Source organism: Muriicola sp. Z0-33 (genome assembly GCF_026126425.1).
Taxonomy (GTDB): Bacteria; Bacteroidota; Bacteroidia; order Flavobacteriales; family Flavobacteriaceae; genus JAFMPW01.
Map to the genome: position 1 here is coordinate 57,672 of NZ_JAFMPW010000008.1, position 57,671 is coordinate 115,342.

Annotated in this window: 52 protein-coding genes (2 of these 52 cut by a window edge); 21 read left to right on the top strand and 31 right to left on the bottom strand. The window is 40.2% G+C overall.

Going from position 1 to position 57,671, the window contains the following annotated elements:
* On the bottom strand, window positions 1-483 hold the 5' end (the start) of the coding sequence (locus J1G40_RS12095; protein ID WP_265242902.1) for an ATP-binding protein. The gene continues 2,940 nt to the left of window position 1, outside the view; 483 of the gene's 3,423 nt are visible here — the first part of the coding sequence; its start codon is at window positions 481-483; its stop codon lies beyond the left edge, outside the window.
* Window positions 484-597: 114 nt separating this feature from the next.
* Window positions 598-1,017, bottom strand: coding sequence for a DUF2141 domain-containing protein (locus J1G40_RS12100; RefSeq protein ID WP_265242903.1), 420 nt, complete (start codon window positions 1,015-1,017; stop codon window positions 598-600).
* A 208-nt stretch (window positions 1,018-1,225) separates the two neighbouring features.
* Here J1G40_RS12100 and J1G40_RS12105 point away from each other — a divergent pair, with 208 nt between their 5' ends.
* From J1G40_RS12105 to J1G40_RS12135, 7 genes are all read left to right on the top strand, one after another.
* Window positions 1,226-3,388, top strand: a complete 2,163-nt coding sequence (locus J1G40_RS12105; protein ID WP_265242904.1) for a TonB-dependent receptor — start codon at window positions 1,226-1,228, stop codon at window positions 3,386-3,388.
* A 104-nt stretch (window positions 3,389-3,492) separates the two neighbouring features.
* Window positions 3,493-4,389: an AAA family ATPase gene (locus J1G40_RS12110; RefSeq protein WP_265242905.1), complete on the top strand. Its 897-nt coding sequence runs from the start codon at window positions 3,493-3,495 to the stop codon at window positions 4,387-4,389.
* 41 nt (window positions 4,390-4,430) lie between these two features.
* Window positions 4,431-5,615, top strand: coding sequence for a vWA domain-containing protein (locus J1G40_RS12115; RefSeq protein WP_265242906.1), 1,185 nt, complete (start codon window positions 4,431-4,433; stop codon window positions 5,613-5,615).
* Between the two features lie 117 nt (window positions 5,616-5,732).
* On the top strand, window positions 5,733-6,191 hold the full coding sequence (locus tag J1G40_RS12120; RefSeq protein ID WP_265242907.1) for a CoxG family protein: 459 nt from the start codon (window positions 5,733-5,735) through the stop codon (window positions 6,189-6,191).
* Between the two features lie 40 nt (window positions 6,192-6,231).
* Window positions 6,232-6,696: a (2Fe-2S)-binding protein gene (locus J1G40_RS12125; RefSeq protein WP_265242908.1), complete on the top strand. Its 465-nt coding sequence runs from the start codon at window positions 6,232-6,234 to the stop codon at window positions 6,694-6,696.
* Window positions 6,697-6,699: 3 nt separating this feature from the next.
* Window positions 6,700-9,060: a xanthine dehydrogenase family protein molybdopterin-binding subunit gene (locus tag J1G40_RS12130; RefSeq protein WP_265242909.1), complete on the top strand. Its 2,361-nt coding sequence runs from the start codon at window positions 6,700-6,702 to the stop codon at window positions 9,058-9,060.
* A gap of 12 nt (window positions 9,061-9,072) precedes the next feature.
* Window positions 9,073-9,873: an FAD binding domain-containing protein gene (locus J1G40_RS12135; RefSeq protein WP_265242910.1), complete on the top strand. Its 801-nt coding sequence runs from the start codon at window positions 9,073-9,075 to the stop codon at window positions 9,871-9,873.
* A gap of 121 nt (window positions 9,874-9,994) precedes the next feature.
* Here J1G40_RS12135 and J1G40_RS12140 read toward each other — a convergent pair whose 3' ends face one another.
* Window positions 9,995-10,948, bottom strand: a complete 954-nt coding sequence (locus J1G40_RS12140; RefSeq protein WP_265242911.1) for a helix-turn-helix domain-containing GNAT family N-acetyltransferase — start codon at window positions 10,946-10,948, stop codon at window positions 9,995-9,997.
* Window positions 10,949-11,109: 161 nt separating this feature from the next.
* Here J1G40_RS12140 and J1G40_RS12145 point away from each other — a divergent pair, with 161 nt between their 5' ends.
* On the top strand, window positions 11,110-12,195 hold the full coding sequence (locus tag J1G40_RS12145) for a glycoside hydrolase family 26 protein (RefSeq protein WP_265242912.1): 1,086 nt from the start codon (window positions 11,110-11,112) through the stop codon (window positions 12,193-12,195).
* Between the two features lie 71 nt (window positions 12,196-12,266).
* On the top strand, window positions 12,267-12,776 hold the full coding sequence (locus tag J1G40_RS12150; RefSeq protein WP_265242913.1) for a hypothetical protein: 510 nt from the start codon (window positions 12,267-12,269) through the stop codon (window positions 12,774-12,776).
* Between the two features lie 44 nt (window positions 12,777-12,820).
* On the opposite strand, the gene J1G40_RS12155 is transcribed toward J1G40_RS12150, so the two are convergent.
* The 4 genes from J1G40_RS12155 to J1G40_RS12170 all read right to left on the bottom strand — a co-directional run bounded on the left by J1G40_RS12155 (window position 12,821) and on the right by J1G40_RS12170 (window position 16,680).
* Window positions 12,821-13,768 (bottom strand): sugar phosphate isomerase/epimerase family protein, encoded by a 948-nt coding sequence (locus J1G40_RS12155; RefSeq protein ID WP_265242914.1) that lies wholly within the window; start codon window positions 13,766-13,768, stop codon window positions 12,821-12,823.
* A gap of 17 nt (window positions 13,769-13,785) precedes the next feature.
* Window positions 13,786-14,154 (bottom strand): hypothetical protein, encoded by a 369-nt coding sequence (locus J1G40_RS12160; protein WP_265242915.1) that lies wholly within the window; start codon window positions 14,152-14,154, stop codon window positions 13,786-13,788.
* An 84-nt stretch (window positions 14,155-14,238) separates the two neighbouring features.
* Window positions 14,239-15,792, bottom strand: a complete 1,554-nt coding sequence (locus J1G40_RS12165; protein WP_265242916.1) for an NAD(P)/FAD-dependent oxidoreductase — start codon at window positions 15,790-15,792, stop codon at window positions 14,239-14,241.
* Between the two features lie 63 nt (window positions 15,793-15,855).
* The gene (locus J1G40_RS12170; RefSeq protein WP_265242917.1) at window positions 15,856-16,680 is read right to left on the bottom strand and encodes a class I SAM-dependent methyltransferase; all 825 of its coding nucleotides are present in this window, start codon (window positions 16,678-16,680) and stop codon (window positions 15,856-15,858) included.
* A gap of 192 nt (window positions 16,681-16,872) precedes the next feature.
* Between J1G40_RS12170 and J1G40_RS12175 the strand changes: the two genes are divergently transcribed.
* Window positions 16,873-17,853 (top strand): NAD-dependent epimerase/dehydratase family protein, encoded by a 981-nt coding sequence (locus J1G40_RS12175; protein WP_265242918.1) that lies wholly within the window; start codon window positions 16,873-16,875, stop codon window positions 17,851-17,853.
* 56 nt (window positions 17,854-17,909) lie between these two features.
* Here the strand turns inward: J1G40_RS12175 and J1G40_RS12180 are convergent, their stop codons facing one another.
* From J1G40_RS12180 to J1G40_RS12205, 6 genes are all read right to left on the bottom strand, one after another.
* Entirely contained in the window at window positions 17,910-19,076 is a 1,167-nt protein-coding gene (locus J1G40_RS12180) for a P1 family peptidase (protein ID WP_265242919.1), read from the bottom strand.
* Between the two features lie 21 nt (window positions 19,077-19,097).
* Window positions 19,098-19,820 carry a hypothetical protein gene (locus tag J1G40_RS12185; protein ID WP_265242920.1) on the bottom strand — a complete coding sequence of 241 codons (723 nt, stop codon included), beginning with the start codon at window positions 19,818-19,820 and terminating at the stop codon, window positions 19,098-19,100.
* 34 nt (window positions 19,821-19,854) lie between these two features.
* Window positions 19,855-21,957, bottom strand: a complete 2,103-nt coding sequence (locus J1G40_RS12190; RefSeq protein WP_265242921.1) for a PQQ-dependent dehydrogenase, methanol/ethanol family — start codon at window positions 21,955-21,957, stop codon at window positions 19,855-19,857.
* Between the two features lie 144 nt (window positions 21,958-22,101).
* Window positions 22,102-22,863 carry a hypothetical protein gene (locus tag J1G40_RS12195; protein ID WP_265242922.1) on the bottom strand — a complete coding sequence of 254 codons (762 nt, stop codon included), beginning with the start codon at window positions 22,861-22,863 and terminating at the stop codon, window positions 22,102-22,104.
* Window positions 22,864-23,060: 197 nt separating this feature from the next.
* Window positions 23,061-23,825 carry a hypothetical protein gene (locus J1G40_RS12200; RefSeq protein WP_265242923.1) on the bottom strand — a complete coding sequence of 255 codons (765 nt, stop codon included), beginning with the start codon at window positions 23,823-23,825 and terminating at the stop codon, window positions 23,061-23,063.
* A gap of 36 nt (window positions 23,826-23,861) precedes the next feature.
* Window positions 23,862-24,392, bottom strand: a complete 531-nt coding sequence (locus J1G40_RS12205) for an ester cyclase (RefSeq protein WP_265242924.1) — start codon at window positions 24,390-24,392, stop codon at window positions 23,862-23,864.
* Between the two features lie 205 nt (window positions 24,393-24,597).
* Between J1G40_RS12205 and J1G40_RS12210 the strand changes: the two genes are divergently transcribed.
* A complete protein-coding gene (locus J1G40_RS12210; RefSeq protein ID WP_265242925.1) occupies window positions 24,598-26,559 on the top strand; it encodes a sensor histidine kinase in 1,962 nt (653 codons plus the stop codon).
* Window positions 26,560-26,561: 2 nt separating this feature from the next.
* Complete coding sequence (locus J1G40_RS12215; protein WP_265242926.1) at window positions 26,562-27,296, top strand: response regulator; 735 nt, start codon at window positions 26,562-26,564, stop codon at window positions 27,294-27,296.
* A gap of 3 nt (window positions 27,297-27,299) precedes the next feature.
* Here the strand turns inward: J1G40_RS12215 and J1G40_RS12220 are convergent, their stop codons facing one another.
* Window positions 27,300-27,923 (bottom strand): FMN-binding negative transcriptional regulator, encoded by a 624-nt coding sequence (locus tag J1G40_RS12220; protein WP_265242927.1) that lies wholly within the window; start codon window positions 27,921-27,923, stop codon window positions 27,300-27,302.
* 15 nt (window positions 27,924-27,938) lie between these two features.
* Window positions 27,939-28,691: a DUF3179 domain-containing protein gene (locus J1G40_RS12225; RefSeq protein WP_265242928.1), complete on the bottom strand. Its 753-nt coding sequence runs from the start codon at window positions 28,689-28,691 to the stop codon at window positions 27,939-27,941.
* 152 nt (window positions 28,692-28,843) lie between these two features.
* Between J1G40_RS12225 and J1G40_RS12230 the strand changes: the two genes are divergently transcribed.
* The 8 genes from J1G40_RS12230 (at window position 28,844) to J1G40_RS12265 (ending at window position 33,598) form a co-directional block, all read left to right on the top strand.
* Entirely contained in the window at window positions 28,844-29,482 is a 639-nt protein-coding gene (locus J1G40_RS12230; protein WP_265242929.1) for a hypothetical protein, read from the top strand.
* 29 nt (window positions 29,483-29,511) lie between these two features.
* On the top strand, window positions 29,512-30,843 hold the full coding sequence (locus J1G40_RS12235) for a 2TM domain-containing protein (protein ID WP_265242930.1): 1,332 nt from the start codon (window positions 29,512-29,514) through the stop codon (window positions 30,841-30,843).
* Between the two features lie 122 nt (window positions 30,844-30,965).
* Window positions 30,966-31,268, top strand: coding sequence for a 2TM domain-containing protein (locus J1G40_RS12240; RefSeq protein ID WP_265242931.1), 303 nt, complete (start codon window positions 30,966-30,968; stop codon window positions 31,266-31,268).
* A gap of 121 nt (window positions 31,269-31,389) precedes the next feature.
* Window positions 31,390-31,701 carry a 2TM domain-containing protein gene (locus J1G40_RS12245; RefSeq protein ID WP_265242932.1) on the top strand — a complete coding sequence of 104 codons (312 nt, stop codon included), beginning with the start codon at window positions 31,390-31,392 and terminating at the stop codon, window positions 31,699-31,701.
* Between the two features lie 133 nt (window positions 31,702-31,834).
* Window positions 31,835-32,140 (top strand): 2TM domain-containing protein, encoded by a 306-nt coding sequence (locus tag J1G40_RS12250; protein WP_265242933.1) that lies wholly within the window; start codon window positions 31,835-31,837, stop codon window positions 32,138-32,140.
* A 25-nt stretch (window positions 32,141-32,165) separates the two neighbouring features.
* Window positions 32,166-32,483 carry a 2TM domain-containing protein gene (locus tag J1G40_RS12255; protein WP_265242934.1) on the top strand — a complete coding sequence of 106 codons (318 nt, stop codon included), beginning with the start codon at window positions 32,166-32,168 and terminating at the stop codon, window positions 32,481-32,483.
* A complete protein-coding gene (locus tag J1G40_RS12260; protein WP_265242935.1) occupies window positions 32,483-32,836 on the top strand; it encodes a 2TM domain-containing protein in 354 nt (117 codons plus the stop codon). Before J1G40_RS12255 ends, J1G40_RS12260 begins: the two co-directional genes overlap by 1 nt.
* A 6-nt stretch (window positions 32,837-32,842) precedes the next feature.
* Window positions 32,843-33,598 carry a LytR/AlgR family response regulator transcription factor gene (locus J1G40_RS12265; RefSeq protein ID WP_265242936.1) on the top strand — a complete coding sequence of 252 codons (756 nt, stop codon included), beginning with the start codon at window positions 32,843-32,845 and terminating at the stop codon, window positions 33,596-33,598.
* A 61-nt stretch (window positions 33,599-33,659) separates the two neighbouring features.
* On the opposite strand, the gene J1G40_RS12270 is transcribed toward J1G40_RS12265, so the two are convergent.
* The 14 genes from J1G40_RS12270 to J1G40_RS12335 form a co-directional block, all read right to left on the bottom strand.
* Window positions 33,660-34,853 (bottom strand): LETM1-related biofilm-associated protein, encoded by a 1,194-nt coding sequence (locus tag J1G40_RS12270; RefSeq protein WP_265242937.1) that lies wholly within the window; start codon window positions 34,851-34,853, stop codon window positions 33,660-33,662.
* A gap of 642 nt (window positions 34,854-35,495) precedes the next feature.
* Complete coding sequence (locus tag J1G40_RS12275) at window positions 35,496-36,071, bottom strand: superoxide dismutase family protein (RefSeq protein WP_265242938.1); 576 nt, start codon at window positions 36,069-36,071, stop codon at window positions 35,496-35,498.
* A 61-nt stretch (window positions 36,072-36,132) separates the two neighbouring features.
* Window positions 36,133-36,615 carry a YdeI/OmpD-associated family protein gene (locus tag J1G40_RS12280; protein ID WP_265242939.1) on the bottom strand — a complete coding sequence of 161 codons (483 nt, stop codon included), beginning with the start codon at window positions 36,613-36,615 and terminating at the stop codon, window positions 36,133-36,135.
* 46 nt (window positions 36,616-36,661) lie between these two features.
* A complete protein-coding gene (locus tag J1G40_RS12285) occupies window positions 36,662-37,885 on the bottom strand; it encodes a bifunctional alpha/beta hydrolase/OsmC family protein (RefSeq protein WP_265243032.1) in 1,224 nt (407 codons plus the stop codon).
* An 86-nt stretch (window positions 37,886-37,971) separates the two neighbouring features.
* Window positions 37,972-38,670 carry a DUF2490 domain-containing protein gene (locus tag J1G40_RS12290; RefSeq protein WP_265242940.1) on the bottom strand — a complete coding sequence of 233 codons (699 nt, stop codon included), beginning with the start codon at window positions 38,668-38,670 and terminating at the stop codon, window positions 37,972-37,974.
* Between the two features lie 71 nt (window positions 38,671-38,741).
* Window positions 38,742-40,682, bottom strand: coding sequence for a S9 family peptidase (locus J1G40_RS12295; protein ID WP_265242941.1), 1,941 nt, complete (start codon window positions 40,680-40,682; stop codon window positions 38,742-38,744).
* Window positions 40,683-40,734: 52 nt separating this feature from the next.
* A complete protein-coding gene (locus J1G40_RS12300) occupies window positions 40,735-43,971 on the bottom strand; it encodes a VPS10 domain-containing protein (RefSeq protein WP_265242942.1) in 3,237 nt (1,078 codons plus the stop codon).
* A gap of 185 nt (window positions 43,972-44,156) precedes the next feature.
* Window positions 44,157-45,590 (bottom strand): pyridoxal phosphate-dependent decarboxylase family protein, encoded by a 1,434-nt coding sequence (locus J1G40_RS12305; protein ID WP_265242943.1) that lies wholly within the window; start codon window positions 45,588-45,590, stop codon window positions 44,157-44,159.
* A gap of 206 nt (window positions 45,591-45,796) precedes the next feature.
* Window positions 45,797-46,360, bottom strand: a complete 564-nt coding sequence (locus tag J1G40_RS12310) for a YceI family protein (RefSeq protein ID WP_265242944.1) — start codon at window positions 46,358-46,360, stop codon at window positions 45,797-45,799.
* Between the two features lie 45 nt (window positions 46,361-46,405).
* Window positions 46,406-46,915, bottom strand: coding sequence for a heme-binding domain-containing protein (locus tag J1G40_RS12315; protein WP_265242945.1), 510 nt, complete (start codon window positions 46,913-46,915; stop codon window positions 46,406-46,408).
* A gap of 25 nt (window positions 46,916-46,940) precedes the next feature.
* On the bottom strand, window positions 46,941-48,308 hold the full coding sequence (locus J1G40_RS12320; protein ID WP_265242946.1) for a D-arabinono-1,4-lactone oxidase: 1,368 nt from the start codon (window positions 48,306-48,308) through the stop codon (window positions 46,941-46,943).
* A gap of 20 nt (window positions 48,309-48,328) precedes the next feature.
* Window positions 48,329-49,300, bottom strand: coding sequence for a sugar phosphate isomerase/epimerase family protein (locus tag J1G40_RS12325; protein WP_265242947.1), 972 nt, complete (start codon window positions 49,298-49,300; stop codon window positions 48,329-48,331).
* A gap of 22 nt (window positions 49,301-49,322) precedes the next feature.
* Window positions 49,323-50,696: an amidohydrolase family protein gene (locus tag J1G40_RS12330; protein WP_265242948.1), complete on the bottom strand. Its 1,374-nt coding sequence runs from the start codon at window positions 50,694-50,696 to the stop codon at window positions 49,323-49,325.
* A gap of 114 nt (window positions 50,697-50,810) precedes the next feature.
* Window positions 50,811-51,383 (bottom strand): YdeI/OmpD-associated family protein, encoded by a 573-nt coding sequence (locus J1G40_RS12335; protein WP_265242949.1) that lies wholly within the window; start codon window positions 51,381-51,383, stop codon window positions 50,811-50,813.
* Window positions 51,384-51,492: 109 nt separating this feature from the next.
* On the opposite strand from J1G40_RS12335, the gene J1G40_RS12340 reads away from it, so the two are divergent.
* The gene (locus tag J1G40_RS12340; protein ID WP_265242950.1) at window positions 51,493-54,897 is read left to right on the top strand and encodes a ThuA domain-containing protein; all 3,405 of its coding nucleotides are present in this window, start codon (window positions 51,493-51,495) and stop codon (window positions 54,895-54,897) included.
* Between the two features lie 59 nt (window positions 54,898-54,956).
* Here the strand turns inward: J1G40_RS12340 and J1G40_RS12345 are convergent, their stop codons facing one another.
* Together J1G40_RS12345 and J1G40_RS12350 are read right to left on the bottom strand one after the other, a co-directional pair.
* Window positions 54,957-56,582: a M1 family metallopeptidase gene (locus J1G40_RS12345; RefSeq protein ID WP_265242951.1), complete on the bottom strand. Its 1,626-nt coding sequence runs from the start codon at window positions 56,580-56,582 to the stop codon at window positions 54,957-54,959.
* A 5-nt stretch (window positions 56,583-56,587) separates the two neighbouring features.
* Window positions 56,588-57,671, bottom strand: the 3' portion of a protein-coding gene (locus tag J1G40_RS12350) for a DUF2268 domain-containing protein (RefSeq protein ID WP_265242952.1). 224 nt of this gene lie beyond the right edge of the window; the window shows 1,084 of its 1,308 coding nt (coding positions 225-1,308); its start codon lies beyond the right edge, outside the window — the gene reads right to left on this strand; the stop codon is at window positions 56,588-56,590.

Here is a 57,671-nt window from a genome sequence, read left to right on the forward strand (position 1 = left end):
ACTAAAATTGTCTTGTTGTTCTTCATAGATTTTTAAAATGGAAAAATAGATGTCCAGACTCTTTTCATAGCTTCCAAGATGGTCAAGGATAACCGCTTTCTGGTAAAGGCCGTTAGCCAGGGCATTTTGATTGTCTCTGGTTTCCCAGAAAGCAAGATTCGCGTTTATAAAATCTAATGCCCTGTCATAATTGCCTTGCTGTCTTTCCAGAACGGCAGATTGGTAATTCGCCAGAGCAGTGCCCCATGGGATTTCCGCTTTTATACTTAAATCAAATACACTGTCTATATATACCTTGGCCAGATCTCCATTGTATCTATTGTTGAGGTACTCCCATGAGATGTCCTTGAGAATCTTGATCTTGGAAGAATCAGAAACTGCCAGGCCAGAAGCATTTTTTAAAGAATCTATTTTTGCGGTCTGTCCTAAAGCAAAATTGCAGACAAAGATGCTCCAGATTAATATGGATATTTTTCTTTCCATTTTGATAGAGGGAGCATTTTCATAATTTAAATGTAGTGTATAATGATCAAACCACAAAAAGGCCGGTAAAGCTACCGGCCTTTCTAATATAATTTGAGAATAATCTTTATTCGCCTAAAAACGAATTTTTAGTTCAACATCTTCCCCTTCAACTTCAAATTTTGACCCTTCAAATGTTGGTGGCCCCATTTCCATAAGATTCCCACTCATTCCATAGTTTTCCTTTGGCATACCGTTACTCTCAAAGTCCATTGCCATGTTGTTGTTCTCATCATGCAGAACAGAGACGGCATATGTTCCGGGAACAACATTTTCAAAGGTAAAAGTCATTTCCCCAGTTTTAGCGTCATTCATATATCCATCTATTCCCTGTCCTTTCATAAATGTCTCTACAGTATGTAGTCCGGCAAGTATTTTACCATTAGAGTTTAAAACGTTTTCCAAAGTTACGGTCACGGTTACTCCGTCTGTGTCCTGGGCATAGGTGGTTAATACTGTCATGCATAATCCTAAAATAAGTCCTAGAGTTTTCATATTTAATGTTTTGATGTTAATGATGGGTCAAAAATGCAAACCCTGGATAATCCGTGAAACTAAATGCGACTCAACTGTTGAAAATAGCGACCCAATTGTAGCTCAAAACATCACTTCCAATTCAGTGCAAAAATTCAACAGTTCGGTCTGTCTGTTTGGGAAAAAAATAGGGATCAGATCATCTTTGTGGTATCAAAAACGAATCAACATGAGAAAGCCGCTATTTTTATTCATATTCTTAATTGCTGTTACTTCGGCCATGGGGCAGTCCTTAATATCAGGGACAATAACAGACGATAATGAGTTGCCCGTAAGTGGAGCTAATGTGTATCTCGATGGAACTTATGATGGGGCTTCTACAGATGAAAACGGAGAATTTAATTTCGAAACCACAGAAAGTGGCACCCAAAATCTGGTCATCTCCATGATGGGCTATGAAACCCATTACGAAGCCGGTAATGTAAATTACTTTAAGGAACTCAGAATTACCTTATACGAAGCGGTCAATGCCCTTAGTGGAGTAACCCTCACTGCCGGCACTTTTGAGGCAGGAGATAATTCTAAGGCCTCTGTATTAAAGCCACTCGATATTGTAACCACAGCAGGCGCGGCGGGCGATTTTGTAGCCGCTTTACAGACTTTACCGGGGACAAGTACAGTTAATGAAGATGGGAGATTGTTTGTAAGGGGAGGGGCTGCAGAGGAGACTCAGGTATTTATTGATGGTTTAAGAGTCTTCCAACCCTTTAGTGCAACCGCTAACAATATACCAACCCGTGGCAGGTTCTCGCCGTTTTTATTTAAGGGGATTACTTTCAGTACGGGAGGTTATTCTGCTGAATACGGGCAGGCACTATCCAGTGTTCTTTTGCTCAATACAACGGATGTTCCCGATCAGGAAAAAACAGATATCTCTTTAATGTCTGTCGGTGCAGGCCTGGGACATACCGAGATTTGGGGAGATGAATCTCTAAGTATTAATACCAGTTATATTAACCTCGCTCCTTACGAAGCATTAATTCCGTCTAACCAGGGAGTGAGTTGGAACAGCCCTTATGAGTCTATTTCCGGAGAGGCTGTATTCAGAAGTAAAGGAGAAAAGAATATGTTTAAATTCTACACGGCCTATGCGCACAGCAATTTAGATATTGAACAGGAAGACATAAATTTTGACGACTTTGTACGCTTTCAATTAAAGAATAACAATCTCTACTTAAATTCTTCATATAAACATTTCTTTGGAAACGAATGGACACTCAACGCCGGAGTTGGTCTTTCTTTGGATTCCAATGATATAGAATTAATGACAGATGTTATAGAGACAAAAGAAACAGCAACACATCTTAAACTAAAATTGCAAAAAGGATTTAATAGCCGCCTTAATCTTAGCCTTGGGACCGAATATTTTTTAACCGATTACGAGGATACTTTTACAGCAGAGGATGGGTTTGCTTTTGATAGTGGATATAAGGATCACCTTGGCGCGGTTTTTACAGAAGCGGATATATTTTTTAGTCAGCGGTTTGCAATGAAGTTGGGGCTACGCGCAGAACATACAGATGTGCTCGGAGAATTCAATATTGCCCCCAGAGTATCATTGGCCTATAAGAGCAGTGAGAAAGGCCAGTTTTCATTGGCATATGGAGATTTTTACCAAAACCCGCTCACGGATTATCTGAAATTCAGCCAGACCCTGGAAAGTGAGAAAACGTCTCATTACATATTAAATTATCAATACCTGGGCGATGGCAGAACTTTTAGGGCCGAAGCCTATTATAAGGATTATGATAATTTAACTAAGTACAATACAGACATTCCTCTGCCAAATTCCCAATATACCAATAGTGGATTTGGATATGCCTCCGGACTAGATGTATTCTGGAGAGATAACCAAAGTGTGGATTATCTGGATTACTGGATTTCATATTCCTATTTAGATACACAGCGCGACTATCGTAACTACAGCGAACGGGTTACCCCAAATTTTGCTGCCAAACACAATTTCTCGGTCGTTACAAAATATTTTATAACAGATTGGAGGTCACAGGTTGGACTCTCATACAATTATGGTTCCGGGAGGCCTTATGATAATCCCAATACCCAGGATTTTATGTCGGCCAAAACTTCGTCTTATAATAACTTAAGTATTAACTGGGCCTACTTAATAGATCAGCAGAAAATACTTTACTTTTCGGTAAACAATGTGTTAGGGTTTAATAATATTAATAATTATCAATACTCCAATACACCTAATGCCCAGGGCAATTTTGATCGCCGGGCGATAAGACCGGCGGCAGATAGTTTCTTTTTCGTAGGTTTCTTCTGGACGATAAGTTCCGATAAGAAAAGTAACCAGCTTGATAATCTATAAGAATATATAGGCTACAACTTAACTAATAGGTGCGAGCCATTGTTCTATTTGTAACACAACTCGATTTTCGGTATCTTAAACTCCAAACATAGAGATCATTTCTAATGATGGAAAATGCCGAACTGGATAAAATTCGAAAACTACTTTTAGAGCAAGACTATATCACGGAAGATACCATTGCCATGGCCGTTTTCCTCGCTTTAAAATTGGAGAAACCCCTTCTTGTGGAAGGCCCCGCTGGTGTTGGTAAAACCGAGATTGCTAAAGTCATCGCAAAAGCCCTGGATTCAGAATTAATCAGACTACAATGCTATGAAGGACTAGATAGCACCCACGCCCTGTACGAATGGAACTACCAGCGTCAACTACTGTATCTAAAAATGCAGGAAAATGAGTCTAAAAGTATCAAAGACAAAGAGAAAGACATTTTTTCGGCCAGGTTTTTATTGGAAAGACCTGTGCTTAAAGCAATAACAAGCAAGAAAAAATCTGTCCTTCTGATAGACGAAATAGACAGAGCGGACGAAGAGTTTGAAAGCTTTTTGTTAGAGGTTTTGTCGGATTGGCAAGTGACTATTCCGGAAATTGGCACCATATCAGCGGTTCACAGGCCTTATGTAATCCTTACAGGAAACCGGACAAGAGAATTGTCAGAGGCTTTAAGGCGAAGATGTTTATACCTTTGGATAGACTACCCGGATTTTGAAAAAGAACTGGCCATAGTCAATGCCAAAGTGCCAGGGATAGACGCCAAGCTTGGCAAACAGATCTGCCTTTTTATGCAGGAATTACGTAAACTAAAACTGGAAAAAACACCGGGAATTTCAGAAACAATAGATTGGGCAAAGACCCTCTCCATTCTGCATCTATCTCATTTGGACAAAGAAGTGGTAGAACGTACTTTGGGGGTAGTTCTCAAAGATTGGCAGGATATGCGAAAAACTACCGATGCGCTCTCAGAATTATTAGATAAAACCGGTGTTGTTTCAAGGATTGGATAATTTTTATCCCAAACTCAATTCGTAAATCTAACGAACTTTTTATGCATCAACCCTCACTTATAGCGTATAGAACTGCTTTGTCTGCCAATATGCTCTATTTCTGTAGATTTCTTAGAAATAAGGGGTTTAACCTGGGGCCTTCGGAAGAAGCCGATGCGCTTAATGCTATTTCACTTGTACCAATTGGAGAGGAGAAGTTTTTCCGTCAATCGCTAAAGACTGTGCTGGCCAAAAACAATTACCAGTTCAATGCCTTCAATGACCTATATACAGAGTTCTGGGACCAATATGCCAAGGCCGTGAATTCAAAGCTAAAAGAGGATCAACCTGAAAAGAACACCTTAAGTGATGCTCAAAAAAAAGAAGCGCAATTCAATGCTTTAAAAGACTGGCTGAACCTTTCTCCTTCAACAGAGGAAATAAGTCTGCATTCTTATAGTGCAATTGAAGTCCTGACCAAAAAGAACTTTCAGGACCTGAGTGATGATGAAATGCTATTGATGATGAGTTTGTTGAAAAGGCTTGCTAGAAAGATTGCACATCAGAAAAGCAGGTTAAAGAAAAGAACCAAAAAACGCCGGATTGTTGACATTAAAAGGACCATTAGGGATAATATGCGATACGGCGGAGAAATGCAGCGTTTAGTGTATAGTAAGAGGAAAGACAGAAGATTAAAATTGGTTCTTCTTTGTGATGTAAGTAAATCTATGGACCTCTATAGCAGATTTTTTGTTCATCTTATTTATGCATTTCAAAACGCTTATGATAAAATAGAAACCTTTGTTTTTAGCACTGCACTACATAAAGTAAGTGAAATGCTGAATAATCATGAATTTGAAAAGGCCTTTGATACCATTTCCGAAAGAGTGCCGCACTGGTCTGGTGGGACTACCATAGGGAGTTGTCTTTTAGATTTCAACCTGAATTACGGCCATAGCCATCTGGATAAAAAAACCATTGTATTTATCTTAAGTGATGGATGGGATACCGGGGATCCCCTTACCATGAAGGCAGCCATGAAATTTATTTATAAAAAATCCAGAAAGGTAATTTGGTTAAATCCTCTTGCAGGAAACCCCGAATTTTCACCGGATGCAATGGGAATGAAAACAGCACTTCCTTATATAGATACGCTTGTATCTGCCCATAACCTGGATAGTTTAAAGCAGGCCATCCATGCTTCGGTGAAGCGACGAGATATTATGAAAAATCAGTTTTATTCTTAAATAATTACAGAGGAGCTGTTTAATGATGTAAATAATTAGTCATTTAGATAAAAAAACAGTTAAAAATTTCAGGAATTCACATCATAATTTTTATCTTCATAGACCCAAGAATTCTACATGAAAGTTTCAGGAAGCCATACCTTAAATACAACACCAGTCAGTTTCTGGAATATGGTAATGGATCCTGAGATTCTGGAAAAGATCACCCCCGGAGTAAAAGAATTGAAAGAAAAAGGAGAAGACACGTATCATGCCATATCTGAAGTAAAAGTAGGACCGGTTAAAGGGGAGTTTAAAGGTGAATTGTCTATAAAAGACAAAGTTGAAAATCATAGTTGTGTGCTTGTTGTAGATCAGAAAAGCAAAATGGGTAATGTGGTGGCCGAGATACAAATGAACTTAGAACCCCTCCCGGAAGGAAATACCCAGATTAACTATACAGGAACGGCCAAGATGTCTGGGGTACTAGCCAGAATGGGACAAAGAATTATGAGTGGGGTTGTAAGTACGTTATCCAAGCAATTTTTTCAGGCTATGGAAACACATATCAAAGAACAACAGCAAACGGAATCTTAAGCGTTGATCAGATAAAGAGTTTAAATTTTAATCTTAAAATATGAATATAACATTAACTATCAATGGGAAGGTGTATACCAGTGATATTGAACCCAGGATGAGCCTGTCTCACTACCTGCGGGAAACACTTAGCCTGACAGGGACGCATATTGGTTGTGATACCAGTGGCTGCGGCGCTTGTACTATTCTTATGGGCGGAGATGCCGTTAAATCGTGCACCATTCTGGCCGTACAAGCCGATGGCTGTGAACTTACAACAATTGAAGGAATGGCAAATGGAATTGAAATGCACCCAATCCAGGAAGCCTTTAAAGAAAATCACGGGTTACAATGTGGATTTTGTACACCGGGGATGGTAATGACTGCAGCAGACTTACTTAAGAACAACCCCAACCCGACAGAGCAGGAAATCAGAGAAGGGCTGAAAGGTAATTTTTGCAGATGCACCGGCTATCACAACATAGTTAAATCTATTCAGCATGCTGCTGAGAAAATAAATGGATAACTCATGGGAAATTTTATAGGAAAATCAGTTAAAAGGAGAGAGGATGCTCGTTTTCTAAAGGGAGCAGGAAAGTATACCGATGACATTAAATTACCTAAAATGACACAGGTGGCCTTTGTCAGAAGTCCATATGCCCATGCTAAAATATTAAATGTAGATACTTCAGCTGCCAGGAATGCCAATGGGGTGGTGGCCATATACACGGCAGATGATGGGTGTGGCCAGTATGGCGTGCCATGTGGATGGCAGGTTAATTTCAAGAACGGGGAGACCATGAGGGAACCAATGCATCCGCTCCTGGCAAAAGATAAAATTCGTCACCTTGGGGAAGCAGTTGCCATAGTAATTGCCGAAAGCCTGGAATTAGCAAGGGATGCGGCAGAACTTGTAGAAGTTGATTATGAAGAGTTGCCGGCGGTTACCAATCCGCGTGATGCCATGGAGGACGGAGCACCTCTTGTGCACGACCAATGGACAGATAACGCAGCCTTTGATTGGTGCATAGGGAACGACAGGGCAGAGGTAGAGGCTGCACTGGAGGCAGCACACCATGTAACAGAAATGGAGTTCAGGAATCAGCGTCTCGCTCCTAATGCCATAGAGCCGAGATCTTATATTGCCGATTACGATGTAAACGCAGATAAATGGACACTCTATACAAGCACCCAAAACCCGCATTTGATCCGACTGTTGTTATGTGCCTTTGCATTGGGAATACCTGAGCATAAGGTTAGAGTGGTAAGCCATGATGTAGGGGGAGGTTTTGGTAGTAAAATATATCACTATACGGAGGAAGCATTAGTAACCTGGGCCTCCAAGGAAATTGGCAGACCGGTTAAATGGACATCCGATCGCAGCGAGGCATTCCTAACCGATGCACATGGCAGAGACCATGTAGTGACATCCAAAATGGGATTTGATAAGGAAGGTAAAATTGTGGCCCACCTGACAGATGAGTATTGTGGTCTGGGAGCCTATCTTTCTACTTTTGCACCAGCCGTACCTACTTACTTACACGGTACCTTATTTCAGGGGGTATATACTACACCATTGATCCATTTAAATGTTACAGCACCTTTTACACATACAGTACCTGTAGATGCCTATCGAGGAGCAGGACGCCCGGAGGCTACCTATTTACTGGAACGAATGCTTTCTAAAGCAGCGGCGGAAATGAATTTGGATCAGGCAGAAATCAGGTTTAAGAACTTTATACCTCCTTTTGACGGGATAGAGCAGCCAGGATATCAGACCCAGGTTGCCTTACAATATGATAGCGGTAATTATGAAGAGACACTTAAAAGAGGGCTCGAAATGCTGGGCTACGAGGATTTCCGTAAGGAACAGGAAGAAGCCCGCAAGAACGGTAAATTATTAGGCGTTGGAATATCTACGTATATCGAAGGTTGTGGAATTGCTCCTTCAGCCGTTGTAGGAGCCCTGGGTGCAAGAGCCGGATTGTACGAGGTAGGCCACGTAAGGGTACAGCCAACAGGGAAAGTTTCTGTATTTACAGGAACTCATTCTCACGGGCAGGGGCATGAAACCGTATTTGCACAGTTCGTTGCAGACAAACTTGGAATAGATATGGATGATGTGGAAATTCTTCATGGAGATACAGAGCAGGTAGCCTTTGGAATGGGCACCTACGGCTCCCGAAGTCTTGCTGTTGGGGGTAGTGCTATAATCAAAAGTGTAGAAAAAGTATTGGAGAAAGGGGCAAAGATTGCTGCTCATAAATTGGAAGCCGCTGAGGAGGATCTTGAATACGCAGAAGGGAAATGGACGGTTAAAGGAACAGATAAATCAGTGAGTTTTGGGGATGTGTCTTTAACGGCTTATGTACCCCATGATTATCCTGAAGGCCTGGAACCTGGATTGGATTTTTCGAGTTTTTATGACCCTGCAAATTTCACCTATCCGTTTGGGACTCATATTGCTGTGGTGGAGGTATGTTCAGATACCGGTAGAGTAGATCTTAAAAGGTTTATCGCATGCGATGATGTAGGTAATGTGATGAATCCTATGATTGTAGATGGTCAGATTCACGGTGGGGTGGTCCAGGGAATTGGTCAGGCGCTTTTGGAAGAAGTGGTCTTTGATGAAGACGGACAGATGATTAATGCCTCCTATATGGACTATGCCATGCCAAGGGCAGATGACCTGCCCATGATAGAAACAGACAGGACCACAACCCCCTGTCCTCATAACCCTCTGGGTGTTAAGGGTGCTGGTGAGGCAGGTGCTATAGGTTCAACTCCCGCGGTGGTAAATGCGGTTGTTGATGCAGTGGCCCATCTTGGGGTTAAGGATATTCAAATGCCGCTTACTCCTCAGCGAGTATGGAAAGCAATTCAAAACTAAAATTTTAAAGTTATGATACCAGCAAAGTTTAATTATATAAAGGCATCATCCGTAGAGGAGGCGGTAGACCTCCTGGACAAGCACGGATCTGATACTAAAATTTTATCGGGTGGGCATAGCCTGCTTCCTGCCATGAAATTGAGACTCAACAGGCCCGAATTGCTAATAGATATTTCCGGGATTTCCGATATGAAAGCAATTTCTGAAGATGGAGATGAAATCGTTATTGGAGCCAATTGCACACATAAAGAAATATTGAATGCAGAATTAATTACCTCCGATTTAAATATTTTGGCCCAGGCCGCTGAGACTATAGGAGATATTCAGGTACGGAACAGAGGTACTATCGGGGGCAGCCTGGCACATGCAGATCCTTCCTCTGATTATCCGGCCGTCGTTTTGGCCTGTGAAGCCAAAATTGAAGTAACAGGGAAGAAGGGCGACAGGACTATCGACGCGAGTGATTTCTTCCAGGGGATTTTCACTACTGCACTCGAAGAGGATGAGATTATAACCGCCATACGTTTCCCAAAAGTAAACAATGGAAATTATCAGAAATTTTACCAATCGGCCTCTCGTTTTGCCGTCGTGGGGGTAGCTGCCGTGAAAAATGGCAATGAGGTTAAAGTAGGGGTAACAGGTGTTGCGGATACCCCATACAGGGCGACTGCAGTTGAAAAGGCCTATAATGGCAATAGTGATGCGGCGTCTCACGCCACTGATGGGGTAGAGGTGATGGCCGATCATTTTGCTGATGCGGATTACAGGGCACATTTAGCCATGGTTTACGTTAAAAAGGCGCTTGAAGCATAGGGGATAATGTCCCGGACTTATGCACTGCGCCTTGCCATACCATCTGTTTTTAGGGCATATTAAATATTACACGGTCTAACACCATAATTTCCGGTAACGGCAGTTTTGGTTACCGCCTGTTTTATGGATTTATTTTCATTTCCATTTGGATATTACTGCGTTTATAAGGGGTGGGAATTCCTGAGATTTTATTAAAACCCAATTTTCTGTAGAGGGCAATTGCCGGTTTTAAGACGGTATTACTTTCCAGGTATAAGCTAGTGGCGCCAAGGGATTTGGCTTTATCAATAATGGCATTTCCCAATAACCATCCAATTCCTTTTCCCTGAGCTTTAGGAGAAACTCCCATTTTGGCCAATTCATAATCAAATTGCGGATGATCAATTTTAATCAGGGCACATACTCCAACTGCTTCCCCCTCATATAGCGCAACTAGAATATGACCTCCATTATCCAAAATATAGGTCTTGGGATGATCCAAAGCTTTATGATCCATTTCTTCCATTTTAAAATACTTTCTGATCCATTCTTCATTTAAAGATTTGAAATGTTGGCGATATTTTTCTTCATAGTCGACAATTTCAACCTTTTTGGCCTCTCTTTTTTTCTTCTCATCCAGCACCCTTCCCAGCAAAGAATTTTGATCTAGCATGTATTCAAATTCTTCCATAGCAATCCAAAGGTTGTGGGTGGTATGCTCAAGGGCATTTTCAATGGCTTTGTCTACATCTGCATACTGATCTTTAATCTTTATCCTGATCTTTTGACCTTTTTCCGAAAGTGAAATGATGTTCTTCCGGCCATCGTTTTCATCCGGTTGCTCATCTACCAATCCGGCTTTGGACATTTCTCTCACGATTTTAGAAACAGAAGGATGAGAATGCCCAATCTCCTTGGCGATTGCCGTTATGGAGTGGCTATCGCTGGTAGATAACATATAAAATACCGGGAACCATTTGGGTTTTAGTTCAACCCCGTAAATTTGGTAGAGTTGCTGTGCATCTTCTGAAATGCGCTCGTTGAGCATGCGAAGGCGACTACCAATGGCCATTTTACCAACTTTGTTAAAAAACATATTTAATACTATTAATTACGTAACTAGTTACATAAATATATAATTTTATTCTTTTACCTACAAACCTTCATATTAATTTCTGGAATGATTATTGGTTGTAATAATATATGACCATTAGCACCTCTTCAACACTTAATTTTTGGCCATTTATCTGGTTTTTCATGGCATCTGTATGTTACCCTCAACAATATAAACCTGCAACTGATTCTGATAATTTAAATGTGGCGGTCAATACTCCCCAATCCATTATAAAACAGGAACATAACGCTGTTTACGATACACGAACCAGGGAGAATATTTTGGCCTATTTTGATGAACTCATTGCCCAAAATAAGATCATTGTCGGGCAACAATGCGGAGACAGACCAGACCTAATTAATGATTACTACCAGGAATATGTTGGTAGATTGGCTGGTAAGACAAATAGATATGTGGGTATTATTGGGGCGGACCTGGGATACTTCCAGGGTGATAACTATCCGTTGAACACTCTTATTGACCACTGGAATGAAGGAGGGTTGGTTGCCCTTAGCTGGCATGCAGACAATCCGTTTAAGGAAGGGATTGATGCATATTGGAACACCGTTGAGAATAGGGATGCCATAGACTTGAGGGCACTCTTAAAAAATTCTGGGGAGAGTAATGCAAAAAGCAGTTACAGAAGAGAGGTAGACAATATAGCGGCAGCATTGCAAGAACTAAAAAGTGCCGGGGTGACCGTAATATGGCGTCCGTTTCATGAGATGAATGGTGATTATTTCTGGTGGGGTATTAATGCCTATAATAACCAACAAACTAACGTTAATGATTTTAAGGCTTTGTGGCAAGATTTGTACAATACGTTTACCTATGATTACGGCCTTGATAATCTTATCTGGACGTATTCCGTGATTCCTTATGCTCATTGGAATGCTGAGGTGACGGCCTATTATCCGGGCTCGGACTATGTAGATCTTGCAGGGCTTAATCATTATAGCAATCTACCAGGGTTTCCCAACTACAAGGCCATGAGATCTCTGGGAAAAACTCTGGTCATAAGCGAGACAGGGCCAAAAGATGAAAGTTATGGCACCTGGGACCAGTTTGAAATGGCAAAATCCCTGGCTGGTAAGGCGGCCTATTTTCTGCAATGGCATAGCTGGAAGGGTGCCGCAGTGGCAATAAAAGACAATAGAAGAGCAAATGATATGATGAACAGCATCAAAGTCATTACCAGAGATGAAGTTTTGGTACTTCCGGCGAACTAAATAGCAATAAGTTACTATTATTCCATAAATTGTAGGGACAGATAAAGTTGAATTGCAAAAGATAAGACCAGATGGGGAAAAGTAAATTTCATCAGTTATGTGGTGCATATAGCGCCGCCCAGGATCAGTTTGAAAATTACAAAAAGGACTGTCATACATTTTCCATAGAAATTGTAAAAGAACTAAAAGCGTATTATGAAATACCTGAAGGGCAATTTTCATTATACAGGATAGATGATAGTAAAGCTTTTCATTTAGTGGCACCTGCGCTGATACATGCAATAGATTTAAAAGAAGATAATTACTGGCATTTTGGTATTGGACTCACCGTTTGTAAAGCACCGGAGACCCTACCGGAAGAATTGATTCTGATTCATATTAAGTACAGAAAAAACAGCAAAGGACAGTATTTCCTTCAATATGAGTATGAAGGAGAGGAATTTGAAGTGTTCCGTAATACATCTGAATCATACATCCCGTTTTTCGACTTTTTATTTACTGTAATTCTTAATTCGTATAAAGATAGTTTACAACGATTTGTTGGTGTTAGAACCGAACGCAAATTGGGATTTGTAAAATAAGTAGCCCGTTCAGCATAAAACCGTTATAGTTGGTGTCTCGCTTATCAGAGCGACTTCCAAACTTTTTCAATTAGATTTTTGGTAGCCTTAATACCCTCTGCTTCACTCAACTTATTTCCTTCGTATTCTATCCCGATATAACCGTCAAAATTGGCATCCTTGACTAATTTCAGCAATTTGGGATAATCCAGATAAGTTTCGTTCCCGGACGTATCAAAATTATATGACTTTGCACTGACCCCTTTGGCAAAAGGCAGAAAATCTGCTACTCCTTTTTCATGAGGATATAGCTCAGTACACTTATCATTCATAGTACTTCCCCATTCGGTATTCAGGCACCAGTTTCCAAAGTCTGGCAAAGTTCCCAAATACGGATTGTCTACCTGCCTGATAATACCGGTCATATAGGTGCCGTCGGAAGTGTGCAACCCGTGGTTTTCGATAAGGACGTTTATTTCTTGCTGGGCTCCATAGGTGGCCAGTTGCCCCAGACCATCAATAAGCGCGTTTTTAAGAACATCTCGCTTAGCTGTCCCAAAAGCATTGACACGTATAGAATGACAACCAAGAATTTTGGCAGCATCTATCCATTTATAATGATTTTCCACCGCCAATTTTCTTGACGATGCATCAGGGTTACCCAATTCACCTTCATTGTCTACCATGATTAACAGGCTTTTTACCCCCAGATCATCTGCCCGTTCTTTCATTTGGCCCCAGAACTTCTGATCGGATCCGTGCTTTACATAAAACTGATTTACATATTCTATTGCGGAAATATCAAAGTCGTTTTTGGCTATCTGGGCAAAGTTTTCCGCCGTGATTTCACCTTTTTCCAAGGCCCTGTGCAATGACCACTGAGCCAGTGAAATTTTAGGTTTTTTGGCCGATGTATTTACAAAAGGTTGGGTGCCATAACTTAAATAGGCTGGGAGCGATAAACTCGCAGTTCCCAGGATGGCATTTTTAATGAAGAGGCGTCTGTTATTCATGGATTTGATTTAAGAGTTTATGTTGGTCGGGGTTTGTTAAGTATTTCAATAATCCAATAGATCACCTGTGCAATGCCACTAACAAAGACAAAAAGGAGGATCCAAACCAATAGCAGGTTGTTTTCTTTCAGGTTTGGATTTTGAACTGCATGCACGATGAAAAATACTAGGCTTGCCAGAGACAGTAGTACCGCAAGGAATATAAGTATAATAAAGAGACTAACTTCTCCAAGAATTACAGAGGCAGAAGTAACACCCGAACTTTCAGCTACGGCGGCATTGTGCATTAGTGATATAAAGAATGCCATATAGGCGGCAATAGCAATTATTACCACAATTATTGGTGTTAATGCAAAGAATGCCTGCCAAAACCGGTTGTGTAACATTGCTGTACTCTTTCTTTAAATTTAATAAAAATTTGCTGTGAAATCTACCCGAGATCAAAAAATTAAGTAATGGACTTTAATTTGTCAAAAGCTTTTCACAGCAGCTTCTGCACAACGCTCACCGTCCATGGCTGCAGAGACAATGCCCCCGGCATATCCACCGCCTTCACCACATGGAAAGAGCCCTTTTATTTCAGGATGTTCCAGATTTACTTTTCTCGGAATAGTCAGGGGAGATGATGTCCTGGATTCCACGCCAACAATATTTGCCTGGTCGGTATAATATCCTTTCATTTTACTTCCAAAAGCTTTAAAACCAGATCGTAACCTGCTGCCAATTAGTTTTGGTAATAGTGAATGTAAAGGAGCAGACTTTAGACCGGGCTGGTAGGAGCAGGGATTTAGAGACGATGATAAGCGGCCCTCTACAAAATCTGTCAATCTCTGCCCCGGGGCCGTTTGAGATCTCCCTCCTGCAGTGAACGCTAATCTTTCCAGGTCTTTTTGGAATTCTAGTCCTTTTAGCACATCAAACTTTTCATATTTGGGAATATCTTCATCGACATTTATTTCTACCACTATACCCGAATTGGCGTACAGATTATTCCTTTTAGACGGAGACATTCCATTGACAACCACTTCACCGGGTGCAGTAGCAGCGGGTACGATAAAACCTCCCGGACACATACAAAAAGAATATACCCCTCTGTGTTTTACCTGATGCACCAGACTATAGGCTGCAGCTGGTAATACTTCGCTGCGCTGGCCTTTGCAATGGTACTGAATAGCATCAATAATTTGCTGAGGATGTTCTACTCTGACTCCCATTGCAAAAGATTTGGCTTTTAGGGCTATGTCTTTTTTATGTAATAGATAATAGATGTCTCTTGCAGAATGTCCGGTAGCCATGATTACCTTGTTTACCTCCAATACCTTTCCATTAAGTAACTCCAGCGCACAGATTTTACCTTCTTTAATTTTTAGGTCGGTAACCCTGCTGTTAAAATATACTTCTCCTCCATGATCTAAAATGGTTGTTCTGATATTGGTTACAATTTTGGGAAGTTTGTTGGTGCCGATATGCGGATGGGCATCAATCAGAATTTGATCACTGGCCCCATGATGTACAAGACTTTCAAATACCTTTCTGACATCTCCCCGTTTTAGGCTTCGGGTATATAATTTACCATCAGAATAGGTCCCGGCCCCTCCCTCGCCAAAGCAATAATTGGAATCTTCATTCACAAGATGGTCCTGGTTAATGGCTTTGAGGTCTCTTCTTCTTTCTCTGACATCTTTTCCCCGTTCAAGTATTACGGGTTTATATCCCAATTCTAAACATCTAAGAGCGGCCCACATCCCGGCCGGGCCAAAACCAATAATATGGATGGCCTTAGCCTTGGAAACATCTTTATAGTAGAATTTCTGTATTTCCCCCTTAGGAACCTCCTCATTGATGTACACTTCAACTTTATAATTAAATACAACTACAGCCTTTCTTGCGTCTATTGACTTACGCTTTATTTTAACGGCCACCTCTTCTACCGGGTATCCCAGGTGATGGGCTGCTTTTATCCTTAAAATGTCTTTTTGAGCTAATTCTTCTGGTTTTACCCTGAGCTGGATGTTTTTGACCATGTACTAAATTTAATGCAAATCAAAGGATTAGACTTCCTTTAGTGATGTGTTTAGGATTGGATTTTACTTTCTGTAGCTGCCGCTTTGTAAAATAAGTTTTTCTTCCTTTAATGCTTTAAGCAAATTGCCCAATTTTAATTTGGTAGATGTTCCCATTAAAAGGTTTAATCCTAACTTTGGAGGGCCGGATGCTGCCAAGTTCGCTAACAATTTTTCGAAAAACAATATCCCTTTTTCAGTTTGATCTGTTGTTTGCACTTTCCTCAGGCCCTGGTCTCCAAGTATATTTTCCATTACTGATACTTTTGCCAGGAAACTTATCTTGGGTTGGCTGGCCCAGGGCATAGGATAATTTACCTCTTCATCTCCCTTTTTAAAAATATCGTAGTAAAGAAAAGTACCACCATCCTTTAATACCCTTGTAATTTCTTTATAAAATTTGGTCTTATCTTCCACATTCATTTGCACATGTTGCGTCCAGACCAAATCAAAAGACCGGTCTGCAAAAGGTAAGTTTGTGGCATCACCATGTACAAACGATGTTTGGTCTTCCAAACCAACGAGTTCTGAAAGCATTTTGGCTGTACGGACAAATTCTTCAGACAGGTCTATACCTGTGGCCCTGCAACCAAATTCGTCTGCCAGCATTCTGCATGGTCCCCCAATGCCACAACCAACATCCAATACCTGCTTGTCTTTAAGTTGGAGACCTGCAGCAAGTTCTTTTGAGACTTCTGCACCGCGTACATGAAATTCATCTACAGCTGAAATATCAGATCGTCTAACTTCATCTAAAGCTATCCCAGCCGCCTTTAAATTTGCTAGAATTCGGCCAAATAAATCGGGGCTGTGATAGTGTTCTTCAACTTCGTTGCTGAGGTTATTCATATTACTTTTTAATAGTGGTTTCTTATTAAATTAGATGTGGTGCTGAAGATTTTAATTCATCTCTGCCCAAAAGGTAAGGAAATAATTAATTTGCCCGATTCTAGAATTGGTTCAACTGAAGATTGTAAGACTTGGTTACTTTAACTAGGGATAAATCCATTAAATTGCAACAAACAACTTAACTGGATTAGCATGAAAGTTTTATTTATCGGAGGCACGGGAAATATCAGTTCGGCTTCAAGCAGATTAGCAATTGAAAAAGGTCTGGACCTCTACCTGCTTAACAGGGGTACTTCTAAAAATACCATTGAGGGGGCAAATGTCATTCTTGGAGATATTAATAAACCGGAGGAGTTAAGTGAACTTAAAGAACACAGCTGGGATGTTGTGGTAAATTGGATTGCCTTTAACCCGGAAGATATCGAAAGGGATATTACACTTTTCAAGGGAAGAACAAAACAGTATATTTTCATCAGCTCTGCCTCTTGTTACCAGACACCATTGAGCTACCCTGTAATTACAGAGTCTACTCCTTTGTGTAATAATTTATGGGACTATTCTAACGATAAAATTAAATGTGAACAACGTTTACAAAAGGCATATAGTGAAGAAAATTTCCCCATTACCATAGTCAGGCCGTCTTTAACCTACGATACTGTAATTCCTATAGCAATTGGCGGATTTGATAGTTATACCACAGCAGACAGGATACTCAAAGGAAAGGAGATAATTATACACGGTGATGGCACCTCATTATGGACGGTAACACATTCTGATGATTTCGCTAAGGGATTTGTTGGGCTATTGGGACTAACCCAGGCCATTGGACATGCCTTTCATATAACATCGGATGAAATTCTAAACTGGAATACCATCTATCAGATACTTGCAGATAGTTTAGGAAAAGAGGCTAGGGTAGTTCATATAGCGTCTGACTTTATTTGTAAAATTGCCCCTTCATTTACAGGAACCTTACTGGCAGATAAGGCAGAGAGCGTCATTTTTGACAATACCAAAATTAAAACCTTCGTTCCGGGTTTTACAGCTACCATTCCCTTTGCGGAAGGAATTAAAAGGACATTGAAATGGCTGGATGAACATCCCGAAAAAAAGATTATCGACCAGGAGGTAGATAAGGAGATCGAAAAAGTGCTTAAGGCCTATGGTAGTTAATAGCACCCTGGATGCAGCAGGTGTTTTGTCAGCTTTTCCTAATTGTATAGCAAGGATTATTTAATCTTCTTGTATTTTTTTAATATCTCAACCAGCAAATCATGGGGTAGGGCATGGGCGGTGTTTCCATTAATTCCTTCCATGGTTTCAGCGGCCACCATGGCATTAATTATGGCCTCTTCCACAGCCTGGGATGTAGCTTCAAATAGTGGTGTTATCCTGTCATTAGACAAAGTTTCAACCCTGGTGTTTTTGTCCCGGTTAAATGCAGTTTCATTAGCTGTAGAGAAGGCCAGGTATATGTCACCGGATCCATTACTTCCCCTCCCGCCAACCACACCCATCCCTATGGTAACCCGATGAGCTATTCTCTTTAGCTGATGAGGAAGTAAGGGCGCGTCTGTAGCTATAATTACAATTATGGAACCATCTCCCTCTTGTCTTCTGGTTTGCGGAGGGGCATTAAAAACATAGTTTAAGGTATCTTTTAGTTCCCTGCCAACATGTACTCCTGCTATATTCAGGTTTCTTTTGGCACCAAAATTACTTTGTACAAGAGCACCTAAAGTGTAAGTAGTGTCTTGTACGGTCACCATCCTCGAAGAAGTACCGATACCACCTTTAAATCCCAGGCACATCATCCCCGTTCCGCCCCCAACATTGCCTTCTTCCACTCTTCCGGTTTTAGCATTGTTTATAGCTTCCAAAACGTGTTTCTCTTTAACGTGAAAACCGTATATGTCGTTAAGAAAACCGTCATAGGTTTCGGCTACTACCGGATAAGTATACCACCAATCCTCACCCTGATACCAATTTGTATCCACATACCATTTTAATACTGCATCTCTAACCACCCCAACACTGTTAGTATTTGTGATCATTATTGGTGTTTCCAAAAAGCCAGATTCTGTTATCCAGGTGGTTCCGGTCATCTCACCGTTGCCATTAAGACTGTACCAATTGGCGTATACCGGATTAAATTTTTTCCCTCTTGGAAAGATAGCGGTAACTCCTGTTCTCACAGGTCCTTTACCTATAACATTTTTGCCACTACCCGAAATTATGGTACTATGGCCCACTTCAACTCCCTTTACATCGGTTATGGCATTAAGTTTCCCGGGGGTACCATCAAAAGGCACTCCCAGATCCCGGGCCCTTGGTTTTTGGCTATAGGTAATTGTACTGATCAACAGGATTACTGTAACAATGATAATTTTCTTCATATTAGTTCTGCTAAGAGGCTTCTAGGTTAAGGGTAGGCCGGCAAACCATTTGGCAATTGCCTGCCAGCCGGGTACGGAATATTGCAACAATATTACAGAATGAACAAATATATAAAGGCCAAGGGTAACAGGAAAAATCCATCTGCCCCGTTTTTCTTTACGTTCGGCAATTATTAGGATAATGAGTAAGCTGTATAAAAGCCCAATAGATACAAGATATGCCGGGGGAACAAAATTACCGTCAAAGAATAAATTTATTATGGCTCTTACCATAGCAGGTTCTATAAGTACAATTCCGGCCACTATCATGCCCCTGGCATGTAAAGGCATAATTTTCCGATATCTGATGGCCACGCCGTAGCCAAAAGTAAAAATGATGAGATCTTTAAAAGGCACCCAAAGGCTGAGACCCAGATTTTCCTCCTCTCCCGTAATACGGCTATGGGCCAGGAGTAGTACTGATATATAAATCAGCGGGACCAAAATATAGGATATCTTACCAATACTTCTGTGCAAGGCAAAATGCTTCTTCTTGATCAATAACGGCTGTGCAATCAGAAAGAAAATCCACAATACCGCCAGGACCGCATGAAAATGCATATAGAAAGTAAAATCTGCCGTACCGTCAAAGAATTTCGAAAAATAAGAAGGCCAAAAACCCACTATAGCCAGCAAAAAAAGGCCGACAAAATAATTGGTACTGTTAACATAAGTAAATGGTTTTCGACTTTTGGTAGTGTTCATTGATTAGTTATAAGGTATTATAATAAGGTTTATACTATTGTGCAGCTCTCGCTTTATCAGCTTCAGCCAAAAGGTAATACTTAATATTCAATATCTCTTCCTCACTTAAACGGTCTCCGAAATTTGGCATTCCTTTTTCCAGGAATAGCCCTTCACCCACAATCTGTGTCATTATTTTAAAGGTTGCAGCAGTGGAGTATCTTAAATCTGGTATATTACCACCTCCCTGCGGATAACCCCCTCCGCCATGGCACTGAGAGCAATACCTTAGATATCTTTTTTCACCTATCAGCAGCTGTTTTTTCGAAGCATCATAATCTATCTGAACTAATTGTTTTACTTCTGCTTTTGGAAAATCTGGTAATGGCTCATTTTTTCCCAGAGCAAAGGTATAAATAGAGCCGGGATTAATTTGTTCTGTAAATTTCATCCACAGACCGAGAACACCTCCCCAACCAACCGGGATGGTGATATATTGTATACCATCTACTTCATAAGTAATTGGTGGTGCGATAATTCCGGTGCCAAGAGGATAAGACCATACTTCCGCTCCCGATTGGGCATCAAAAGCGACCAGGTCCCCTTCGGCCGTTCCCTGAAAAACAAAGTCATCGGTTACCAGAACCCCTGCGTTCCATGGAGAGGGTTGTTTTGCATTCCAAACTTCTTTTTGATTAATGGGATCCCAGGCAATTAATTTGCCATAAAATTGCCTGGCTAAAGTGTCTTCCTGAATGTTATTGGCGGCATTGAATTCGGAACCTATATTCCATGACCTTCCATCGTCATTGTAGTTGAATTCTGCTGGTTGTCCATAAAACATTCCAAATTCACGGGCAGGGATATATACCAAGCCGGTAACGGGACTATACGCCATTGGCTGCCAATTATGACCCCCGGAAGCAGATGGGGCTATTTCAGTATTCATATTGGGATATCTGCTATTTGGAGCTTCTATCGGTCGGCCAGTCTCCTTATCTATTCCCTTGGCCCAGTTTACATATACATAGGGTTCCGCCGAAATAAAATCCCCGTTTACTCTGTCGATGACATAGAAAAAACCATTTTTTGGTGCTTGCATAAGCACTTTCCTAATCTCCCCATTTATTTCCAGATCTGTTAAGATGATCTGTTGTGTAGCAGTATAATCCCAGGTATCGCCCGGAGTGGTCTGGTAATGCCATTTAAGAGATCCGTCATCCGGATTAAGGGCGATTATAGAAGATAAATACAAATTATCCCCTCCTTCAGGACTCCTTATGTCTCTATTCCAGGGCGAGCCGTTACCAACCCCAATGTAAACGGTATTTAATTCAGGATCATAAGCTATGGCATCCCAGGCAGTACCGCCTCCTCCAAATTTCCACCATTCACCGGTCCAGGTTTTAGCGGCATCCTCCATAGCTTTAGACTCAAAACCATCTGCAGGATTGCCAGGGACAGTATAAAAACGCCAGGCTTCATCTCCGCTTAATGCGTCATATGCTGTAACATATCCCCGTACGCCGTACTCCGCACCGCCATTGCCGATAATGACTTTTCCTTTGATTACTCTTGGCGCACCTGTAATAGTATAGGCCTTATCCTGATTTACAGTGAGTACTTCCCATGATTTTTCTCCTGTCGCAGCATTTATAGCTACCAGCCGTCCATCCAGTGTGCCGACAAAAATAAATCCTTTATAGACCGCAACTCCTCTATTGACAACATCACAACAGGCTTTTTCTCCATATCCTTTAGGCACTTCAGGATCATAGGTCCATATTAATTTTCCTGTCCGGGCGTCTATGGCGTAGACAACGCTCCAGGGTCCTGTTACATACATTATACCATCTACTACTATAGGGGTAGCTTCAATACCGCGCTTGGTCCCCAAATTAATACTCCAGGCTAATCCCAGGCTATCAATATTGGAGGCATTTATCGAATTTAACGGACTGTAGCGATCTTCATTGTAGTTTTTTCCATATGTGATCCAATCCCCTGGGGTATCATTCGCTGATGACAGGCGGGTGTCATTAATTTCGCCCGTTACAGCAGTTATATGTTCAATAGTACCCGGTTCGGGTTCAGAGGCGCAAGCGCAGATAAATAAGAATGTGGTGGCCATCAAAAAAAGTTCAACTGTTTTCTTCATTTTGGCAGGTTTTGTTTAAGTGAGTTAAATAGGATTATACTACATATGTAAATAAGGTTTGTTCTTTAAAAACAGAACCCGGGAAACCCCGGGATTCTGCCATCAATTGGTCAGGTTGGTTGTTATTTTAGTTAGAAATCTCCTTTATTGTCTGGTTACTGCTTCCACCATAGGTCCTGGTCCGCTTAAATCATTGCGAAGTGTCCATATTTCAGTGCGGTCACCATCTGTTGTAGCTTCAACATCTGCAATGAAAGTCTGAAAACTTCCAGCTCCATGAACCTCCTCAAAGTACTGAGCAAATTTATCCTCTCTGGCCATCCAGGAAGAACTCTCAAAAAACTCTACCCAGCCAAAATCCATCCCGTCCATATTATTCATTTCATTGCTGTATACACCGTAAATTTGGTCGGGCATTTTTTCCTTGTATACCTTAGCGACTTTCTTAATCACTTTTTCCATGAAATCTCCATTTTTAAAACGTTTGATATCGATCATAAACACGGAAACTTTGTTGATTTCAAAATCTTTGGAAAAGTTGGAAAGCTCCGGATGCATTTTCATATAATTTACTTCTACTTCTGACGTCAGGTAAGCGCTGACATTTTTATTATTGTCATCAGAATGCTCTTGAGTTGATGGCCTGCCATCCATGGCGCTCCAGGGTAACGGCCCCATAATTAACATGTACTTACCGGCATTCTTGCCATTTTGTACATTGTATACCCGGGCTCCATAAGGCCCTTCTGCATGAAATTTATTGTTATGAGCAGCGAGACCTGCTTCAAATTCTGCAATTTTATCGGGTTGTACTGTAAGCATTACATTTTCTAATACCAGTGCTTCATTAGATTGTGATACCATAAGAAGTGGCATTAATAACATGGCAAATAATAATTTTTTCATCTGTTGTGGATTTTGGTTTTAAGAGTTAATTTTTGAAATACATTTCTATTTAAAAACAGGTAGGCAGACGATGACTATGACCTCAAATTGATTTTGATTTTAAACACTAATCCATAAATCTATCTCTTGCATCGTCATCAATTCCCCCGAATTTGTCTGCCCTGCCTGAATCTTTTATATTAGCCTAAAGCCATAAATTAGTTGGAAGGAGAATACCCCATCTCCGGGAGCATTACAGCTTCAAAAACCTCATATTTATCAAGGGTAGCCAGGAAATCATTGTAGGTATTTTGCCACTCTTCTCCCATGGCCTCATTGTTTGCTGCTATTCTGTTGGCATAATCTGCTGCATCTTTTGCAGCTACCGCAACCATATAAAATTCGCCCCGGGTCCCAAATCCACTCCTATAGACTCTATAGTGCATTTTTGATCCCTTGCTTTCAAATAAGTCTTTTATTGCTTTCACCCCTGCTTTTACAGCTGCACGGTTGCCAGGCGTATAATGAAAGTAATGGAACTTTCTGTAATCTTCTCCTTCAATGGTTTGGCTAATTCCACCGGGCATATAAGACATCTCATTGTCCAGGTGAATAATATAGTTTTGTTCTATGTCATAACACTTATCCATACGATCAAAAAGGGCTCCCATTTTGTCTGCTCCCATTTTCTCGGGAAGATCTCCAAAAACAGGTTGGTCTAACTGGGCCATATTTTCAATTGGTCCTACCCACATATAGCGGTTGTCTGCGGTCTTAGCCACAATATTATTCATTTCCTGAATGTTGTGTTTTTTGACGTTATTCATCAATTCTTTACAAACACTTTCATATTCGGCTACCATTGAAGGTTTAACCACATCCTCATGTACCCAGAAGGCCTGGGATTTTTTGGTTTCCTGTGCCATAAAACATAGAGGAGTTAATAAAAGCGCAATTAAAAAGCTGATTTTCTGTGTTCTCATAATAATTAAAATTTATTGGTTGTGTGATATATTAATTCATTCCAGCACTGGCGGATTTAAAGTGTATCCCAGCTGTTGTAATAATTCCAGTTCGTTAAAATATACTGCCTCCTTTATCATCTTGCCAACTGCATTGAACTCTATATGGGTGTAGCCATGAATCTTTACTTTCTTGCCTGTAGGCGCAAATTCTCCGAACATTCCCGTATTTGTTCCCATGTACACCCATTGAGCAAATAAATTATCTCCTTTAACCTGTACATTATCAACACTTAACCTACCATCTGGAAACCCCTTGAAATAAATATTCATATTGGCCTCCATTTCGCTTTTGTTCTCCGCAATCTGGATACCGTTGTGATACTTGACAAAGTTTTCCTCCATAAGTATTGTCAGACTGTCCATATTGCTGTTGTTCCAGGCGTATTCAACAAAATTATCGTAGGTATTTCTCAACAATTCTTCATGTGAAATTTCGGCAATGGCTTCGTTCTTTGCTCCAGACCATTCTTTACATGATATAAATAGGGCAACTAGTAAAACAATAGCCAAATATGTTGTTTTCATAAGTACCCGAATTACCCAACTCATTACTAAGCTGTGAAGCTTTCACTATCTAATAAATTAATTTTAAGGAGAATAATAAATACAACTAGGACGAACATGTAGTTTCTATGTCCGAGAGATCATTTTAAGTTATCTAACAGTTGTTTCGTTAAATGTTGTATATTTAACTAAGCTCGTATTTCCCCCGGACGAGAATATACCTGTGATGAGACATGATCTGTTCAAAGGGCTTATTACCTTAGTAATCCTCTTTGGGAATTACGGTCTTCTTAGTTCTCAAATTATCGACTTCACTAGCGAAAAACCCTACAAAAAGGTCTTTGTAGAGACCGACAATTTTGGTGCTTCATACCTGGATACCCTGGAAATTGCCTATGCCAGAACTGCAGTAGACACCCTTAAATTCTCTATTCTTAATGACTTGGCTTATTTCTGGCACAGCCGTAATCTCAATAAGGCCATGATGTATACCAAAGAAGGCCTGGAACAAGCCCAGGACTGTAATAATTTATTGTGGGAGGGTAGATTTCAGATAACGCAGGCAGCCATATTACTGAGGATGGAAAAACTGGATAGTGCTGAGCAGGTTTTGCAGCAGGCCAGTAATAAAGTACTTAAGACCGATTTGCCATTCTTAAATACACAAATGGGTTATATCTATGAACGGAGGGGACAATTGGGAAGAGCTGCAGATTTTGCTTTAGAATCCTTGAGAATAGGGGAAGAGCTTGGAGATATTAAGGCCATGGCACTTGCCTTTAGCGATTTAAGTAATCTGTTCTGGAAACAATCTAGATATGAGAAGGGTCTGGAGTATGGTTTAAAATCTATTCAGCTATTTGAAAAGCGAAACATTAACGACCTAGATTATGATTTTACTCTATATGTGGTAGGAAACAATTATCTGGCACTAAAGATGTACGATGAGGCCTTGCGGTACTATGAATATGCCATTACCATTGGAGAACGGTATGGATTTTACAATAACCTTAGTGATGTATATATTTCTCTGGTAGACTTATATGCCTATTTGAACAGGTTTGATGAAGCGGCAGAAGCAGGACAAAGTGCAATTAAGTATGCAGAATTGCTGCAGAACAACTTTATGCAGATGCGTTCTTATCTTTCGATTGGAAAACTTTTAAATCTTCAGGGTAAATATACCAGCGCCATTAGTAGCCTAAGGAAATGTATAGAAACCGCTACCGAAGATTTTGGAGATTCTTACTATCTCAGTATTGCATATGAAACCCTGGGGAAGGCTTATGCAGGCAATCATCAGTACGAGGAGGCATATCAGGCTTTCGCAGAATATGACAAATTAAAGAAAAGTGTTTTTACAGCAGAAGCAGACCAGCGTATTTCTCTATTGCAAACCGAGTTCGATGTAGCCCAAAAAGACGGAACAATTCAACTTCAGGAAACACAAATTTCCAAGCAAAGGACCAGGCAGACCTTGATTATCATTATTGCTGCCTTATTGCTCATGCTCTTATTATTAGCCTATAAAGCTATTAAAAACAATGTGAGAAAGAACAAACTGCTTCAGCAGCAAAATCGGGAAAAGGAATTTTTACTAAAAGAGATTCACCATCGTGTTAAAAATAATCTGGAAATAGTATCGAGCCTACTCTCATTACAATCAGAAATAATTGATGACCCAGATGTAATTGAAGCCATGCGTAAAAGCCAACAACGTGTACAAAGCATGAGTATGATTCATCAAAAACTTTATCAGGGGCAAAGTCTGGCCGCAATTGAAATGAAGGATTATTTTATGAACCTGGGAAATTATCTGATTAGTTCTTATGGGGCTAAAGAACAAATAAGTCTATGCTGCGATATGGAAACTTTGGAGTTAGATGTAGATATAGCTATTCCTATCGGACTTATTGTCAATGAATTAATTACCAATGCCATGAAATACGCCTTTCCCGGTGGACAAAAGGGTAAAATTGTGATTACCCTAAAAGAAGTAGATTCACTTTTATACCTGACCGTGAAAGACAATGGAGTAGGGAAGTCGGGTAATTTAAGGGTAGAAGGAACGGGGTTTGGAACCCAATTAATTGAGTTGTTAACCCGCCAGTTAGACGGTAAAATGAAGTTGATGAATGCAAAAGGTACTAAGGTGTTTTTTGAATTTCAATTGAACAAAGCTGCTTAAAAATGAAGAATTCTTTACGCATATTTATAGTTGAAGATGATATGATCATTGCCGCAAATGTGGCAATGCAATTATCCAAGTTGGGTTATGATGTCTTAGGCATAGCATCCAGGGGAGAGGAAGCTTTGGCGCATTGTAAATTAAATCCGCCAGATCTAATTTTAATGGACATAAATCTCAAGGGGAAATTAGACGGGATAGCAACCGTAAAAGCCATCCAGCAATTTTGTGACATTCCAGTTATCTATCTTACGGCCAATAGCGATGAAGGCACATTTTCTAATGCAAAGACTACACATCCGTATGCCTTTATTTCCAAACCTTTCAATCAGATAGATTTAGAACGAACCATAGCTCTAGTAGCACAACAACTTACGTTAAGGCATGAAGAGGAGCGCCCTGTAAATTACGATTTGGAAGTGTTGAATGATCGTATTTTTATACGGCATAATGGGAAGATGGTAAAACTCTTACTAGAGGATATTCATTATATTGAAGCAGATCGGAATTATTGCCATATTCTTACCAGCGACAATAAATATTTGTTGGTCAGTACCCTAAAAACTCTTGAAGAGGAGCTATTTGGAACAAGATTAATGCGTGTACACAGGTCTTTTATAGTGAATCTAGCCAAATTAGATGTTGTGGCAGAGAGCCATTTGGAAATTAAACGCAAAGTAATTCCTATAAGTAAATCTTATAAAGACAGGCTGCTGTCCAGGATTCATACCATCTGATAATCAAAAGTTCCTGTCCTTTTTTAAGCTGTTGTTCATTGCCTTTACAATGGCCTTTGAAGCTGCCCCTTTTTCCTCTAGTTCTCTTTTGATGTTTTCATGGTCGTGCTCTCTTCCCTGTGAAAGCTTATATGCGGCCTGTACCTCTTTTATTTCAATCTTAAACCCCACAATACCCTTAATCTGTCTCATGGTGTTTTTGGACATATTATGTAAAGAGACCGGGTTTTTTGAATTGGTTTCGTACTTGTCTACCAATTTATGCAGTGAGTTCAATACGGCCGCTTCATCCAAAATGGTTAACCTCCCGTAAATATGAACTGCGATATAATTCCATGTAGGTACTTCCTCCTCTTTGTACCAGGAAGATGAAATATAACTATGGGGTCCGTTAAAAATACAAAGCACCTCCTTCTGCTCATCAAAATTTTGCCACTGCGGATTGGCTTTGGCAATATGACCTACCAGAAATTCCTTGCCATTTTCATCCATTTCTAATTCTAGCGGGATATGTGTGGCCCATGGCCGGCCACTAACCTCATTTACCAAAATTGCAAAGGCATTTTCCCGAATGAACTCCTTTACTTCCGAAAGCTGTTCATGCTTATACTGTTTTGGTATATACATCTTCTGGTATGGATTTTAGTTTACAAACTTTTCAACTATTTTGGAGACATCATTATATTTTCTCCAGGAATCTGGTCTTTCAAAATCCTGATTGCTTATTAAGACTTTAGCATTGGAGAAGTTTTCCTTGACATCTTTCCATTGGGTGTCTTTCCAATAAATCTGGTCTAGTTTACGAAGCCCCACTCCTTTAAGCGGGCCGGAAACAGCCCTGTCTATTAACGGCCACCAAAGGCTCTCTGTCTCCCGGTCCCAAAGAATAAAGCCGTCTAAACCTTCCCAAACCTTCGGGTCAAAATACGTATAACCACTAACGGCAAAAGTAAATACTTTGTCGGCGTAAGTCCTTTTATAGATGGCACCGAGATCTGCAAGGATGCAATAGGCAGCAAAAATTGGTTCCCCGCCAATAACATCATTAACCACCTCGTGCCTTGTTAAATCTTTTACGGAATAAGCCCTAACCTGATCATCTTTATAGGCTACAAGGAATCTATCGGTGTCTTCCCAGTGATTGTCGGCTTCTGAAACGGTTTCAAATTTCGGAGTTATAAGTGCTGGGAATTTTTCGCGCCCGATGCCATAGTGGAATTGTTTTGGTTTCAATTCCAGATTGTTGATCTTAAAATGCTCTTTTTCGTTGATGCCTCCATATAGCATTTTGTTGCCTTCTTTTTCAAAGAATTTACCGTTCTCCACTGCAATGGGCCGTTGGGCAAAGGTGTATATGCCAAAAAGAAGGAATACTGCAAGAATAATATATTTCATTTTACTATAATTTTTGGAATGCTTCAAATTTAGCAGCAAAAATAACAACCCAATTACAATCCAGCCTGAAATTATGACAATTGGGTCTTCTTTTTTTCAAATAGGAACAGAATAGAATCAATTTTGCCTCATAAATCAAATAAATTAAAAAGATGAAAAATTTAATACTAGTAACTTTATTATTATTTAGCGCAGTAACATCTGCTCAGGATCAATATTCCAAGGGGATGCAAAAGGCCTTTGAACTCTGGGGTGAAAATAAAACTACTGAGGCTTCTAACCTTTTCGAAAGAATAGCTTCGGTAGAAATGGATAATTGGGTACCCGCCTATTATGTAGCACAGATTAATACAATAATCTCATTTGGTGAGCAAGACAAGGAAAAGTTAACACAGCAATTGGGGAAAGCTAAAGAATTTATAGATATAGCCAATGCCATTTCTCCTGATAATCCGGAAATTCTGATTCAACAGGCCATGATAAATACGGCATGGATTGCTTTTGACGGGGCAACTTATGGGATGGAATACTCCGCTAAAAATGTGGCTATTTATAGCAAAGCATTAGAGATAGCCCCTGACAATCCTCGAGTGGTTTTCTCCAAAGCAGAGTGGGATATGGGTGCAGCCAGGTATTTTGGTAAAGACATCAGTCCATATTGCAAAGATGTTGAGCGTGCCTTGGAACTTTTTGTTAATTTTAAACCAGCATCCGATTTTCATCCAAATTGGGGAATGGACAGGGCGCAAATGGTTCTTGACAACTGTGGGGAACAAGCCCAGGAAGATTAATTTAAGTTGTACTATACTAAGTTGAAGCAATGAGATATATAGGGAAGACACTGGTAGTAGGAGTATTGATAGGATTATTGCTTGCGGGTATATCTCTTGGGCTTCAATTCTTGTCTGGGGAGCAAATAGAGTTCAACGGTGCTTTCTGGACTAATTTAGGTTATTACCAGCTTTATTCGGTAATACTAACGTTTATAAATGGTATTTTTTTCGACTATTTGAATAACAAAGTAGTATGGAAAAAGTACAAAAAATACAGAATACTTATCGGTGCTGTGGGTGGGGTGGTACTCACCATGCTGGGCATATTCTGGATTCGTATTCTCATCAATATGGGATTCGAAGGTCTGGGATGGGATGAGTTCATTGCCAATGAAAGGGCTATATATTATGCCGTCTCCTTGCTGATTACCATTGTAGTTTCCGTATTCTTTCACGCCGTTTATTTCTACAGATCACTTCAGGAGAAGAAGGTAAAAGAACATAAGATTATCGCAGGTACGGCCTCGGCTAAATTTGACGCCTTAAAAAATCAATTGGATCCCCATTTTTTGTTCAATAGCCTAAATGTGCTGACCAGTCTTATTGAAGAGGACCCGGACCAGGCGCAGAAATTTACTACCTCTCTCTCCAAAGTATACCGATATGTATTGGAACAGAAGAACAAAGATCTGGTTACTGTAGATGAGGAATTACAATTCGCAAAGACCTACGTTCGATTGCTTAAGATGCGGTTTGAAGACAGCATTATTTTTGACATCCCGGATCAGTCCAGTAATCCTGAGGCCAAAATAGTGCCATTATCCCTGCAGCTCTTATTAGAGAACGCAGTAAAGCATAATGTGGTGACCGCTTCCAATCCTTTACACATAAAAGTATTTGAACAGGATGGGAGGCTCACTATTAGTAATAACCTGCAAGAGAAGCAGGTGGTTAAAAAGAGCAGTGGCGTAGGACTTGTAAATATTCAACAACGCTATGATATTTTATCTAACAGAAGTGTAGATATAGAAAAGACTGCTTCAGATTTTAGTGTTTCAATACCCATGTTAACAAAGCAAATATCTGTTATGGAAACACAAAAGTCACATATAGCAGAAAAGCGGTATCAAAAGGCAAAAGAAAGAGTGGAGGCCATAAAAGGCTTTTATGGAAATGCAATGGCATATTGCATTGTAATCCCTTTTCTAATATATCTGAACTATAGAACAACAGATTTCCCCTGGGTGATCTTCCCTATTTTAGGGTGGGGATTTGGACTTACTATACACGGTATGGAGGCCTATGGATATAATCCGCTATGGGGTAAAAGTTGGGAGGAAAAAAAGATCAGGGAGTTTATGGAAGAAGATGATTTTTAACCTTTTACAAGCTAAATAACTGCACTTACAATTCGTCCTGTACTATGTGCAATTCGGTAATTAATATTTCTTAAAGCACTCCTGAATTGGAACGTTTGTACTATAATTTAAGCAACTGAAAAATGCAACAACAAAAGATAAATACACCAGATATTGATAGCGAAAGCAAGTACTTAAGAGCCAAGGAACGAGTGAAAGCCATGAAAGGCTTTTTTTACAACTTATTGACCTATATTTTCGTCATCCCTATGCTCATATGGTTGAACTACATAACGACAGATTTCCCCTGGGTGTTTTTCCCGATTTTTAGTTGGGGTATTGGACTGGTCATACACGGTATGGTGGTCTTTGGATACAATCCGTTTTGGGGGAAAAGCTGGCAAGAGAGAAAGATCAGACAACTGATGGAAAAAGACGAATTTTAATCTGTTTTCATTTAAATGAGCATTAGTACAATTCATCCAGTGCAAAGCACAACTCGGTAGTTTGTTTTTCTAAAAAAGCCAGAATAGTCAGACTTTTGGAAGGTAATTAAACAACGAAACAATGGAGCTTAAAACAATGCATACAGCAGATAATAATATCGAAAGAAAATATTTAAGAGCCAAGGAGCGGGTTAAAACTTTGAAGGAATTTTATTGTCATTTAACCATTTATCTGATAATTATTCCCTGTCTCATCTGGCTGAATTATAAAACGACAGATTTCCCCTGGGTGATCTTCCCTATTTTGGGATGGGGTTTTGGCCTTACCATGCACGCAATGGAAGCCTTTGGATATAATCCGTTATGGGGAAAGAGATGGGAGGAAAAAAAGATCAGAGAGTTGATGGAAAAGGATGATTTTATGCTCTTTTAAGCATTGTGAATATAATTACAATTCATCCTGAATAATCTACAGTACGGTAGCAAACATTTTAAAATTTGATAACGATTTCTGAATTTTGAAGTAGAAGTTAAAACACTAAACATTTCAACATAAAACAACCACCATGCAAGATTTTAATAAAGAAAATAAGTACTTTAAAGCCAAAGAAAGGGTAGAGGAATTAAAGAAATTCTATGGAAATCTAACCTCCTATGTCATCGTAATTTCTCTGCTTGCAGCATTAAACTACTGGACAAATAGCTGGAGGTATATGTGGTTTCTTTGGGCCGCATTTGGATGGGGTATAGGGCTATTGTTTCATGCCTTAAATACCTTTAACCTAAACCCGTTTTTTGGAAAGGACTGGGAGCGTAGGAAAATCAAAGAATTTATGGAGGATGATGATCAGGGGAAGACCCGTTGGGAGTAGAAACAATAAGTTAATTTAAATAAGAATGGAAAATTACGAACAGGAAAAATTTAATAGAGCCAAAAAGCGGGTAGGAGAGATGAAGGGGTTTTATATTCACCTTATGGTGTATATTTTGGTTAATTTGTTTATCCTGGTAAATATCTATCTGGCTACTTTAAAAGATGGTGAAAGTTTTTGGAAACTAGGGCACTTTTTTACTGCCATTTTTTGGGGGCTGGGTCTTCTTTTTCATGGAGCCCACGTGTTTAATCTTAATCCTTTCTTTGGAAAGAATTGGGAGGAAAAACAAATCCAGAAGTATATAGATAAGGATAAGAAGGATGCAGAAAAGTACAGATAATGGAACTTGATCAACAGTATTTACAGAAACTAGAACGGGCCAAGAAAAAGGTTAAAGAACTCAAAGATTTCTGGGGCCATGTGAAGGCGTATATCGTTATAAATTTAGGGATAATACTGGCCATCAAATGGATAATAAATGTCTATAAAGACAATAATGAGGAAATTGCTACCGGTATTCTGGAATGGATGAATTATAACGCCCTGTTAACACCCGCTTTATGGGGCGTAGGACTACTAATACACGGAATAGTAGTGTACAGGTACAAATTTAACTTTCTGAAGAAATGGGAGGAAAGACAGATAAAAAAGATCATTGAAGAAGATAAAAATAATTCTGGAAAATATAATTAATACCGCATGAAGGTACTTATAATTGAAGACGAAAAACCCGCTGCCAGGAGACTGGCGCGTTTACTTGGCGAATTGGGAGTAGTTGGCCCTATTATGTTGCATTCGGTTGAAGAGTCTATAGCCTGGTTTCATGACAATGAACACCCGGATCTGATTTTCCTTGATATTCAGCTTTCCGATGGGCTATCATTCGAGATATTTGAAGAGGTGGAAGTCCATAGTGCAATTATATTTACTACTGCTTACGATGAATATGCTTTACAGGCATTTAAACTCAATAGTATAGATTACTTGCTCAAACCAATTGATGATGAAGAATTGGAGGCCGCATTTAAGCAGTACCAGAACTTAGCTACCAACGATAAAAAACTAACACTGGATTTTGATGATATTAAAAAATTATTGGTAAATCCTCTTGAAAGGGACTTTAAAAAAAGATTTACCGCTAAGGTAGGACAGCATATTAAGATCATTAATGCGGATGAAATAGAATGTTTTTATAGTGAAAATAAAGGGACATATGCCGCTACAATTGATGGAAGGAATTACCTGCTTGATACTACTTTGGACAATTTGGAATCGGATTTGGAGCCCAAGGTCTTTTTTAGGGTAAGCAGAAAGCACTATGTTAATGTCAACCATATAAAAGACATCATATCCTATACCAATTCTCGTCTTAAAATTGTATTGAACAGATTTAAGGAGCAAGAAGTAATTGTTAGCAGGGAACGGGTACGAGATTTTAAATTATGGCTAGAGTAATACCGGCCTAAAATGAGCATAAACTATTACAGATTTCAATACCACTTGCCGGGGCCATTTTCTATTTCTTTTTATCGATTCTGTTATCGTCAAAAGAAGATGGGAGCAGCTGAGGGATCAATTTTATGAATATGGGTAGGAGTACTGCACCTCCGGGTAATATAAATATGGCCAGAGACGGAATACTTTTAAAAATATCAATTAATTGATGCTGCATTTTTTTCTTCTCAGCATCGCTCAGATCTTTTACTGTAGATTTAGAAATCAAAGCCATTAATTCCTTACTCTCCGATAACTCTTTTTGAAGACGTTTTCTATTTCGTAGAATAAGTTTTTTTACTGCCTGGGCCATATTGTCATAGAACTGCATGGCCATATTATTATTCTTCAAAAAAGGAACCTCGTCAACGTTTTTCTCAAAAAAGCTGATGATTTCTGTGATAGACTTGTTTATCTGGTTTTCAGCTAAACCCATATCCGATCCAATACCCAGCAGGTATTCGGATTCTTGAAAAACTAACTTTTTATCTTCCCATAATGTAAGACATGCAACATCCAGGAAGAAGTGTTTTTCCCAGGGCGAAGTAAAATTGATCAACTGATTTCTGTAAGAGCCATCAAAATTTTGTTCTTCGAGTTCAATAAAGGTCAGGGAAGATTCGAACAACTGTACAAGCTTCTCATCATTTTTATTCTTTTCCTTAGAATGAAGTGCATGATAGGCAACATTTATGGCAATATATTCCAGGTTTTGTGCATGCTGTTTGCTTTGGACCCCTTCTTCGAGAAATTTTTTAAAGGTAAGCACATCTACAAATAGTAATGAATTAGTGATTATACCGTTGAAAGTCTTACTGATAAGGTTGTCTTCCAGGTATACTCTTGATTCTATTAATTTTTCGAGCTTAGCAGAAGTTTTCTTACCCGTCAATAATTTGTTCAGAAAAGAGATACTGCTTACACCTAATTGGGTATAGAAGTTGAAAACTGCTTCCAGAAAAGCTTCAAATTCAGAATCGGGATTAGAAAAGTTATGTACGTGATAAAGGCCGGTTAACAGATTTATCTTGGCTTTTTCATCTTCTGAGAGTGCCTGTACTACTGGGATATATTGTGGGGTATTAATATTGATGCCATATACGAACCCCGTTCCTTTTAAATCGGTGTGCAATTGAGAAAAGTCTGTATACATTGGTATATTGTCTTTGACAATAGAACCAAATTTATCTATCCAACCTGTTGCAGATGGGTTCATGAGCAGACCAATTTAAAACCTCAAAAATAGCCTAAAATATAAGAACATGCTTATCGATACTCCATTTAGTATAACTATGGCAAGCTAATATTACGACATATCAGTATTTAAATAATATTACCAAGCCCTAATATTTTCAATGCTTTCACAAGATTCACATAATCCAATACATTAAAATGATGTGAAAGACATTAACGATAGACCTCAAAGAATTTAGATTCCTTGTTTATATCATAATAGCAATAAAACCTTATATAATTTTAAAGATAAAGTGAACATTGCTTAGGATAATTGAAAGTGCTTTTACCTTCAGAATGAGGCCTTTATGAGACCTTATTTTATGAGATTATTAACTTTTTTGTAGGATTTTATGGATGAAATGTGTAAATTTATCGTCCAAATGTTAAAAATGCACTTCTGAAACGCCCCAAGTGTTACAGAATTTATAGAAAAATAATCTTAACCAACTTTATTCATATCCCTTGAGTTATGGAATACTTCTTATTTATTATCTGGATCTCAATAATGCTAATTCTGTTTTTTAAAATCTTCCTTGCACATCGTTCTTTGCACAATTCAACTAAGAAAGATCAATAGGACAAGCCTGGCTTTATATCTTATTAGCAGTCTTAAAAATTTCTATTATTGGATTATTCCGGTACAGCTTACCCTGGCGCCTGCAGCTCCACTGGGCTGAGAGGTGAAATCATCAACACCCTGATGCACAATAACAGCTTTACCTAAAATATTTTTGGTTTCATCATCACAACCTATACACCATTGGTCCGTTGCAAATTCAACTGTGGCATTGCCAGCGGCATCCGCAGTAAAATTACCAATATCACCACGGTGATAGCCTTCCTCAGCTTCCCATTTCCCATGAGGTTGAGCCGTTGGGTTCCAATGGCCACCGGTAGATTTACCATCGGCCGAAGAACAATCCGCTTTTTCGTGTATATGTATAGCATGTTCACCCTCAGATAATCCGGAGAGGGTTGCCATCATTTTTACACTCCCATCTTCTTCTGTAAACGTAACAACTCCCTCAACATTACTGTCACTTTTAGCTTCCATCTTAAATTGGATACTTTCTACAGTAATTTCCTCCATAACCTCTTCTGCCTCCTCCGACATCTCTTTGGTTTCTTTCTTAACTTCCTTGCAGTTATATCCACTTATTAACACAATTCCAAGGACTATTAATTTTAAAGTTTTCATTTGTGTAAATTTAAATTCGGACGGGAAGTTACATAATATTCAAGGGCGAATCAATCTTAATTTAAAATGATTTTAGCAGATCAGGGTTCTTGCGGATACCCCTTTTTAGATTTTCACAAATACGTAAAGACTTATCAATTCTAGTCTGTGAATTCTTATAACCTAATACCATATAGATGATACCCCGTTTCTTACCATCGGTGAAAGATTCAAAGATCTGTGCCGCTTCATGATCACTCATGAGTACCGCCGCCAGCTCTTCTGGCATTTCAACGCCGTATTTAGAGGTGTCCTTAAAAAATTGCAGTTCAAAATAGTCATTTGGGTATACTCCCAGGGCTTTCTGAAGTTTTTTACCGAAAATCATTAAATACTGTCCATTTCGCTTTTGTATGGCGCCGTGAAAAGCAACGGTTTTGTCTTCAAATGTGGCTTTTACCTCTACGCGTTTGTGCCCTGCTTCTAAAAAAGCCTCTGCTATATGATCAGGAATTATTAAGACATGGGGCCCTGATAATGATATTTCAAAAGGGTTACTCTCCATATATTTTTAAACCTTAATTCATTAATGATTCAGAATTACTGGTAAATTAAGCACTACTTTCCAGGAGCTTAGTAATTACCTGGGTTTCATTATGTAATGTCCTATGAACCGGACATTTATCGGCAATCTGTAGAATCCTGTCCTTTTGTTTCTGGTCTAAATCCCCTATTAGTTTTATTTCCCGGTCAAAGGTATCAATCTTTGAGGAGGGAGATTCGCAATCTTCACAATCCTGAGCATGTGTTTTACTATAAGAGGTATGTACTTCTACATTTTGTACATCCCATTGCTTTCTTTTTGCATACATCTGAATAGTCATTGCGGTACAAGCAGAAAGACCAGCTGAAACAAGTTCATAGGGCGATGGTCCAAAGTCGTTACCACCAAAAGATTCAGGTTCATCAGCCAGCATATAATGGTTGCCCACTTTCATTTGTGTGGTAAAACCATCTTCCATATCCAGACTGGCAGCCACCTGATGTTGGGTCTTTAATGGGGCTGATTTCGGAATTTCGAGATATCGCTCAGCCCAACCAGCGATCACCATTCCAGCATAAACCGAATCTTTTTTATCTGATAGTAAATGATCTGCATCATCCAGGGATACAAAACTTTTTGGATGGTGGGCGGCAATATAAATTTCTTCAGCATTTTTAATTCCAACAGTCAGGTCCAGGGGAGAATGCATTATCAGCAAGGGTTTCCGTAACCGTTTGGCGGTCTCTGGCAGTGATTTAGATTCCAGGTCGTCCAAAAATTGTTTCTTGATGGTGAAGTCCCTGCCACTTAGGTTTACTGTAGCTAGTCCTTCAGACTTGATCTCTTCAATACTACTTTTAAGCAAATGCTGCACATGTACAGGGTTGGAAGGAGCCCCAATGGTTGCTATTGCTCTTACCGATGGAATCTTGTCTGCGGCAAATATAACGGCCGCCCCTCCAAGAGAGTGTCCTATCAGAAGACTCGGGGCTTTATATTGATCTTTGAGGAATTCTGCAGCGGCCACCAGATCTTCCACATTGCCAGAAAAGTTGGTGTCTTCAAAATCTCCTTCACTTTCTCCAAGACCGGTGAAGTCGAACCGCAATACAGCGAAACCTTTGGAGCTAAGTGATTTACCGATATTTTTAACCGCAAGCAAATTCTTGTTACACGTAAAGCAATGGGCAAAAATTACGTAATTATGGGGATGACCATCAACCGGTAGCTCTAATCGGCCAACAAGCTCCTGGCCTTCCTTATTTTTGAAAGTTACTTTTTTCAGATGCATAGGTGAAGTTATTTTTTGATATTTCATTTACATTTTTGCAATATTCAATACCCATCAACATAAACTTATGCCTATGTCTGTAATCCCTAATTCTGAGTATTGTTGTTTTTTGCAAACACCTTCCTTAAGTCGGGATTAAAAAATATTCCTAACTGAAGTCTGTCAAAATTGATACCGCTGAAATGATTTTTCAAATATCCTAATTGCACACTGCTATTGTGCGAAATATGGGCCCCTATTGCTGCGTACAGCCGATTTTGGCCAAATACGGAGTCCTGTAAATTCAGGAAAACTTCATCGTAAAAATTCAGAAAGAAAGTAGATGAAATAGGAAGGGTCAACTGCAACCTGTACCGTGCTCTATGCTGGGTATCTGTATCATCACCAAAATCTATAAAACGTTGTTCTAAACGGTAGCGGTGTTCAAAAAGAAATTTACCAACTTTGTTCTTTAAGATGAACTGCTGAAATATCCTGTGCTCCTTTAAATCAGTTTCATTTGGAAATTCCAGGAAGGTGACATCGGTACCTATATACCCATATCCAAAAGTTGCGATTGCGTTGGGCTTAAAATGATAGTTTAAACCTGTTCGTAGAAGTAGTTGGTTAAAATTACCTGTGGTTTCGTAAAATCGAAATTGCGCTTCTGTATGAATACTTAGCTTTTCGGACACCTTATTTGTGCCAAAATACATATACCATGCTCCCCACTTATCTTCTCCGGTTTCCTGAGCATTAATTATAGAACCGACGGTTAAAAAAATTACTACGTACAATTTCTTCATAAAAGTATCTACCAATTTTAAGCTGCACTCCTAAGTTTAGGAATGCAGCGTATTTAAAAAAAATATTTTGACTAGTCTTCTGATTCTAATTCTATGGCATCTCCATCGTTAATGGGTTCTCCTTTATCGCCTTTCAGATGAATATCCAAAAACTCCAGTACCTTGCTATAGGCTTCAATTTGGTTTTCTTTTTTAACAAAACCATGACCTTCATCTTCAAAAAGGACATATTCTACAGGAACCCCATTCTTGCGCACCCCTGCAACAATTTCATCCGATTCTACCTGCAATACCCGAGGGTCCTGAGCACCTTGCAGCACAATTAATGGTTTGGTAACCTTGTCTGTATGGAAAAGAGGAGAGATCTTCTTAAGGCGCACTGAGTCTGCGGAATTAGGGTCTCCTAATTCCAGATACAATGCATCTTTAAAAGATTCCCACCATGGTGGTATGCTTCTCAGGGTACGAATCCAATTGGTTACACCAAATAAGTTTACACCCACCGTAAATTCTTCAGGCGTATAGGTAAGGGCGGCCATAGTCATATATCCACCATAAGAACCTCCTAAAATCCCTATCTTATCACTCTCTATTTCAGGTTGCTGTGCCAACCAGTTCTTTCCTTCAACACAATCTTTTAAATCCTTATCGCCATGGTTAAGGTCGTCCATCTGAAAGAAACTTTTACCATATCCACTACTGCCCCTGTTGTTTACGGCCAATATGGCGTATCCATGGTTCACCATATATTGAATCAGAGAACTGAAATTCTGGCGCGACTGCCCGCCCGGGCCACCGTGTACCCATACCAGGGCAGGTACTTTATTATCAGGGCTGGCCTGATGTGGCTTATAATAGATTGCCGGAATCTCCAGGCCATCAAAGGATTTATATCGAATAACTTCGGCAGTTACTAAATGTGATGCATCAATGTCATTATTCAGTACATCTGTAAGTTTAGTCTGGCTTTTTGCTTCCAGGTCGTATACGTAAAGATTAGAAGGGGTATGCGACCCGCCGGCGTAGAACCGCATATGCTTTTCGTCCTGTGAAAAACCAACATTGGTAATATCCATATTGTCAAAAGACGGTAGGTCTATATTATTACCCGAAGCCATATCTTTAACTTCAATCACATTTTTAGCATCTTCATTAATGTAGGTTACCTGATAGGTCCCATTTTCCGTATAGTAACTTCCCATGATGTCCCAGTCTTTTTCAAGAACTTTTTCACGGGTTTTCTCTTCTATATTATATTTCATCAGGTAGGAGAATTCCCCGCCAACATCCGTACTATAAAGTAGCGCTTTACCATCTGGGGTAAAATCCTCAGCCCCGTTTGAACTCTGCTGCTCGTTTATTTTGGTAAGCGACTTGTCTTTAATGCTGTATAAAAACAAATCGCTGTCATTGGTATTAATCGCCTTGCTCAACGGCAGGTAATTTTTATCCCTGGACAAGCCTCCGATATTGTACCCCTCGTCGTTTTGATAAATCAGCTTTGATTTAAATTCTGCCAGATCCATTTCGTATAGATCCATAAACCGCTTGTCTCTTTTGTTGGAAGTATAGAAAAAACTTTTATCATCATCTGCCCATCCGTAGAACAAAGCCCTTGCACCATCCGACGGGGTGAGGTCTTTATGATTCCCCTCCAGGTCCCGGATAAAAATGTGGTAGATCTCATCTCCGTTATTGTCCATCCTGAAAAGCATACGTTCATCCTCGGGAAAATAGGAAATTGAAAAAACGGAGGAACTGTCAGACTGAGTAACTGGCATTAAATCTCCACCGGATACAGGAACGGTGTACATGTTATAAACACCAGAACGATTGCTCGATATCAGGAGCTTGGACTTATCTGGTGAGAAGCTACCCCCGCCGATGGCTTCATTATCCATCATCTGCTCAATAGTGTAACTTTTAAGGGTTTCCGCAATGGACGGTTCCTTTTTTTCTTCTTTACAACCCCAGACCAGTGCCAGAGCCAAAATTAAAATGATTTGTTTCATGAAAGTTGTTATTTAGATTAATGATTTACTTTTTGATATTGGTTTTTCCGGATCATTCAAGGTTAAAGATTTGAGTGGCCTTAAATGGTGAGGCATCCAATGATTCAATAGACGCCTGATAAGGTCTCCAGGTTTCACTAAAAAAGCTATTTGTTTTCTCGAGCGCATTTTTCAGATCCTCTTCAGCATATTGCACCAATCTTTTTTCGGTATCAGTCAAACCACTTTTTCTGCTTCTGACATAGGAACGGGCAGAACTAAGTCTGCGGGTGACCGTCATTTCCTGATTACGTGTAATGCCCTGTCTCTTATCTTCCTTTCCCAGGTATATGGCAATGACAGAATCTATAGATTTCACCATGTCCTTAGAAGCTTTCACCTGCTCTTTATACTTTTCCTTATCCATTTTTTTAAGATCCCCTGCAAATTTGTTGGCCAGATTCTTACTCTCTACCAATTGTTTTACAGCATCGGCAGCTATCTGGGTATAATTTTGAAGTTTTTTCCCCATTTCGTATACTTCGTTGATTGATACAGTAGATACTTCGAGTCTTGGATCCGATTTTACAGTGATCATGGTTTCATCTGTCATTTCTCCAAAGGTGACTTCGACTTTAAATGTACCAGGCTTTACTTTTATACCTCCCCGCTCATTTTTACTCTTGCTGATCTTTCTTGAAGGTTGATCTGATCCCTTTTCATCCATTTGCCAATAAATTCTGTGTAAGCCAGCTTTTTCAGGAGTTTTGAACTTTAAAGTTCTAATTAATCGGTCTCCTTCGTAAAACTGGAACTGAACAGAATCCTTCTTTTGCACACCGCTCAATTCTTTTTCTTTTTTCTCTTCTGCTTCATTCTGATCTGTTACTTGCCCGGTAGGGGTGTCTTCCTTTTTCTGGTCAGGGCCTTTTTTCTTCCCTTCCTTTAAATAATAGGTAATCATAGCTCCTGAACTTCTATTCTTCGCATTGTATAATGCATCGCCCCCAAACCTGCTACCGGTTGGTTGTTGGTAGGCTGCCTGATAAGCCGTTGGAGGACTAAACAAAGCAATATCTCTTTGCAATAAAGTTTTGTCCTGTGCAATGGCTCTTAAGGGCCTGATATCGTCCAATACCCAGGCTGCCCTGCCAAAGGTGCCTATAATCAAGTCGTGTTCCCGGGGATGTATAACCAGGTCTTTTGTAGATACCGTCGGGAAACCTTCTGTCCATTTTTCCCAATTATTCCCGGCATTAAATGATATATACAAGCCGTCATCAGTTCCCAGAAACATCAGATTTGGGTTTTCCGGGTCTTCAACTATAGACAGGGTGTAACTTTTTACATCGGTCCCATCCACTATACGTTCCCAGTTTTTACCATAATCTTTTGTCCGATAAGCATAAGGGGTATAATTAAACCTTCTATAATCATTGGCAATGAGTAGTGCTTCTCCCTTATTTTGGGTAGAAGCTTTTATCTGTGGTATCCAACTACCAGGGGGCAGGCCTTTTATATTCCTGGTAACCTCTATCCATTCTGCACCTCCGTTTAAGGTATAATGTACACGTCCATCATCTGTGCCTACCCAGAGCATGTCCTTTTCTACAACTGATGGTTCTATTACAAGTATCGTAGTATGGTTTTCTGCCCCGGTGGCATCCATTGTAAGTCCGCCACTATCGCTTTGCTTTTGTTTTTCGGGGTCGTTAGTGGTAAGGTCCGGGGATATTACCTCCCAGGTTAACCCCTTGTCTCTGCTTTTATGGACAAACTGACTCCCAAAATAAACGGTATTGTTATTAAAGGGATCTTGCCCGATAGCAGCATTCCAGTTAAACCTAAGTTTTGTTTCTGCATCGGGAGGCGTTGGCCTCACACTATAATTATTGCCAGTTTGCCAATCGTATCTGCTAACATAACCTTGTTGACTCATAGAGTAGCCGTAACGGCTATCTTCCCTATCAGGGATCACATCAAAGCCGTCTCCAAAAGAAATCTCCTGCCAATAACTATTGCGTATGCCCTGTGCTCTCCAAACATAAGCAGGGCCCCTCCAGGAACCATTATCCTGCATACCGCCGTAAACGTTGTAGGGAAATTCATTGTCAACACTTATATGATAAAATTGCGCAACAGGAAGATTGCCAATAAAACGCCAGGACTTGCCACCATCTTTTGAAATATTGAGTCCCCCATCATTCCCATCTATCATAAATTGTCCGTCTTCCGGATGTATCCACCAGGCATGGTGATCCGGATGTACCCCGTTATTCGCATTATATGCCGGCATTAGCTGTGTAAAGTTTTTACCTCCGTCTTCTGATACATTTACATAGGTAAATACAGAAAACACCCTGTTTTCATTCTGGGGATCAACAAAGATATCCGAGTAGTAAAATGGTCTGTTTCCTATATCGCTTTTGTCATTGATCTTCTTCCATTTAAATCCCCCGTCTTCAGATTTATACAGGGCATTCTTTTTGGCCTCCACCAGGGCGTAAATGATATCGGGTTTATTGCGGGCAATGGCCACCCCAATTCTACCCAGATTACCTTCCGGGAAGCCATCTTCCGGGAGTACCTTTTTCCAGGTCTTGCCACCATCATGGGTTATATGTAAACCACTGCCAGATCCACCACTGTTAAAGAACCATGGATCTCTTTTGTGTTCCCATAGTGCTGCAATTAATTTATTCGGGTTGCCTGGATCCATAATAAGATCGGCAACTCCGGTTTTGTTATTGGCAAAAAGTATTTTTTCCCAGCTAATACCGCCATCAACAGTCTTAAATACTCCTCTTTCCGGATGTTCTCCCCATGGAGAACCAATAGCACCTACATAAATGGTATTAGGATCTGTAGGGTCTATAATAATTCTATGTATATGACGAGTGTTTTCCAGACCCATGGCCTGCCAGTTTTTACCCCCGTCCAATGAACGATACACCCCATAACCACCATTTAAACTGTTTCTGGGGTTTCCTTCCCCGGTACCCACCCAGATAACAGACGGATTGGATTGCTGAATGGCTACTGCACCGATAGATGCGGTAAACTCTTTATCAAAAATGGGATCCCATTTTATGCCTCCTGAGGTGGACTTCCATAGCCCTCCAGAGGCAGTGCCTACATACATAATATCGGGTTCCTGATGTACAACATCAATTGCGGTTACACGCCCGCTCATACCACCAGGCCCTATATTTCTGGGTTGGAGGTCCTGAAGTAATTCTGTCTTAAAATCCTGAGCAAATAGAGAAATAGCGGTAATAAATACCCCTAAAAAGAGTAATTTTTTTGTCATTTTTAGGTGAAGTTAATAAGTCGGACCCAATATACCTATAAAGTTTAGTTTGAAGTCTTAAAAACGTGTTAAGGGAGTGGGTTTACAATGAACATTAAACAGTTGGCAGTAAGCAGAAAGCTGTACGCAGTGTCCACTAAGTAATAAGCAATAAGTAGTGAGTAGTTAAGTGGTTAGGAGAATATTTAATGGTGATGCTTAACCATATCCTTTAACAACGTTAAGCTTAGGTCTACCTGTGCCAAATGCGTCCGGAAAGAGAGTACCGCAAAACGCAACCACACCGTTTCATTAATTGTAGTTGAAGATAAAAAAACCCTGCCGTCCTTTTTAAAATTTTCTATCAGCCCCAGATTAAAGGCGTTGGCATCAGTTTCATCTGGGATATATCGAAAAATGGCTATAGATAGCTCGGGTTGCGGACCAACTTCAAAGCCCAGCTTTTGCACCTGAGTATAGAAATATTTGCAGAGTAATACTTTTTCTTCTAAGGCAGCTTTAAACGGTGCAATTCCCAGAAGCTGCAACGAGATCCACATTCTTAACCCCCGGAAATGCTTGGTGAGTTCCGGAGAGAGATCTGCCGGTGAAGGTTCTTCCTCTAAGGTAAAAGCATCCTGCATATAACTTGCGGTATGGTGGTGCGATTGGTAAAGCGCTGCCGTATTTTTTATCAATATGGCCCCTATACCATAGGATAGGAATAATCCTTTATGAGGGTCTATGGCGATAGAATCTGAGAGTGCTGTGCCTTTAAAAGCCTTTTTTAATTTATCAGATAGCATAAAAAATCCTCCGTAAGCCGCATCTATATGGTACCACACATTATGTTTTTGGGCAATTTCGCCTATGGCCTCTAACGGGTCTATAGCCCCCGTATCTGTGGTTCCGGCGGAGGCAAAGACCATAAAAGGGATGAGGTTGCCTACAAGGTCCGCTTCTATTTGCCGGTTCAATGCCTCTGGATTCATTTTAAAATTACGGTCCATAGGCAGGTATCGTACAATACATTCGGACATTCCAGCTATTCTCAAGGACTTCTGTATACAATGGTGCAGTTGATGGGTCATATACACCACACATTTTTCAATGTCTTTTGCTTTAATTCCTTTATAGTCACGAGCTGTTGCGATAGCAGAAAGATTGGCTATAGAACCTCCGGAGGTTAGATTTCCCAGGGCATCAGCCGGATAGTCTACCATTTGACACATCCATCGAAGCAGTAAATTTTCCATCCTTACGCCACCGGGGCAGGCAAAGAAAATACCAGTATATCTGTTGGTCACAGCCGCCAGGTAATCTCCCAGGGCCGTGGTAAAAACCCCACCACCGGGGATATACCCAAAGTGTCCTCCAGAAGCCGGATTTAGATTGGGGGTGTCCACATTATCTTTTAAAATATCCAGAATCTCTTCAATAGATTTTCCAGTTTCTTCAATTGGGAAGTCGTATATGGCCCGGCCCATTTCTTCAGAAATAACAAAAGTCGTATTTGGATTAAACTCGTCCAGGAATTTATCAGCATATTCCTGTACTGCCTTATTCCATTGACTTCTTTCTGAAGGGAGTGGTTCAAGTTTTCTGGAAATCTGCTCTAGTTGCTTTATTCTGTCTATCATAGGCTAATGCCTCCAAAACTGCTATTTATTTACTATCCTCCCATACTGATCATTTTCCGGTACCTTCTATCACCCTAATGGAAATAGGTAAGGTCCCAGAAATGCGTTACCATATTAAACAACCGGGACTAGTCGAAAGGGGAATTGCTTTTATTAATTTAATTTTGGATCGGACTGATTGTTCATCCTGCGTATACAGATGAGGACTATTGTTGAGCCATTTCCATGTTAATGACAATGTTCACTTCTTCTCCAATTGGGAAGTCTTTCATACCTACCTCAAAATCCTTTCGGTTAATGCTCCCTGTAATCTTTAATCCTGCCTTTAATTTCTGACTGCGTCGATCCGTAATAATCCCGTTTAATTTACCATCTAAACTCACGGTTTTAGTTATACCGTGTAATGTAAGTTCTCCATTGATCCTGAATGTTTTCTCCCCGATTTTTTCATTAGAGGTAGTTTTAAAAGTCATTTCAGGATGAGTTTCCGCCGCAAAAAAGTCATCGCTTCTTAAATGATCATCTCTGCGTTCTACCCCAGTATTGATACTTTTTGTTGATATCTTCACATCAAAAATTGGTGTCGCAAAGCTGTCATCAGAAGTAACCGCAGTAATATCAAATTCACCAAAGTTCCCTGTAATCTCTGAGATCATAAGATGTGAAACAGAAAAATTTATGTTGCTGTGCGCAGGGTCTACTTTCCAGGTGGTTTGTGCATAGACAGATACGCAGAAAATGAGGCATACAATTATAGCTAGGTTTTTCATAATTTTATTTTTGTGATTTATAATTAAGTAATAAAGAATCAGATTTTACTCTGGCGCTGCTCTTCTTCGGCGTTTCATCACCAGGCTGTCTGCCGGATAGGTCTCTTTCAAATAATTCATTTGTGCCTTTGCCCAGTTTATTAGCATAGTTCTTTGCTCTTCTGAAAGATTGGCTTCGGCATGCAGCCCAAAATTGGTATAGGAAGCAAGTGGCATTTCGTGCTCTTCTACCATTTCTACGATTTCTTCAAATTTGTGATTTTGAACAGCAATTGGCCTATTTATAAATTCAGAAAAGTTTAGATCACCCTTCCCGTGTTCTATGTGGTCATTTAACCACCATGCTACCGGCTGAACCTTGGAGTACCAGGGGTAAGCCGTCAGGTTGGAATGGCAATCATTACATGCAACTTTTAGCGTTTTTTGTACATTTTCCGGCACTTCATACTTTTTGGATAGCGCATAAGTCTGATCGTTAGAATCGTTCTTTTCCGGCCTGAAAAATTGAATTAGCACCAAAATTGCCAGAAGACCTAATAGTATTTTTTTTAGCATGATATTCGTTTTTTGAATTATATGTTTAACTGAAAATATTTTGTTCTAAATAGTCGTTTCTAAATTTACCCTTGGGATCAAACTTCTTGGCCAACTCAATAAAATCTGGTAGCTTCTTATAATTAGATGCCAGAATTCCGGGTGCCATAGAAAATAATTTACCCCAATGAGGTCTGGCTTTAAAAGGTGCCAGTTCTGCTTCAATCAAACGAATGAGCCCACTAACTTCTTCCGGGTTTTGTTTCCAGGTAAAATGAATGGCTACACAGTCTTCCTGGTAACAAGGACTCATCCATAAATCATCTGCTGCTATTGTCCTGATTTCAGTGATCATTAATTGTGGAAAAATTTGCTCTCGCTTTGCTTCCAGGGCCAATATGGCATCGAGCGCATTAACTTTGGGGACAAAGAATTCGGATTGTAATTCTTCTCCACTACTAGGGGTAAAACCCATCTTAAAATGAGGTAAACGATCATACCAGGGTCCCGGAACTCCCATCTGGTCGGTACAATTCTCCGAGGAAAGCCTGGTAATTGGATGTAAATTTTTTTCTGCAGGTTTTGCGCCATAGAAGTCAGTTCCTAAATCCTTTATTTGGTGATCTAGCCTCCTTTTAATCCAAACCTGACTTATTTTTTGATTTTGCCAATCTGTAAATAAGCTCACACTGTATCCGGCAGACAAGATGTCATCAAAATTATTGGTGAGCGATTCCAATGGAAGGTCCTGGAACACATCCTGACGTACTTCAAATGTTTTTTGAATATTAAGGGTTACTTTGGTGAGAACTCCAAGGGCACCTAAATGAACCACCGCCCCGTTAAAATCGGCTTCGTTGGCCGCCTTGCTCAAATCAATAACCTCCCCGGCACCGGAAACCAGTTCTATGGCAGCTACGCTCGTTGCCAGATTGCCATTTGCTACCCCAGAGCCATGTGTAGCGGTGGCGCAGGCTCCTGCCACAGAAATATGCGGGAGGGATGCCAAATTGTGAATCGCATAGCCTTTTTGATGCAATTCTGGTGCAAAATCCCCATATTTAGTACCGGCACCCACAGTTACCGTCATGGCTTCTTCGTTTAAATCTAATACGCCCTTGAGGTACTCAGTAGAAATCTGATTTACCGGATTATCGGCAATATTATTAAAGCAATGTCGGGACCCTAATGCTTTTTGAGTATCCGATTTTCTAATAAGGGACTGCACCTCTGTAATATGCCCCGGCTCATATAGGTTCTTTGCGGTATATGTATAATTTCCTGCCCAGTTCTTACGTAACTCAACTGCCTCTTTTATAATTTTATCGTCCTTTCTTTTACATGAAATCATTGGAGTCAGTGCCGTGGCGGCGGCAAAACCAGCGGTGGTTTTTATAAACTCTTTTCTTTTCATTAGTTGAAGTTATAAGTTAATTAGATGGAAGAAAGATAGTCAAAACTGCTTTTTAATGCCAGAGCAGGATTCTGAACCATGTCTTGTTCTACAAAAAAGTGATTTACTCCGTTTTTAAGGGCCACAGGAATAATGGTTTTCAGATCAACAACCCCTTCTCCGGCAGAAACCATATTTGGAAAAAGAGCTATCCATTGACTTGGATCCCCACCATCGCCGGCAAAATGTTTAATTGCTTTCATATCTTTCACATGCATGGAGCGGTACCTGCCGCTATATCTTTTCAAATACGCAATAGGGTCTGCCCTGCCGGCTATGGTCCAGAATAGGTCCATTTCCAAAAATACAAGTTCAGGGTCGGTGCGGTCCAGGAGCATATCTAAAGGCACCTGCCCATCTACTTCGCTAAGCCCGTAACCATGGTTATGGTATGCAAATTTTATACCTTCTCTTTTGGCCGCGATTCCTATAGCATTAAAGGAATCAGCCATTTTTTTATAATCGTCCAGATTTTTTCTTCTTTCTTCAGGAATAGCCGGTAAGATCACATATTCAAAACCCAAAACCTTGGCGGCCTTGCCCAGACTTTCCATGTTTTGTTCCAGAGTATCCAGATCTGTATGCATGGCGGGAATAGTCAGGCCGTTAGCGTCGAAGATCGACTTTACATACGCCTCGCTTTTGCCAAAATAACCGCTGCCACTAAAACCTAACATGGGGGTGATAGCTGCCCATCTGTCTTTGGCACTCTGTGCGCTATACGGATAGGGGCCAAAAAGTTCTATCTCTTTAAATCCCATATAAGCTAATGAAGTAATAGTAACTTCAAAATCCTTTTCGAGGCCGGCTGGCACGGAAAAGAGCTGTACCCCAATTTTTTTAAGTTTTTTAGAATACGATACCTCGGATTCATCGGCTAGCATTAATTCAGGAACCGTAAGTCCGGCAGCAGTCAACAAACCGATATTTTTTATGAAATCCTTTCTATTCATAGATTTTAGGTTTAAACATTTGTTAGTTACTTGCTGCATTACTAGCAATTTCTGCTAACTTTTTGTCTATTGTTTGTTTACTTAGCCAGGTACCTCTAACCATTACGCCATTAACCTCCTTGAGCGCTGAAATATCTTCTAAGGGATTGTTGTTTACCAATAGAATATCGGCATCCATACCCTCTTTTATCTCCCCAAACTCATCTTCCATATCAAAAAATCTGGCCGGGTTTATGGTGCCCGATTTTAGGATTTCCAAAGGGGTAAGTTTAGCTCTAAGCATTCCGGAAATCTCATGATGAATAGAGAATCCGGGGACATTGAAGAGTTGTGGCGCATCAGACCCCAGAAGTAGTCCATGGCCATTTTCTTGCAGGCTTTTTATGAGTTGCAAACGGATAGCATCAAAAGTCGCGTACTGTTCTTTATCAAAGCCACTTCCAGTGCCTGTAGTTTGCTCCTTGCGATTTTTCCAAACGGCCAGGGTAGAAGCCGGCATGTACTTCATTTCGGGTTGGGCAAGTAGTTCATCCGAACCTATGGGTGCAAACCAACGTTCAAAAAGACTTTGAGTAGGCACTATCCAGACCTTATTATCTTTTGACAATTGTACCAGTTCAGGGATTTTATCAGTACTGGCTAAATTGGTGAAGGCATAGCCGAAAAATCCATTTTCAGCCGGATTGACATTTTCTTCCTCTGGTACCAGGCCTTCTAAAAATCCGTCCACATGATCTATAGAGGCATATTTGCTCTCTAACGCATGATTAATACCCACAGCAACAGGTACATGGCCAGAAAAAGTTATTCCAACATCATTTGCCGTCTGGACCAGTTCGTCAAAAGCATCCAGAGGAATACCAGGGTGTATTTTCAGAAAATCGTAGCCGTCATTTTTGTATTGGATTACCCTTTCCCGTGCAATCTCCGGAGTTGGGACAGAATTACCGTTTAAGGATGGACTTGAAGTAAAAATTCTTGGACTCAGCAATTCGCCCTTGAGGGCTTTCTCCCGCATAACAAGATGAGAAGGATGTCCTAACATTCCCCGAATAGTAGTGACCCCATTAGACAGATAAAGAAATAAAGTTTCTTCTATACGCTCTTTAGAAGTATTTGGCGAAGGGATGTGCGCATGCATCTCAGCAAGACCGGGCACGGCATATTTTCCCTGGCCGTCTATTACCTTGGTAAACTTGTCGGCATTTGGTATTTGCTCTGAGATACTTTTAATTTTACCAGAATCGATGACAATTTGCCGTCCTTGCATAATTTCTCCGGTTCGGACGTCAATAATGTTGACATCGGAAATCAGGGTGGCAGAGGGCGATATTTTTTCCTGGGCCTGGTTACAGGAGACGAAGATCAGGGTAAGGAGTAATAATAATGTTCTCATCATATTTAGTTTTATAGGCTGCAGTTAACTGCTATGGTAATAGCAATCTTAAAAGATACCTGCATTAATTAAGGGAATAAGTGATATGTAATAAAGATATGAATTCTGTTTATGTTAGCCAGATCTTGTTTTAACGTTGGCCTTGCAATTATTGATAATTTCTTCTATCCGTTTTTTACGCGTTGCTTCTCTCTTGGCCATCTTTAGCCAATACAGATAACTCTTTTTTTGTCCCCGTGTAAAGTTTTGAAAATTTTTATACGCCTTGGGCTTACTTGAAAATGCTTTTTGCAAATCTTCCGGAATTACTCCGTTTTCCACATCATCGAGAGCTGTCCATGAGCCATTTTTTTTAGCTGCCTCAATGGTTTTCAGGCCACTGGAGTGCATTTGTCCAGACGCAATGAGCTCCTCAATATGTTTCTTGTTTAATTTGCTCCAAACACTTCTGGGTTTCCTTGGGCAGAAATACTGCCTTCTTCTGCCTTCACCGAGGCTTTTTACCGTACTGTCTATCCATCCATAGCAAAGTGCAACTCGAACGGCCTCTTCCCAGCGCATACTTTCCTCTTTGTTCTCTACTTTATAGAAAATGAGGTAGACACCATTTGAAGTACTATGATTTTTATGCAACCAATTTCTCCACTTCTTATCGTTTTTAAAATAATATTCAGACTTTTTGCCCATTAGCTGCTATCTTATCACAAAATTAAGAATGAGGGTTGCAGATTGATTGGTATTTAACGGTAACAATACATATCTTTAGCCGCTCATCAACTAAAAATAATATATTGGAATGAAAAATTCACTTCTTCTGGCAGCATTTGTATGCTGCTTTTTAATTATAAGCTGCGATAACAAAAGAGATGGAAATCCGAAGGTTTTGGTGTTTTCCAAAACCATGGGGTTTAAACATTCATCGATCCCTAGCGGGATAGCCGCGATACAAAAATTGGGAGCTGAAAACAATTTTGAAGTGGATACCACAAAAAATGCGGCATTATTTGAGGAGGATATACTCAAAGAATATTCGGCTGTGATTTTCTTAAGCACTACGGCCAATGTGCTGGATAATAAGCAAGAAGCCGCATTTGAGCGGTACATTCAGGCTGGCGGAGGTTTTGTAGGGATACATGCGGCAACTGATACCGAATACGATTGGAATTGGTATGGCAGATTGGTAGGAGCTTATTTCCAAAGCCACCCGGCAGGAACCCCGGAGGCCGATTTTATAATTAAGGATAATGAATTTGGAGCTACAAGTTTCTTTACGGACAGTGTCTGGCACAGGACTGATGAGATGTACAATTTTAAAAAGATTAATCCGGATGTTAATGTCATTATGACAATAGATGAAAGCACTTATGAAGGTGGTGAGAATGGTGATTTCCATCCCATGAGCTGGTATCATGAGTACGATGGAGGCAGAGCTTTCTATACTGCACTTGGCCATACCGATGAAAGCTATACGGAAGAAAACTACCTAAAACATCTGCTAGGAGGAATTAACTATGCTATAGGGGAGAATCTGGAACTGGATTATAACAAAGCAAGCAGTCAGATCCCTCCGGATCAGGACAGGTTTACTAAGGTACCCTTGAGTGTAGGGGAGTTCTTTGAACCAACAGAAATGGCTGTCCTTCCAAATAATGATGTGATTATCTCCCAGCGAAGGGGTCAGATAATGTATTATAATGCGGAATCAAAAGAGTTAAAACAGGTAGCCCAGTTAGATGTTTATCACCAATCTTTAGAGACCCCGGGCGTTAATGCTGAAGAGGGTTTAATGGGCTTACAGAAAGATCCTAACTATGCGGACAACCACTGGATATATGTGTATTACGCCCCTACGGGCGAAGCTTCAGTCAACAGGCTTTCCAGATTTAAATTTGCAGATGGCAATTTTGATATGGACTCTGAGCAGGTAATCCTGGATGTGGACAGCGATAGGGAGATTTGCTGCCATACAGGAGGGTCTATTGCTTTTGGACCTGATGATCTCTTATATGTTTCAAGTGGGGATAACTCTACCCCTTTTGATGAGAAAGGCGCAAAATATGTAAATCGAGGTTATGGGCCATTAAATGATCTTCCTGGCAAAGAACAATACGATGCCAGAAGATCTTCTGGGAATACCAATGATCTTAGAGGAAAAATATTAAGGATTAAGGTGAATGAAGACGGAAGCTATGATATTCCAGAAGGAAATTTATTCCCAGTGGGCACTCCTAAAACCAGGCCCGAAATTTATACCATGGGACACAGGAATCCATATAGAATTTCTGTCGATCCTAAAAATGGATATTTGTACTGGGGCGATGTGGGCCCTGATGCAAGAGAAGATGACATTGCCAATAGAGGCCACAGGGGATACGATGAAATGAACAGGGCAATGGAAGCAGGTAATTTTGGATGGCCGCTTTTTATTGCAGATAACAAACCCTATGTTGATTATGACTATGCAACCGGAGAAAGTGGCGTTACCTTCGATCCTGAAAAGCCAATAAACGATTCCAGGAACAATACCGGTTTGCGAGAGTTACCTAAAGCTATGCCGGCATATGTTTTCTATCCTTATGTAGATACCGGAGATTTTCCACAAGTGGGTAGTGGAGGCAGAAATGCTATGGCCGGACCTACTTATTATTCGGACCTATATCCGGGAAATACCAATATGCCAGATTATTATGATGGCAAAGTTATCGTTTACGACTGGATGCGGGGTTGGATGAAGGCGGTGAGCTTCTTTGACGATGGTGCATTTAATAAAATGGAACCCTTTGCCTCAGGGATAGAGATTAATAGTTTAATTGATATGGAGTTAGGCCCTGATGGTCGTATTTATTTGTTGGAATATGGCAGCGGGTGGTTTACTGCCAATGAAGACTCCGGACTCAGTTATATAGAGTACAATGGTGGTAACAGACCTCCGGTAATTGATCATCTTATTGTAGATAAAACTTCCGGTAAATTACCCCTGGAAGTTACGGCCACGATATCAGCAATGGATAGAGAAAAAGACGATATCTCTTATGTTTGGGATCTTGGAGATGGAACTACAGAAGAAACTACAACACCAGAGATTAGCCATAGTTATGAAAAGGCTGGAGAATACAGAATTAGCGCGGTAGTTAAAGATAGCAGGGGGGAAGAAGCAATGAGTGAGGTAAAAACTGTTGTGGCTGGTAATTCCAGACCAGAAGTTACTGTAAAACTCAAAGGTGGAAACTCTTCCTTTTTTATTGCAGGAGTTCCTGTAGACTATGAAGTTGCTGTAACGGATGCTGACGGGGAAGAAATAGATCCCTCAAATATTTATGTTTCTGTAGACTATATGGAAGGCATGGACGAGGTGAATAAATCTTTGGGACATCAACAAGTTTCTGCAGCCGTAACCGGAAAGGCACTTACACAGGCCATGGATTGTAAAACCTGTCATAAAGAAAAAGACGCTTCCATAGGCCCGAATTATCTGGATATTGCTATGAAATATAAAGGCGATCCCGCGGCAATGAGCTATTTGCAAGAAAGAATTGTGCAAGGTGGAAGCGGTGTTTGGGGAGAAGTAACTATGCCGGCCCATCCGGATATAAGTGGTGAGGAAGCCAGACAATTGGCAGTATATATTACTTCCCTGGCAGATCAGGGGTCAAAGAAAAAATCACTACCTCCATCGGGCCAGATTGTACCGAACCCAACTCAGGGAGCTAATGTTATGGTCCTGACAGCAAGTTATACCGATGGCGGTATGGCAGGGACAAAACCACTTACAGGGATGAAGTCTGTAAGCTTAATGGGAAGCACAGTACCATTTTCACCAACCACCAAGAACGATGGGATGAACCCAGTGGCCTTCAATGGAATGGATTTGTTATTGGTTCCTGCTAAAGTAAGCTGGTTTGTATTTCCAAACATTGACCTAACCGGGGTGAAATCTGTTGGTATCACCGCCGGATGGCAGGAACCACCAACCGTTGGGTTAGATTTTGAAATGCGTTTAAATGCTCCGGATGGTAAGTTAGTCGGTTCGGGGAGTATGCCTAAACCGGTTGCCGGACAACCTGGAGGACTGATAGGTATAAAATTGAATACAGCCGTTGACGAAATTGTAGACGAAATATATTTTGTTTATAAACACAAAGAGGGGGTAGACCGTGGAACGGATATCATTGCCTTAAGCAGCGTGCGTTTTAGTAATTAGTAAAGTATTATAATTTATTACCGCCATCTTCTTAGGAGGAAGGCGGTTTTTTTATGCGCTTATCGCATGGCTTTTATATGGATATAGAAATTATTGTCGAATTCAGGTAGTAGATTAACGCCCAGATCTTCAGATTTCCATTCGGAAGTAGGGAACAACCATTTTTCCTTTTCCGACACAAAAATTCGCACTGGCATATCAAAACCTTCAACTATCTGAGAATACCTGTAGCTAATAACACCATCTTCTAATTTATATTCCAGAACTGGTATTTTGGTGGTTCTTAAGTACTGATTAAACATGGCGGACAGATCCTTTCCGGTTTGATCTGAGAGGTAATCTTCTATCTGTTTTGTACTTACCGTCTGATGATAAAATTCCTTGTTCAGACCTCTTAGTATTTTTCGCCATTTTTCGTCATCTTCAATCAGTTGTCTAAGGGTATGAAGCATGTTTGCCCCTTTGTAATACATATCTCCGGAGCCCCTGTTGTTTACATTGTACTTGCCAATAATTGGAATGTCATTCTTGATGTTGGCCCTTGTCCCAATAACATATTTTGAGGCCATCTCAGTACCAAAATGGTAATCGAGATACAAGTTTTCGGAATAAGCAGTAAAACTTTCATGGATCCACATATCTGCAATATCTCTGTAGGTAATATTGTTTGCAAACCATTCGTGCCCGGCTTCATGAATAATAATAAAATCGAAGAGCAACCCAACTCCAGTGCCAGACAAATCTTTGCCCAAGTAACCGTTTTGATATTTATTGCCATAAGTAATAGAGCTCTGATGTTCCATGCCCAAATAGGGGACTTCTACCATCTTAAAACTATCTTCATAAAACGGATAAGGGCCAAACCAATGTTCAAAGGCCTTCATCATCATCGGGGCCTGTTTAAATTGCAGTTGTGCTTTTTCCAGATGATCTCTCAGTACATAGTAATCCATATCCAGAGTTCCTTTTTCTCCCAGGAATTGTTCTCCAAAATGCACATAATCCCCGATATTGATATTTACCCCATAGTTATTAATCGGGTTAGCAACATACCAGTGATAGGTTTTTGTTGTGGCCTGTTCCACTACTTTCTTTAACCTGCCGTTACTCACAGCCGCAAGTTCTTTGGGAGTTGTAATGCTAATGGCCATGCTGTCTACCTCGTCGTACATATGGTCTTTGTTGGGCCACCAAACGCTTGCTCCCAAACCCTGGCAACTGGTAGCTACAAAATGCTTTCCATTATCGTCTTTCTTCCAGGAAAAGCCCCCGTCCCAGGGTGCGCGGATGGCCTCTTTCGGATAGCCTTCATAAAGAATTACAATTTCATTTTTGTCTCCTTTTCTTTGTGGTTTCACAAGCTCGATGAAGTGTGCATTCCCTTCCGAGGTAAATTTTAATTCGCGTTTATCCTGGCTAATTCTTTTAATTTGTAGCGGAGGCTGCAGATCTATCTGTAGTTGGTTACTTTCCTCCAGCACAGTATACCTCATGGTATTACTTCCGGAGATAAACTTTTCATTTGGCTTCACTTCTACTTCCAAATTATAGAAATTTAAATCCCACCAGGCCCTTTCAGGAGTAATAGTTCCGCGCAGACTATCTTGTCTGGTAAATTCTACCTCCTGGGCAAATGAAATAGAGGATATTAGCAGGATAATATAAAGTAGACTTCTTTTGAGCATTGTTATTAATTTAAAAGTTGTGAGTATGCACTTCCCTTTACTATACTCGCAAAATCGTTGGTATTCAGAAGCTCGATTATTGCCTTTTGTTTGTCTTGCTGATTTTCATAATACGACTTCGTAATCAGATAACCCATGGTATATCCCAGGTCATATGGTCTGTCTTCAATATCGCCATTATACAACCATCTGGAAAAATCTTTGGTCATCAGGTCTTTTCTGAGATCTGAAAGGATTTTTGTATTATTTGCAGGATCTTCCAGATACCTCAGGTTATCATTAATCAATACTTCTCCCGAACAAAGTTCAACCAGAAAATCGCACACCCCTTCTACAATTACTCCGCCAATTACCTTGTCTAAATTTTCAGTATCCCCATAGTTTTGCTGAAAATGCATGAGTTCATGAATCGTAAGTTTGGGTAGGGCCGAAAATTCCATAATTGCTCCTTTTTGCCAATCATTGAGTCCGTCTGTTGGCATATTTTCGGATTTTCCATACATATCTCCTCCCACAAACATCCCCATCTCCGTGGCTGTCCCTCCGGAATTCAGAATGCCGGGGACCACATACACTTTTGGGAAAACGGCCGGAGGGTATATGCGCTTAAAATTTTGCATCCAACGGGTAGTTTTCGACTTTAGTGCGGTGAGGCTGTCGGGGTTAAACTGTTTTTTAAGATAACTGTAGTAATTAGGCGATCCGTTAATCATCTGCCCGTACATGTTATCTATATTGTTATAGCGAACGGCATAGAAATCTCTCAATTCCATAGGACCCTGGAATATAAATTCTTTGAGAATTGCCCGGGCATTAGCGGTGTCTCCTTTGGCTCTCTCGAAATAATCCCAGAATTGATTCATAGATTCCATTTCCATGCTGAAGTGCTCAACATCCTTTAATTTTTTCTGAATAGAATCTAACCTGCGGTTTAGGCGCTTCACTTCTTTATTGTTCTGATCTAAATTCAGATTTTTAAACTTGGACAAAATTTTAGGATTTGCCATTCCATTATCTATAGCGCTGTTCAATAGTGGAGCTATCCGGTCTTCATTGCCGGCCTGGTGAAATAGTGCTGCAGCTTCAATA

Excerpts from the sequence above, each read along its gene's own strand:
- J1G40_RS12100 (WP_265242903.1), bottom strand. The coding sequence starts at position 1,017 with ATGAAAACTCTAGGACTTATTTTAGGATTATGCATGACAGTATTAACC.
- J1G40_RS12105 (WP_265242904.1), top strand. The coding sequence starts at position 1,226 with ATGAGAAAGCCGCTATTTTTATTCATATTCTTAATTGCTGTTACTTCG.
- J1G40_RS12110 (WP_265242905.1), top strand. The coding sequence starts at position 3,493 with ATGATGGAAAATGCCGAACTGGATAAAATTCGAAAACTACTTTTAGAG.
- J1G40_RS12115 (WP_265242906.1), top strand. The coding sequence starts at position 4,431 with ATGCATCAACCCTCACTTATAGCGTATAGAACTGCTTTGTCTGCCAAT.
- J1G40_RS12120 (WP_265242907.1), top strand. The coding sequence starts at position 5,733 with ATGAAAGTTTCAGGAAGCCATACCTTAAATACAACACCAGTCAGTTTC.
- J1G40_RS12125 (WP_265242908.1), top strand. The coding sequence starts at position 6,232 with ATGAATATAACATTAACTATCAATGGGAAGGTGTATACCAGTGATATT.
- J1G40_RS12130 (WP_265242909.1), top strand. The coding sequence starts at position 6,700 with ATGGGAAATTTTATAGGAAAATCAGTTAAAAGGAGAGAGGATGCTCGT.
- J1G40_RS12135 (WP_265242910.1), top strand. The coding sequence starts at position 9,073 with ATGATACCAGCAAAGTTTAATTATATAAAGGCATCATCCGTAGAGGAG.
- J1G40_RS12140 (WP_265242911.1), bottom strand. The coding sequence starts at position 10,948 with ATGTTTTTTAACAAAGTTGGTAAAATGGCCATTGGTAGTCGCCTTCGC.
- J1G40_RS12145 (WP_265242912.1), top strand. The coding sequence starts at position 11,110 with ATGGCATCTGTATGTTACCCTCAACAATATAAACCTGCAACTGATTCT.
- J1G40_RS12150 (WP_265242913.1), top strand. The coding sequence starts at position 12,267 with ATGGGGAAAAGTAAATTTCATCAGTTATGTGGTGCATATAGCGCCGCC.
- J1G40_RS12155 (WP_265242914.1), bottom strand. The coding sequence starts at position 13,768 with ATGAATAACAGACGCCTCTTCATTAAAAATGCCATCCTGGGAACTGCG.
- J1G40_RS12160 (WP_265242915.1), bottom strand. The coding sequence starts at position 14,154 with ATGTTACACAACCGGTTTTGGCAGGCATTCTTTGCATTAACACCAATA.
- J1G40_RS12165 (WP_265242916.1), bottom strand. The coding sequence starts at position 15,792 with ATGGTCAAAAACATCCAGCTCAGGGTAAAACCAGAAGAATTAGCTCAA.
- J1G40_RS12170 (WP_265242917.1), bottom strand. The coding sequence starts at position 16,680 with ATGAATAACCTCAGCAACGAAGTTGAAGAACACTATCACAGCCCCGAT.
- J1G40_RS12175 (WP_265242918.1), top strand. The coding sequence starts at position 16,873 with ATGAAAGTTTTATTTATCGGAGGCACGGGAAATATCAGTTCGGCTTCA.
- J1G40_RS12180 (WP_265242919.1), bottom strand. The coding sequence starts at position 19,076 with ATGAAGAAAATTATCATTGTTACAGTAATCCTGTTGATCAGTACAATT.
- J1G40_RS12185 (WP_265242920.1), bottom strand. The coding sequence starts at position 19,820 with ATGAACACTACCAAAAGTCGAAAACCATTTACTTATGTTAACAGTACC.
- J1G40_RS12190 (WP_265242921.1), bottom strand. The coding sequence starts at position 21,957 with ATGAAGAAAACAGTTGAACTTTTTTTGATGGCCACCACATTCTTATTT.
- J1G40_RS12195 (WP_265242922.1), bottom strand. The coding sequence starts at position 22,863 with ATGAAAAAATTATTATTTGCCATGTTATTAATGCCACTTCTTATGGTA.
- J1G40_RS12200 (WP_265242923.1), bottom strand. The coding sequence starts at position 23,825 with ATGAGAACACAGAAAATCAGCTTTTTAATTGCGCTTTTATTAACTCCT.
- J1G40_RS12205 (WP_265242924.1), bottom strand. The coding sequence starts at position 24,392 with ATGAAAACAACATATTTGGCTATTGTTTTACTAGTTGCCCTATTTATA.
- J1G40_RS12210 (WP_265242925.1), top strand. The coding sequence starts at position 24,598 with ATGAGACATGATCTGTTCAAAGGGCTTATTACCTTAGTAATCCTCTTT.
- J1G40_RS12215 (WP_265242926.1), top strand. The coding sequence starts at position 26,562 with ATGAAGAATTCTTTACGCATATTTATAGTTGAAGATGATATGATCATT.
- J1G40_RS12220 (WP_265242927.1), bottom strand. The coding sequence starts at position 27,923 with ATGTATATACCAAAACAGTATAAGCATGAACAGCTTTCGGAAGTAAAG.
- J1G40_RS12225 (WP_265242928.1), bottom strand. The coding sequence starts at position 28,691 with ATGAAATATATTATTCTTGCAGTATTCCTTCTTTTTGGCATATACACC.
- J1G40_RS12230 (WP_265242929.1), top strand. The coding sequence starts at position 28,844 with ATGAAAAATTTAATACTAGTAACTTTATTATTATTTAGCGCAGTAACA.
- J1G40_RS12235 (WP_265242930.1), top strand. The coding sequence starts at position 29,512 with ATGAGATATATAGGGAAGACACTGGTAGTAGGAGTATTGATAGGATTA.
- J1G40_RS12240 (WP_265242931.1), top strand. The coding sequence starts at position 30,966 with ATGCAACAACAAAAGATAAATACACCAGATATTGATAGCGAAAGCAAG.
- J1G40_RS12245 (WP_265242932.1), top strand. The coding sequence starts at position 31,390 with ATGGAGCTTAAAACAATGCATACAGCAGATAATAATATCGAAAGAAAA.
- J1G40_RS12250 (WP_265242933.1), top strand. The coding sequence starts at position 31,835 with ATGCAAGATTTTAATAAAGAAAATAAGTACTTTAAAGCCAAAGAAAGG.
- J1G40_RS12255 (WP_265242934.1), top strand. The coding sequence starts at position 32,166 with ATGGAAAATTACGAACAGGAAAAATTTAATAGAGCCAAAAAGCGGGTA.
- J1G40_RS12260 (WP_265242935.1), top strand. The coding sequence starts at position 32,483 with ATGGAACTTGATCAACAGTATTTACAGAAACTAGAACGGGCCAAGAAA.
- J1G40_RS12265 (WP_265242936.1), top strand. The coding sequence starts at position 32,843 with ATGAAGGTACTTATAATTGAAGACGAAAAACCCGCTGCCAGGAGACTG.
- J1G40_RS12270 (WP_265242937.1), bottom strand. The coding sequence starts at position 34,853 with ATGAACCCATCTGCAACAGGTTGGATAGATAAATTTGGTTCTATTGTC.
- J1G40_RS12275 (WP_265242938.1), bottom strand. The coding sequence starts at position 36,071 with ATGAAAACTTTAAAATTAATAGTCCTTGGAATTGTGTTAATAAGTGGA.
- J1G40_RS12280 (WP_265242939.1), bottom strand. The coding sequence starts at position 36,615 with ATGGAGAGTAACCCTTTTGAAATATCATTATCAGGGCCCCATGTCTTA.
- J1G40_RS12285 (WP_265243032.1), bottom strand. The coding sequence starts at position 37,885 with ATGCATCTGAAAAAAGTAACTTTCAAAAATAAGGAAGGCCAGGAGCTT.
- J1G40_RS12290 (WP_265242940.1), bottom strand. The coding sequence starts at position 38,670 with ATGAAGAAATTGTACGTAGTAATTTTTTTAACCGTCGGTTCTATAATT.
- J1G40_RS12295 (WP_265242941.1), bottom strand. The coding sequence starts at position 40,682 with ATGAAACAAATCATTTTAATTTTGGCTCTGGCACTGGTCTGGGGTTGT.
- J1G40_RS12300 (WP_265242942.1), bottom strand. The coding sequence starts at position 43,971 with ATGACAAAAAAATTACTCTTTTTAGGGGTATTTATTACCGCTATTTCT.
- J1G40_RS12305 (WP_265242943.1), bottom strand. The coding sequence starts at position 45,590 with ATGATAGACAGAATAAAGCAACTAGAGCAGATTTCCAGAAAACTTGAA.
- J1G40_RS12310 (WP_265242944.1), bottom strand. The coding sequence starts at position 46,360 with ATGAAAAACCTAGCTATAATTGTATGCCTCATTTTCTGCGTATCTGTC.
- J1G40_RS12315 (WP_265242945.1), bottom strand. The coding sequence starts at position 46,915 with ATGCTAAAAAAAATACTATTAGGTCTTCTGGCAATTTTGGTGCTAATT.
- J1G40_RS12320 (WP_265242946.1), bottom strand. The coding sequence starts at position 48,308 with ATGAAAAGAAAAGAGTTTATAAAAACCACCGCTGGTTTTGCCGCCGCC.
- J1G40_RS12325 (WP_265242947.1), bottom strand. The coding sequence starts at position 49,300 with ATGAATAGAAAGGATTTCATAAAAAATATCGGTTTGTTGACTGCTGCC.
- J1G40_RS12330 (WP_265242948.1), bottom strand. The coding sequence starts at position 50,696 with ATGAGAACATTATTATTACTCCTTACCCTGATCTTCGTCTCCTGTAAC.
- J1G40_RS12335 (WP_265242949.1), bottom strand. The coding sequence starts at position 51,383 with ATGGGCAAAAAGTCTGAATATTATTTTAAAAACGATAAGAAGTGGAGA.
- J1G40_RS12340 (WP_265242950.1), top strand. The coding sequence starts at position 51,493 with ATGAAAAATTCACTTCTTCTGGCAGCATTTGTATGCTGCTTTTTAATT.
- J1G40_RS12345 (WP_265242951.1), bottom strand. The coding sequence starts at position 56,582 with ATGCTCAAAAGAAGTCTACTTTATATTATCCTGCTAATATCCTCTATT.